This is a genomic window from Capnocytophaga sp. ARDL2, assembly GCF_041530365.1.
Lineage (GTDB): Bacteria > Bacteroidota > Bacteroidia > Flavobacteriales > Flavobacteriaceae > Flavobacterium.
Window position 1 is genome coordinate 288,358 of sequence record NZ_CP168034.1, and the last position, 57,671, is coordinate 346,028.

At 37.7% G+C, this 57,671-nt stretch carries 32 protein-coding genes, 1 tRNA gene and 1 pseudogene (2 of these 34 only partly in view); 8 read left to right on the top strand and 26 right to left on the bottom strand.

Translation table 11 applies throughout. From position 1 onward, the window contains the following. From AB4865_RS01520 to AB4865_RS01545, 6 genes are all read right to left on the bottom strand, one after another. A protein-coding gene (locus tag AB4865_RS01520; protein WP_372473977.1) for an NADP-dependent malic enzyme crosses the window boundary here: on the bottom strand, positions 1 to 471 show its beginning. 1,803 nt of this gene lie to the left of the window's left edge; 471 of the gene's 2,274 nt are visible here — the first part of the coding sequence; the start codon lies at positions 469 to 471; its stop codon lies off the left edge, out of view. 156 nt (positions 472 to 627) lie between these two features. Continuing rightward, positions 628 to 1,533, bottom strand: a complete 906-nt coding sequence (locus AB4865_RS01525) for an OmpA family protein (RefSeq protein WP_372473978.1) — start codon at positions 1,531 to 1,533, stop codon at positions 628 to 630. After that, complete coding sequence (locus AB4865_RS01530; protein ID WP_372473979.1) at positions 1,506 to 2,594, bottom strand: hypothetical protein; 1,089 nt, start codon at positions 2,592 to 2,594, stop codon at positions 1,506 to 1,508. The genes AB4865_RS01525 and AB4865_RS01530 overlap by 28 nt, the downstream gene beginning before the upstream one ends. Before the next feature lie 12 nt (positions 2,595 to 2,606). After that, a complete protein-coding gene (locus AB4865_RS01535) occupies positions 2,607 to 3,539 on the bottom strand; it encodes a type IX secretion system membrane protein PorP/SprF (protein ID WP_372473980.1) in 933 nt (310 codons plus the stop codon). A gap of 16 nt (positions 3,540 to 3,555) precedes the next feature. Beyond that, the gene (locus AB4865_RS01540; RefSeq protein WP_372473981.1) at positions 3,556 to 15,159 is read right to left on the bottom strand and encodes an Ig-like domain-containing protein; all 11,604 of its coding nucleotides are present in this window, start codon (positions 15,157 to 15,159) and stop codon (positions 3,556 to 3,558) included. Continuing rightward, entirely contained in the window at positions 15,156 to 15,896 is a 741-nt protein-coding gene (locus tag AB4865_RS01545; RefSeq protein WP_372473982.1) for a hypothetical protein, read from the bottom strand. The genes AB4865_RS01540 and AB4865_RS01545 overlap by 4 nt, the downstream gene beginning before the upstream one ends. Positions 15,897 to 16,505: 609 nt before the next feature. Between AB4865_RS01545 and AB4865_RS01550 the strand changes: the two are divergent. Beyond that, positions 16,506 to 16,728, top strand: a pseudogene (locus tag AB4865_RS01550) (IS982 family transposase); the annotation flags it as partial. 137 nt (positions 16,729 to 16,865) lie between these two features. On the opposite strand, the gene AB4865_RS01555 reads toward AB4865_RS01550, so the two are convergent. The 3 genes from AB4865_RS01555 to panC form a co-directional block, all read right to left on the bottom strand. After that, positions 16,866 to 18,584 (bottom strand): DUF6029 family protein, encoded by a 1,719-nt coding sequence (locus tag AB4865_RS01555; protein WP_372473983.1) that lies wholly within the window; start codon positions 18,582 to 18,584, stop codon positions 16,866 to 16,868. Positions 18,585 to 18,679: 95 nt separating this feature from the next. Then, a complete protein-coding gene (locus AB4865_RS01560) occupies positions 18,680 to 19,165 on the bottom strand; it encodes a TlpA family protein disulfide reductase (protein ID WP_372473984.1) in 486 nt (161 codons plus the stop codon). Positions 19,166 to 19,289: 124 nt separating this feature from the next. After that, entirely contained in the window at positions 19,290 to 20,165 is an 876-nt protein-coding gene (panC, locus tag AB4865_RS01565) for a pantoate--beta-alanine ligase (protein WP_372473985.1), read from the bottom strand. Positions 20,166 to 20,271: 106 nt separating this feature from the next. On the opposite strand from panC, the gene AB4865_RS01570 reads away from it, so the two are divergent. From AB4865_RS01570 to glmS, 3 genes are read left to right on the top strand one after another with little or no spacing between them, the layout of a single operon-like run. Then, positions 20,272 to 21,072 (top strand): glycogen/starch synthase, encoded by an 801-nt coding sequence (locus AB4865_RS01570; RefSeq protein ID WP_372473986.1) that lies wholly within the window; start codon positions 20,272 to 20,274, stop codon positions 21,070 to 21,072. Between the two features lie 3 nt (positions 21,073 to 21,075). Further along, positions 21,076 to 22,617 (top strand): DUF4270 domain-containing protein, encoded by a 1,542-nt coding sequence (locus AB4865_RS01575; RefSeq protein ID WP_372473987.1) that lies wholly within the window; start codon positions 21,076 to 21,078, stop codon positions 22,615 to 22,617. A 9-nt stretch (positions 22,618 to 22,626) separates the two neighbouring features. Further along, positions 22,627 to 24,474 (top strand): glutamine--fructose-6-phosphate transaminase (isomerizing), encoded by a 1,848-nt coding sequence (gene glmS / locus AB4865_RS01580; protein WP_372473988.1) that lies wholly within the window; start codon positions 22,627 to 22,629, stop codon positions 24,472 to 24,474. 37 nt (positions 24,475 to 24,511) lie between these two features. Here the strand turns inward: glmS and AB4865_RS01585 are convergent, their stop codons facing one another. The 3 genes from AB4865_RS01585 to AB4865_RS01595 form a co-directional block, all read right to left on the bottom strand. Then, a complete protein-coding gene (locus AB4865_RS01585) occupies positions 24,512 to 25,267 on the bottom strand; it encodes an enoyl-CoA hydratase/isomerase family protein (protein WP_372473989.1) in 756 nt (251 codons plus the stop codon). A gap of 6 nt (positions 25,268 to 25,273) precedes the next feature. Continuing rightward, positions 25,274 to 26,098 carry a universal stress protein gene (locus AB4865_RS01590; protein ID WP_372473990.1) on the bottom strand — a complete coding sequence of 275 codons (825 nt, stop codon included), beginning with the start codon at positions 26,096 to 26,098 and terminating at the stop codon, positions 25,274 to 25,276. A 94-nt stretch (positions 26,099 to 26,192) separates the two neighbouring features. After that, positions 26,193 to 27,881 carry a hypothetical protein gene (locus AB4865_RS01595; RefSeq protein ID WP_372473991.1) on the bottom strand — a complete coding sequence of 563 codons (1,689 nt, stop codon included), beginning with the start codon at positions 27,879 to 27,881 and terminating at the stop codon, positions 26,193 to 26,195. Between the two features lie 163 nt (positions 27,882 to 28,044). Here AB4865_RS01595 and AB4865_RS01600 point away from each other — a divergent pair, with 163 nt between their 5' ends. Further along, complete coding sequence (locus AB4865_RS01600; RefSeq protein WP_372473992.1) at positions 28,045 to 28,446, top strand: DUF1801 domain-containing protein; 402 nt, start codon at positions 28,045 to 28,047, stop codon at positions 28,444 to 28,446. A 97-nt stretch (positions 28,447 to 28,543) separates the two neighbouring features. Here AB4865_RS01600 and AB4865_RS01605 read toward each other — a convergent pair whose 3' ends face one another. The 4 genes from AB4865_RS01605 to AB4865_RS01620 form a co-directional block, all read right to left on the bottom strand. Next, positions 28,544 to 30,445, bottom strand: coding sequence for a prolyl oligopeptidase family serine peptidase (locus AB4865_RS01605; protein ID WP_372473993.1), 1,902 nt, complete (start codon positions 30,443 to 30,445; stop codon positions 28,544 to 28,546). A 119-nt stretch (positions 30,446 to 30,564) separates the two neighbouring features. Next, positions 30,565 to 32,082: a 2,3-bisphosphoglycerate-independent phosphoglycerate mutase gene (gene gpmI / locus AB4865_RS01610; protein WP_372473994.1), complete on the bottom strand. Its 1,518-nt coding sequence runs from the start codon at positions 32,080 to 32,082 to the stop codon at positions 30,565 to 30,567. Between the two features lie 148 nt (positions 32,083 to 32,230). After that, positions 32,231 to 32,608, bottom strand: a complete 378-nt coding sequence (locus AB4865_RS01615; RefSeq protein ID WP_372473995.1) for a GEVED domain-containing protein — start codon at positions 32,606 to 32,608, stop codon at positions 32,231 to 32,233. Positions 32,609 to 32,671: 63 nt separating this feature from the next. After that, the gene (locus AB4865_RS01620; RefSeq protein WP_372473996.1) at positions 32,672 to 32,845 is read right to left on the bottom strand and encodes a hypothetical protein; all 174 of its coding nucleotides are present in this window, start codon (positions 32,843 to 32,845) and stop codon (positions 32,672 to 32,674) included. Positions 32,846 to 33,236: 391 nt separating this feature from the next. On the opposite strand from AB4865_RS01620, the gene panD reads away from it, so the two are divergent. Together panD and AB4865_RS01630 are read left to right on the top strand one after the other, a co-directional pair. Then, entirely contained in the window at positions 33,237 to 33,590 is a 354-nt protein-coding gene (panD, locus tag AB4865_RS01625; RefSeq protein WP_372473997.1) for an aspartate 1-decarboxylase, read from the top strand. After that, positions 33,587 to 34,528: a YbhN family protein gene (locus AB4865_RS01630; RefSeq protein WP_372473998.1), complete on the top strand. Its 942-nt coding sequence runs from the start codon at positions 33,587 to 33,589 to the stop codon at positions 34,526 to 34,528. The genes panD and AB4865_RS01630 overlap by 4 nt, the downstream gene beginning before the upstream one ends. A 112-nt stretch (positions 34,529 to 34,640) precedes the next feature. Here AB4865_RS01630 and pnuC read toward each other — a convergent pair whose 3' ends face one another. Then, positions 34,641 to 35,225 (bottom strand): nicotinamide riboside transporter PnuC, encoded by a 585-nt coding sequence (gene pnuC, locus AB4865_RS01635; RefSeq protein ID WP_372473999.1) that lies wholly within the window; start codon positions 35,223 to 35,225, stop codon positions 34,641 to 34,643. 256 nt (positions 35,226 to 35,481) lie between these two features. Beyond that, entirely contained in the window at positions 35,482 to 37,545 is a 2,064-nt protein-coding gene (locus AB4865_RS01640) for a S9 family peptidase (protein WP_372474000.1), read from the bottom strand. A gap of 277 nt (positions 37,546 to 37,822) precedes the next feature. Here AB4865_RS01640 and AB4865_RS01645 point away from each other — a divergent pair. Beyond that, positions 37,823 to 37,893 (top strand) — tRNA-Trp (locus tag AB4865_RS01645). Positions 37,894 to 38,438: 545 nt separating this feature from the next. Here AB4865_RS01645 and AB4865_RS01650 read toward each other — a convergent pair. The 8 genes from AB4865_RS01650 to AB4865_RS01685 all read right to left on the bottom strand — a co-directional run. Continuing rightward, positions 38,439 to 39,344, bottom strand: coding sequence for an OmpA family protein (locus AB4865_RS01650; RefSeq protein ID WP_372473978.1), 906 nt, complete (start codon positions 39,342 to 39,344; stop codon positions 38,439 to 38,441). Beyond that, positions 39,317 to 40,405 carry a hypothetical protein gene (locus AB4865_RS01655; protein ID WP_372473979.1) on the bottom strand — a complete coding sequence of 363 codons (1,089 nt, stop codon included), beginning with the start codon at positions 40,403 to 40,405 and terminating at the stop codon, positions 39,317 to 39,319. The genes AB4865_RS01650 and AB4865_RS01655 overlap by 28 nt, the downstream gene beginning before the upstream one ends. A 12-nt stretch (positions 40,406 to 40,417) precedes the next feature. Next, positions 40,418 to 41,350 carry a type IX secretion system membrane protein PorP/SprF gene (locus AB4865_RS01660; protein ID WP_372473980.1) on the bottom strand — a complete coding sequence of 311 codons (933 nt, stop codon included), beginning with the start codon at positions 41,348 to 41,350 and terminating at the stop codon, positions 40,418 to 40,420. A gap of 16 nt (positions 41,351 to 41,366) precedes the next feature. Continuing rightward, positions 41,367 to 53,546: an Ig-like domain-containing protein gene (locus tag AB4865_RS01665; RefSeq protein WP_372474001.1), complete on the bottom strand. Its 12,180-nt coding sequence runs from the start codon at positions 53,544 to 53,546 to the stop codon at positions 41,367 to 41,369. 219 nt (positions 53,547 to 53,765) lie between these two features. After that, the gene (locus AB4865_RS01670; RefSeq protein WP_372472445.1) at positions 53,766 to 54,644 is read right to left on the bottom strand and encodes an IS982 family transposase; all 879 of its coding nucleotides are present in this window, start codon (positions 54,642 to 54,644) and stop codon (positions 53,766 to 53,768) included. 626 nt (positions 54,645 to 55,270) lie between these two features. Then, positions 55,271 to 56,554: a UDP-N-acetylmuramoyl-tripeptide--D-alanyl-D-alanine ligase gene (gene murF, locus AB4865_RS01675; RefSeq protein WP_372474002.1), complete on the bottom strand. Its 1,284-nt coding sequence runs from the start codon at positions 56,552 to 56,554 to the stop codon at positions 55,271 to 55,273. A 14-nt stretch (positions 56,555 to 56,568) separates the two neighbouring features. Beyond that, positions 56,569 to 57,003, bottom strand: coding sequence for a hypothetical protein (locus AB4865_RS01680; RefSeq protein ID WP_372474003.1), 435 nt, complete (start codon positions 57,001 to 57,003; stop codon positions 56,569 to 56,571). Further along, on the bottom strand, positions 57,004 to 57,671 hold the 3' portion of the coding sequence (locus tag AB4865_RS01685; protein ID WP_372474004.1) for a TlpA family protein disulfide reductase. The gene runs 598 nt beyond the window's last position; only the last 668 of its 1,266 coding nucleotides appear in the window; its start codon lies beyond the right edge, outside the window; it ends in the stop codon at positions 57,004 to 57,006.

Genomic DNA, 57,671 nt, shown 5'->3' on the forward strand with positions numbered 1-57,671 from the left:
AATATCGAGTTCTTCTTTCAAGCGTCTTTCAATCTCAAAAGCTTCAGGTGCCTTGATGTCTTCTAAATTTATCCCTCCAAATGTAGGAGCAATGGCTTTGACTGTTTCTACAAATTTATCAATATCGGTAGCATCTACTTCAATATCAAACACATCAATGTCGGCAAAAATTTTGAACAACAGCCCTTTTCCTTCCATTACAGGTTTTGAGGCTTCGGGACCGATATCTCCCAATCCTAAAACGGCTGTACCGTTGGAAATCACAGCTACTAAATTTCCTTTGGCTGTGTATTTATATACATTGTTTTTGTCTTTTTCAATTTCTAAACAAGGTTCTGCCACCCCAGGAGAATATGCCAGGGACAAATCTCTTTGCGAATTGTATGCTTTGGTAGGAACAATCGCAATTTTTCCAGGTTGAGGCTTTGCGTGATACAACAATGCTTCTCTTCTCTTTGAATCTTTGTGCATAGTTTTCGTTTTTATTAATGTAGGAAGCAAAAATACGAATATTGCTATGGTAAATAGGTGTTTTTAGAAAAAAATTAAGAGTATAAAATAGAGTTTTCCTATCAAAAAAACCCCCTCGTATGAGGGGGTTTTTCTTTATCACATATTGTATGATGATTACATACTAATGATGATGAACTCTGATCTACGGTTTGCTTGGTGTTCTTCTTCCGTACATGGTACACCGTCCGAACATCTGTTAGTCAACTCGTATTCTCCATATCCTTTGGCTGTCAAACGTGATGGAGCAATCCCTTTGCTAATCAACCACTCTCGTGTCGATTTCGCTCTTCGGTCTGATAATCGCTCGTTGTATTTAAACGAAGCTCTACTATCCGTATGCGAACGGATATCGATAACCATCGTCGGATATTCCTCCATTACTGCCAATACTTTTGCCAACTCTAACGCTGCGTCAGGACGAATAAAGTGCTTGTCTAAGTCAAAGTATATCGGATTTAAGTTCAACACCTTAAACAAATCGTCCCCTTCCTTGAACGGTATCTTTACTGGCTCTAACTCGATCACTACCTTCGTCTCGCCGCTCTTTGCTGGTAAATACGCTACTGTCTCTGCAGCATTGTAACCCGCTTTCTCTGCTTTTACTCGGTAGCTCTCTTTACACCCAAAGTCCTTCTCAAATCTATACGCACCATAGTTGTAAGTCGCTCCTCTCTTTTCTACATTGTAAACCAAATCGTACAATGTCAATGAAGCATCCTTGATCTCTTCTTTGGTATTTCTATCTACTACCACTACAGTCAAGTTTTGTAAACAATCTAATTGTAATGGGCGTACTTCTAAGAAACTATAAATGTCATCATTCCCTTTTCCTCCCTCGCGGTTAGATGACACAAATCCTTGTTTGGTTTGATAATCGATGTAATAAGCAAAATCATCTGCGTTGGTGTTGATCGGTGCTCCTAAGTTTTGAACCTCTCCAAAGCTTCTGTCTGCATACGTTTTTACGCCAAATACATCCAATCCTCCCAAACCTACACGACCGTCTGTTGAAAAGTACAACTCGTCATTGCTGGTGATAAATGGAAAGGTATCTCTAAACTCTGTATTGATCGCCGGCCTAAATTCTCAGGCCCTCCAAACGTTCCATTGTCGTGAATCGATACTCTCCACAAATCCGATCCTCCATATCCTCCTGGACGATCCGAAGCAAAGTACAACAACTTCTCATCATTGCTCAACGCTGGGTGTGCCGTGTTGAATTCGTTGCTGTTGAATGGCAATTCCTCAACTTCTTTCCATTGTCCGTCCACCAATTTTGCTCGGTAAATTTTCAACAATGTACTCTTCTCTCCGTCGTATTTTCTAACGCCATCAATGATATTGTTGCGTGTAAAATACATCGTTTGTCCGTCTTTGGTAATTACTCCTGTTGACTCGTTTAAGATACTTTTTACCTCTCCCTTGATGCGTTTTACTGCTGGCTTGTTGTCATTTCTTGTCTCCAAGTCGTGACGATACAAACTTGTAAAGGTCGCATCTGTCCACGTATGTACTTTCTTTGATAAACTTCCTGTATCACGTGCACTGGTAAAGTACAACTGATTGTCATAAACATAACTTCCGTAGTCTGCATAAGGCGTATTGATTGACAAGTTTTCCAATCCTTGGTAACGGTTTGAGTTGGCTTTGATTTGATCTCGCAACTCTCGCTCCGATGCTCTGAATTTGGCTACTTGCTTCTCACTCCCTACTTTTTGTACAAAGATATCGTAGTATTTCTTTGACAAAGCATTCTCTCCTATATGCTCCAAGGTTTGTGCATAGCGGTAGTAATACTCCTCTGAAATCCCTTCTGATCCGTACTCTGCAAACAACTGACCATAGTATTTATTTGCTTCGGCATACAAAGCATTAAAATAATATGAATTCCCTAATTTCTCCAAAAGATCTTGACTCGAGTAACCTCTCTTCAATACTTTCTCGTAAATCTTTGCCGACTCAATGTATGCCCATCGGTCATACTCTTTGTTCGACTTCTTTAATCCTGACTGAGCGTTTCCTTCTACGCTTCCTATCAAAAATAAGCTCGCTAAGGATAGTACTATTTTCTTTCTGTCCATAATCTGTATTTTTTAGAAGAAACGTGGCGAATTTACGCGACGATACTTTTTAAACAATTCATATCGCAAGAACACCTCATGTGAGCCGCTGTTGTAGGTATGCAATTTCGTCGTCTCCGAGTCATACGCATATCCTATAAACAACTCGTCTGTCAAATGAAAACCTGCTAATGCACTCCAGGCTGCACTCCATCTGTAACCCGCTCCTAATACCAACTTGTCGTGGATCAAGAAATTTCCTGTTACATCGGCTTGCAACGGTGCTCCTTCTACTGCTTTTAACAAAAAGGCAGGCTTGAATTTCAACATCGGGTTTACTTCAAAAACATGCCCTCCCGTTAGGAAAAAGTGCATGCGTTGGTTCATCGAACTATAAACCCCTTCGTCAAATCGATTGTTCTCCAAAAAGTTCGGAACTGACAATCCTAAATACGTATTGTCGTTGTGCCAGTAAACTCCGGCTCCGATATTTGGTGTAAATTGATTCTCAATATTTGCTGCCAAATACGGATCGTTTGGATGTGCTGCTTTCAAACGGCTATATTCTACGTTTAAAAAGTTCGCTGTTCCTTTGATACCAAAACTCAATTTACTTCCTCTTTGGTTTAAATCCACAGTATATGAAACATCGATACTAGCTGTGTTTTCCTCTGTAACCCCCAAACGGTCATTTACAAAACTCAAGCCAATACCCAATTTTGACCCCTCTATCGGAGTGTGAATTGAAAATGCATTGGTTGTAGGGGCACCATCCAATCCTACCCATTGGGTACGATGTAACCCAAATACACTCAACACGCCTCTATTTCCCGCATATGCTGGGTTGATATTTACCGTGTTGTACATGTAATTTGTGTATTGAGGATCTTGTTGGGAGTGTGCTTGTGCACACCCCAACAAGATTACTCCCAATAGCATCTTGTTTATTTTACTTGATACTTTCATTATAATCTAGCTATTATTATTTGGTTTCTAAGTGGATGAATCCTGCTTGGTCTATGTTATAAACCTCACCGTTACCCAAGTCTAACGCGTATTTAACTACATAGTAGTAAGTACCTGTTGGTAACATTGAGCCTTGTGATATCGTAACTCGTCCGTTTGAGTATCCCTCGAATACATTTCCTTTTGAGTTATAGTTATCTGTCTCATATACCAATACTCCCCATCTGTTGTAGATCTCTACTCGGTTGCCTGGATAACACTCTATACCATCCAATACCAAATAGTCGTTCAATTTGTCTCCATTTGGCGTTACCACATTGGTAATCTCTACTGGACATGACAAGTTGATTGTCTGAGTATAGCTCATAGAGTTTCCACACTCGTCTGTAGCTGTCCATGTACGTAATATCGCGTATTTCGTTACACATTCTCCTGGTACTACTTCGTCGTTGATTGAGTATGTAACATCTCCACAGTTGTCCTTAGCTTCTAATTTCTCAGCTTCTTTCAAATCTTCACATCTGATAAAGATCTCTTTCGCTGGTAAGGTAGAAACAAACTCCGGTGCGGTAGTATCTTGTACTATTACTACCTGTGTATGTACTGCTTGGTTACCACATGCATCAGTAGCTGTCCATGTTCTTCTCAATGTGTAATTGCTTGCACAATTTCCATCTTTACGAACTTCTTCAAACACTACTTCTACATCTGAACAATCTTCTACAGTCAATACTGGAACCGATGGTACTGCATCACACTCTACTGTTACGTCTTGTGGCAATGCTTCTACAAACGTTGGTGCTACTGTATCTACAACTGTAATCTCTTGAGTTACTTGACGCTCGTTTCCACAGCTGTCAACCACTGTCCATGTTCTGTAAATAGATTTACCTGTACAGTTCTCCTTATCTTCAACAACTACATCTTCGTAAGTAATCGTCGATACGTCGATTCTACATGGTGCGTTGTCTGCATCTCCAAATTCTGCCGCATCTGTTGGATAGTCTTCACCACATTCGATGGTTACATCTGCCGGTGCTAAATCTACCACCACATAAGCCACAGCCGACGAACAGTTGCTTACCGGTGCTGTATTCGTACAGATTGTATACGGATACGCATAAACTCCTGCTGCTACCGTAGGATCAATTGTAATGATTCCTGTATCTGGATCCATCGTAATCTTACCTGGTACTGGCGATTCTCCTGGAGTCAATACTACCATTGGTTGTCCTGCTGCTCCAAACTCAATCGCTTCTCCATTTAACAAGTCGTTGTTGTTTACTACATTAATTTCTGTAACCCCTCCTATACGACCGTCAAATGAAATATACCAATCATCTTTCGCTTCAATTGTAAACGGACTCACTGTAATATACACTGTTGCTGTATCACATGCTTGTGGTGTTCCGTTATCACAGATTGTATACTCAAACTGATCTGGTCCTGCAAATCCATTGTTTGGTGTGTATGTAAATGTTCCGTCTGGATTCATTACTACAACTCCATTTGATGGTTGTGTATTTCCTGTTACTGTTTGAGCGTGTCCTTCTGGATCTGTATCGTTAGCCAATACATTTCCTGTGATCACATTATTTTGTGGCCCATTGTACGCATCGTCGTTTGCGATTGTTACATTCACGCCCGCTGGTACATCTTTTACTTCTACTGTTACTGTAGCTGTATCACATGCCTGAGGTGTGCCGTTATCACAAATTTCATATACAAACGAATCTGTTCCTACAAAACCTGCTGAAGGTGTATAAGTAATCGTTCCATTTTGGTTTACTACTACTGTTCCGTTCGTAGGTTGTGTAGTTACCTCAGTTACTGTGAATGTATTTCCTTCTTGATCGAAGTCGTTCGCCTTAACATTTACTGTTACTGCCACATCTTTCGTCGTAACTGCTGTATCATCGTTTGCTACTACTGTGTTTACTCCTGCTACTGGCAATGGCAATACTTCGATTGTTAATGTCGCTGTATCACATGCCGGTACTGGTGTTACATCATCACATACTTTGTACTCGTAAACTACTGTTCCTGTAAAGTTGTTTGCAGGTGTAAAGGTATATGTTCCGTCTACATTGAATACTAAATTGTGTCCTCCTTGTGTTGGTGAAGTCAACAATTCAAAGCTTGACAACTCATCTCCTTGTGGATCTTCGTCGTTTGTTGAAACATTACCGCTTACTGCTGTGTTTACAAATGTATTATTGATGTCATTCTTAGCATCTACTGTGTTTGGACTTACCACAATGTATACTGTTGCTGTATCACATGCTTGTGGTGTTCCGTTATCACATTTAACATACGTAAACTGATCTGGTCCTACAAATCCATTGTTTGGTGTGTATGTAAATGTTCCGTCTGGATTCATTACTACAACTCCATTTGATGGTTGTGTATTTCCTGTTACTGTTTGAGCGTGTCCTTCTGGATCTGTATCATTTGTCAATACATTTCCTGTGATCACATTATTTTGTGGTCCGTTGAACACATCATCGTTAGCGATTGTTACATTCACTCCCGCTGGTACATCTTTTACTTCTACTGTTACTGTAGCTGTATCACATGCCTGAGGTGTGCCGTTATCACAAATTTTATATACAAACGAATCTGTTCCTACAAAACCTGCTGAAGGTGTATAAGTAATCGTTCCATTTTGGTTTACTACTACTGTTCCGTTCGTAGGTTGTGTAGTTACCTCAGTTACTGTGAATGTATTTCCTTCTTGATCGAAGTCGTTTGCCTTAACATTTACTGTTACTGCTACATCTTTCGTCGTAACTGCTGTATCATCGTTTGCTACTACTGTGTTTACTCCTGCTACTGGCAACGGCAATACTTCGATTGTTAATGTCGCTGTATCACATGCCGGTACTGGTGTTACATCATCACATACTTTGTACTCGTAAACTACTGTTCCTGTAAAGTTGTTTGCAGGTGTAAAGGTATATGTTCCGTCTACATTGAATACTAAATTGTGTCCTCCTTGTGTTGGTGAAGTCAACAATTCAAAGCTTGACAACTCATCTCCTTGTGGATCTTCGTCGTTTGTTGAAACATTACCGCTTACTGCTGTGTTTACAAATGTATTATTGATGTCATTCTTAGCATCTACTGTGTTTGGACTTACCACAATGTATACTGTTGCTGTATCACATGCTTGTGGTGTTCCGTTATCACATTTAACATACGTAAACTGATCTGGTCCTACAAATCCATTGTTTGGTGTGTATGTAAATGTTCCGTCTGGATTCATTACTACAACTCCATTTGATGGTTGTGTATTTCCTGTTACTGTTTGAGCGTGTCCTTCTGGATCTGTATCGTTTGTCAATACATTTCCTGTTATCACATTATTTTGTGGTCCGTTGAACACATCATCGTTAGCGATTGTTACATTCACTCCCGCTGGTACATCTTTTACTTCTACTGTTACTGTAGCTGTATCACATGCTTGTGGTGTTCCGTTATCACAAATTTCATATACAAACGAATCTGTTCCTACAAAACCTGCTGAAGGTGTATAAGTAATCGTTCCATTTTGGTTTACTACTACTGTTCCGTTCGTAGGTTGTGTAGTTACCTCAGTTACTGTGAATGTATTTCCTTCTTGATCGAAGTCGTTTGCCTTAACATTTACTGTTACTGCTACATCTTTCGTCGTAACTGCTGTATCATCGTTTGCTACTACTGTGTTTACTCCTGCTACTGGCAATGGCAATACTTCGATTGTTAATGTCGCTGTATCACATGCCGGTACTGTTGCATTATCACATACTTTATATTCGTAAACTACTGTTCCTGTAAAGTTGTTTGCAGGTGTAAAGGTATATGTTCCGTCTACATCGAATACTAAATTGTGTCCTCCTTGTGTTGATGAAGTCAACAATTCAAAGCTTGACAACTCATCTCCTTGTGGATCTTCGTCGTTTGTTGAAACATTACCGCTTACTGCTGTGTTTACAAATGTATTATTGATGTCATTCTTAGCATCTACTGTGTTTGGTGCTACTGGCACAGTTACAGTTGCTGTATCACAAATACTCGTACTTGGTACACAGATTTTATAGGTTATCGTATAGTTACCTGCTGGTGTTCCTGCTGGTACACTTACCTCTCCTGTTGATGGATCTAATGTAGGTACTGATCCTCCATTGATTGGCGTCGCTTCTGTTACTACTGTAAGCGTTACCTCTGATGGATTGGTAATTGATCCTCCGTTTTTAGTATCGTTAGTCAATACATTAATAACGTTCGTTGCTCCATTTCCACTATGTACCGGTGTAGGTACTACATCGTCTTGAGCATCTATTGTATTTACCAATACTGTTACAGTTGCTGTATCACAGTTTGATGGATTTAACTGCTCACAGATTTTATAATCTATAGTATAAGTTCCTGCTGGTGTTCCTGCTGGTACGCTTACCTCTCCTGTTGATGGATTCAACTCTGGAACGCTAGCTCCTGATGTAGCTGGCGTAGCTCCTGTTACCACCGTGATAGCTACCTTATCTATAGTCGCCGTTGCTCCATTCAAAGTATCGTTGGTCAATACATTTCCTAATGTAGCTCCGTTTGCTCCATTTACTGGTGTACTTGTATAATCGTCGTTTACAGCGTTGATCTCTGCCGCTTTTACTGGTACAGTTACTGTTGCTGTATCACAAATACTCGTACTTGGTACACAGATTTTATAGGTTATCGTATAGTTACCTGCTGGTGTTCCTGCTGGTACACTTACCTCTCCTGTTGATGGATCTAATGTAGGTACTGATCCTCCATTGATTGGCGTCGCTTCTGTTACTACTGTAAGCGTTACCTCTGATGGATCAGTAATTGAACCTCCGTCTTTCGTATCATTGGTCAATACATTCACAACATTCGTTGCTCCATCTGCTCCGTTTACCGGTGTAGGTACTACATCGTCTTGAGCATCTATTGTATTTACCAATACTGTTACAGTTGCTGTATCACAGTTTGATGGATTCAACTGCTCACAAATTTTATAATCTATAGTATAAGTTCCTGCTGGTGTTCCTGCTGGTACGCTTACCTCTCCTGTTGATGGATTCAACTCTGGAACGCTAGCTCCTGATGTAGCTGGCGTAGCTCCTGTTACCACCGTAATAGCTACCTTATCTATAGTCGCCGTTGCTCCATTCAAAGTATCGTTGGTCAATACATTTCCTAATGTAGCTCCGTTTACTCCATTTACTGGTGTACTTGTATAATCGTCGTTTACAGCGTTGATCTCTGCCGCTCTTACTGGCACAGTTACAGTTGCTGTATCACAAATACTCGTACTTGGTACACAGATTTTATAGGTTATCGTATAGTTACCTGCTGGTGTTCCTGCTGGTACACTTACCTCTCCTGTTGATGGATTTAACGTAGGTACTGGTCCTCCATTGATTGGTGTCGCTTCTGTTACTACTGTAAGCGTTACCTCTGATGGATCGGCAATTGAACCTCCGTCTTTCGTATCATTGGTCAATACATTCACAACATTCGTTGCTCCATCTGCTCCGTTTACCGGTGTAGGTACTACATCGTCTTGAGCATCTATTGTATTTACCAATACTGTTACAGTTGCTGTATCACAGTTTGATGGATTCAACTGCTCACAAATTTTATAATCTATAGTATAAGTTCCTGCTGGTGTTCCTGCTGGTACGCTTACCTCTCCTGTTGATGGATTCAACTCTGGAACGCTAGCTCCTGATGTAGCTGGCGTAGCTCCTGTTACCACCGTGATAGCTACCTTATCTATAGTCGCCGTTGCTCCATTCAAAGTATCGTTGGTCAATACATTTCCTAATGTAGCTCCGTTTGCTCCATTTACTGGTGTACTTGTATAATCGTCGTTTACAGCGTTGATCTCTGCCGCTTTTACTGGTACAGTTACTGTTGCTGTATCACAAATACTCGTACTTGGTACACAGATTTTATAGGTTATCGTATAGTTACCTGCTGGTGTTCCTGCTGGTACACTTACCTCTCCTGTTGATGGATCTAATGTAGGTACTGATCCTCCATTGATTGGCGTCGCTTCTGTTACTACTGTAAGCGTTACCTCTGATGGATCAGTAATTGAACCTCCGTCTTTCGTATCATTGGTCAATACATTCACAACATTCGTTGCTCCATCTGCTCCGTTTACCGGTGTAGGTACTACATCGTCTTGAGCATCTATTGTATTTACCAATACTGTTACAGTTGCTGTATCACAGTTTGATGGATTCAACTGCTCACAAATTTTATAATCTATAGTATAAGTTCCTGCTGGTGTTCCTGCTGGTACGCTTACCTCTCCTGTTGATGGATTCAACTCTGGAACGCTAGCTCCTGATGTAGCTGGCGTAGCTCCTGTTACCACCGTGATAGCTACCTTATCTATAGTCGCCGTTGCTCCATTCAAAGTATCGTTGGTCAATACATTTCCTAATGTAGCTCCGTTTGCTCCATTTACTGGTGTACTTGTATAATCGTCGTTTACAGCGTTGATCTCTGCCGCTCTTACTGGCACAGTTACAGTTGCTGTATCACAAATACTCGTACTTGGTACACAGATTTTATAGGTTATCGTATAGTTACCTGCTGGTGTTCCTGCTGGTACCGATACTTCTCCTGTTGTAGGATTCAATGAAGGTACAGAACCTCCGTTGATAGGTGTCGCTTCTGTTACTACTGTAAGCGTTACTTCTGATGGATTAGTAATTGGTGTTCCATTCTTCGTATCGTTTGTCAATACATTTACAACACCTGTTGCTCCATTGGCTCCGTTTACTGGATTCTGAACAATATCATCTTCTGCATTGATACTTCCTGTAGATTTTATTTCTACCGTATCAAAAGCTGTACAAGGCATTGCATTTGTTACAGTCCATTTCAATTCTGCAGTAGCCCCTACTGGAATCGTTACTTGCGTATTGTATAAAGTAGCATCTGCAATCTGTACCTCCGTAGTTGCTAAAGTTCCTCCATTTACATCCGTTACACTTACTACCGACCACTGACCGTTTTCGCCTGCTGCTGGTTGATTTGCCGCCATTGTAAACGAAGTAACTGTAGAAGCTTGGTCTACTCCTGCATTGGCTACTACTGTTTTTACATCAGCCGTTACCTGTGCTCTTTGTGACTCACATCCGTTAAACGTTTCTGCTACATAATAAACTGTTCCATTTGTCAAAGCAGTTGTTGCTACCAATGGTGTAGTATCTGTAGTATTTGCATACCAATTAAGAGTCGCTCCTACTTGATTTGCTGTTGCTGTCAAATCTGCCACTGTAGCTCCTGAACAGAATGTCTGTGTAGCATCTGCTACTGGTGCTACTGGTCTCACGATATTTACCGTAATAGCTTTCTTCTCAGATTCACAACCGTCTATTGTTTGAGTAGCATAATAAGTACCTGAAACAAGTGGTGTTGTACCTGTTACCTCTTGTCCTTGTGCATTATACCATTTTATAGCTGTTCCTGTAGCCTGCAATTGTGCTACTGTAGCCGAACAGTTGAATGTTTGTGTAGTTTGTGCTACTGGTTGAGCTGTTGTTTTAAGGCTAATAGTTATCGCTTTTCTTTCAGACTCACAACCCAATAAAGCGTCTTTCCAAGCTGCATAGTATTTTATTGCTTGCAAAGGTGTATTTTCATCCAAAGCAGTTCCTCCTGTAGGAGAAGTATACCATTTTACGATTCTGTTGGTATTCAACAAAGCCGTTAGATCTGAAACTTTTGGATGATCTGTACTACAATATTCTTTTGTTGCTTGCAGATTCATTTCTGGGAATGTAAGAACAAACGGAGTATCTTCTTGCAACACCAAGTGTTTGATAGTACAATTTACTGTTGAAGTACACGAAGAACTTGGTATTTGGAATTCAGAATACACCGAATAACCCAGACCTTTCAAATCAACACATTCTATCTGATTGTTTACATGATCGTAAGTTAAACCTGCTTCTTGAATAAGCAACGATTGTCCTTGTATAAGATCTCCTATAAATTTATACACATAAGTATTCGATCCTTGATCATGTGATTCGTACTGAACCTTATCAGCATTTGCCCCTGTAAAAACCGTTTGAGGCGTATCAAACGACCAACCTGTAGGCAATTTGATTGCAATTCTATAAGCACTTGTCAATGGATAATAAACTGCGTTTTGCACTGTATTAGTAAATTGGAAAGTATATTTTCCTTTAACTTGGCCACCTACGGTTTCTGCATAAAGAACTTTTGCTACCTCTTGATTTACTTGTAAAATAGGTTCGTCCGAAGGTGCTCCTTCGATTACCACACGATTGCTAATAGCTCCTGTAATGGCAACTATATCACTACCGCAATAGTTTTTACCTTTTGGATAGAATCCGATTCTTTGTCCTGAACGGAACGAACAATCGTCTTTCAATGACAAAGAAACTTTCACTCGTACCTTTTGTGCTGAATTTAGCTGAACAGTAGCTGGTAAAGTAATCAATATATCCGAAGCTGTAACAGCTACATTTGCATCTGAAATCTGTTGATCTGAAGTTTGTACTCCTGTAGAAAACACTGCTGAATGATAAGCAGATCCAGCAACAAAGTCTAATCCTTCGGCATTTCCTAAAGGAATTCGTACTTTGATATCTTTTGCTAAACCTTGTCCTGAGTTGTTTATTTCTACCTCAAAAGTCAATTGATCACAAAGTTTTGCTCTATTTGCAGCATCGGGTTGCATAACAAAAGACGTTTGCAAACCAGCCGTAGTTTTTGTAAAAGTTACCGGTATTTTCACTGCTTTACACGCTGTTTCAGAAACTGCAGTAGGGTATTCTTCACAAGTATTTCCTACAATTATATTTGCATTTCCGTCTTCACATTGTGTATTGGTTGCTTTTACCAAATAGTACTTGTTTACATTGGTACCAATATCTCCTATTTGATACACTCCATTTACTTTTGTCAACTCAGCACCTATAGTAGCTGATCCTACTGTTGGTCCGTTTATCTCTTGTACCGAAGTAATATTCAAGTCTTGAGAACCTAACCAAACTTTGTTGAAAGTGTGGAATTGCGAAACATTTTGTATGCGTACCACCCATTTCAACTCTTCTGTATTTGATACAGCATCAGCATCTACAACATTACTTGTAAATTTATCCACATCCAACAAATACTTAATCTTCACCTCTTTATTGGTGATTTGATCCTCTACTTCGTAATATGCCTTATTACCAAAATTCGTTTCTGTAGCTGTACCCGACCAAATAAGATTTAATTTAATTTCTTCTTCTGGTTGACTATTACAATTTTTGCGAATCTCAGGAACCAAATACATAGAGACCCCTTCATCTATATTGAGCGAAGGCACATTGAACTTTTCTTTCAATATCTCTTGTAAATCAAAGTCATAATCTTGACCACTCACTGGAGTAGGTAAGGTTACCACCGATTGAGGTAACTGAGCATGAGTAATTGAACTCGTTCCTTGATTTGATACTGCCATACGCATACCTGTCATAGTCAATCCTTCTGGTACCGAAACCCTCAATTTTTTGAACTGTACAAATTGACGGTTTTCGTTGTTAAAGGCTGCATTCATATTCCCATTTCCATTCAATATAATATGAGCTGCAACACCTGGCGAATTGATGGCATTATCTCCAGTACCTCCTGGTTTTCCATTCAGCACACGACAATCAATTAACTTGCTTCCTGCCGATGTATAATTATAAACATTAAAAGTAACACGAGATATTACATACACTCCATTTACTTTTTGTTTTGCTCCACATTGATATTTCTCTCCGTCTTGCTCATGTAAGAAATAAAATTCTGGATTAAACGTACGAGTAGTTGGTACAGTAACATTCATATTTCTTGGCTTGATTACCAACGAAGCTCTCAGCTCGTCATCGGCCAAGAAATGTGTAATTGTACCATTATTTAAACCTAAAGTAGTTGCGTCAAAATCCAAACTCACTTTATTGCCTGTGATCGTCAAAGGTAAATTTTCTACCACATAGGTTTGTCCGCCTCGTTTCAACTCAAACTTACCACTATTTTCCAAAACAATAGTAGAAATATCTGTACTAGACCCTTCTGTCAGATTATCAGGCATATCGAATTCGAAACGACCTTTTTTCCATTCAGTAGTAGGCGAATCTGAACCATAAACAACTTTTCCTTTATGACTGATTTCTACTCTATCTAACACATGGAAAATATTTCCGTTGATATCATCTACTGCTGGATCTACCGTCTGTAAAGGATAAACTGGCTTTCCGCTATCGTCTGGAGTTGGTGATTTATATCCTAAATCCAAACGCATCGCTTTGGCTTCGCCCAACTGAATCCCTCCTTTTTCACAAGTAGTAGAACATCCTGTAGGAATCAGATTGACTGTTGTACAAGGTGACTTGAAAAGATTTGGATTTGAGTCTTCACAACCATAACTTCTCTTTATCTCGGTATGCACCTTGTACCAAGCTTCTTCAGAGCAGGTATAAGTAGTTTTGAATTGGAAAACACCTCCTCGAGCGTCCAACTCTCCGGCATAAGGAATTTTATAACGCCATATTTTTGAGCCATTTGTTCCAGTTTCAGGACCACTCATTGTAGTATTTGCAAACACACCTCCATTAGACTTTGTAAGAAGCATACTACCTGTAGTAATGTCTAAAGATGGTGAGGTTTCTACCACTATTTCAAAATAGTCGCCTGCTTTTGAATTTCCTGGACTATGATAAATATTCGAACGTAATTTTACAGGAATTTCCTGACCATGAACAGCCGAAAACGACGACTCATGTGTCAGACCATAATAATTATTTACGGCTGACTGCGTCGTTCTATTTCCTCCATCATATGTTATAGCTGCCCCACAAGTATTGGCACTTTGATAGGTTGCTACTCTTTGTACGTAACCAAGATTGAATATATTTGGTTTGTTTTCACATGCAACAGTTGACAAATAATTGTTGTTACGCAACTTAAATCTCAAATAATAGATTTTACCAGGCTCTATCGTAGGAATCGTGACAACCATCGATCTAACTTTTCCGTTAGCACCTGTCAAGCTTGCATTTTGTTGCGTATGGTACTCTTTCTGTGCATCAGTCTGAATAGTAGCCCCTGAGAAATTCTCATTTTCAGACAATTCGTACTGATCATAGAAGAAAGTAGAAAAACTTGCATTATCGCCTATCGTCCAAATCGTAAATTTATAATTCAGAGCAGTAGCCTGTCCTTCATTTTCGATTTTAAAAATTCGATAATAATCTGTATCTAAACAATACCTATTAGCAGGTCTTGAACCATTAGCTTCCGACTCTGACCAATTATTATGTATCACCACCTTAGGTCTTACCGTGGTATCGATAGAGTTTTGGACATTTACCTTTGCGTTGTTTTGCCCTTGATAAGTACACTCTTGATACACAGTACCACAACCATAAACAGCCTCATAGCTTTCTGTAAGGTTTTCACAAGAATTGATTTTTACTTTTCTTGTAAAAGACACCTCTTGACCTGGGGCTAAAGATGTTGCACCTTGGGCAGCAAAGGTATATTCATTATTTGAATACGTTACCGTCCAACCTGAAACTGTAGGAGTAGCTGTAGAAATCAATTGTAGGCCGCTCCTAAAGTAGCTTTTACTTTAAAGTTTTTTAAAGTCCCATTTCCAGTGTTTCTTACCTTGATGGTACGCTCGATCTCTGCTCCTACTGGTTTTACAGAAGTAGCAGGAGTAACCGTAGTTTGCAAAACTGCAAAATTTACATTGATTGCCTGACCAAAACCAGACTGATTTTGAGTAGCTCCTCCAGCACAACTATCCAAAAGCAACTGATAGGTCATCTTTGGCTTTTGGTCTGGTGCGACTGATGCGGTTGCAATCGTTTCGCAGTTTGCCTTTGCCTTAAACGACACCTTAAAGTTTTGAGCTCCTACTGTAGAAGTTGCTTGCGGTATGTTTAAAGCAATTGTAAGCTCTTGCCCTGTATATGATTCGTAAGTAGCCGTAGCTCCGATAGTGTTTTGAGAAACACTTACAGAATTTGGCTCATAAACAAACCCTCCTGGCAAGATTACTTTCAGCTTAGCAGACGAACAAGCCGTACCTCCGTTTCGCACTGTAACTGTATAGGTGTCTGGATCTCCACAAGCACTTGGCGTAGGAGAGTTGTCCTCATTTACCAACAAAGTAGGCCACGCTCCATAAGAACCTCCACTGGGTGGTGGCGTTCCTGGGCCGCCTATTGTTCCTCCGTTTTGCCCAAAAGAAAATGCAGACATACAGAAAAAGAGCACTATGGCGTACAACCATCTAAACTGCCTTTTCAAAAATAATTTTTCTTTTTGCATAAAAAAAATTTAGTTAAACAATTAATTAAAATAAAAAGACTCTACTGATTGTCTTTACTTGGGAGCCCCTCACAAGAAAACCTCTTGCCTTACTCACAATCGGCAATTACGCTCTCATAACACACTCCTTTAGTAAAGAAAAACAACTTCATCTTTTATATCGAATAGTCATCTTATCACGAAGATAACCTTTTATTTTATATTTATCACACTTTAGTAAACTTTTTATATTTTGGTTGTTTTCTACATCTGCACGCCTTCTATACAAAAAACTCATACAACAATCTCTTGATTTACCCCACAACCGCCGCAAGACCTATCAATAATTTTGCCATTTTTTTTAATACTATTGTCTCTACGACTTCTTATTTATCAATCCGTTTGCATTATGAAATAAATAAAAGTTGTTCATTTAACAGAAAATCAGTGTATTTATTTCGCTAAAACAAATCAAAAACGAACAACTTAGGACAAATATACGAAAGAATTTTAGAAGTTTTAAAAAAGTTTTTTCCCTCATCAGCTTTGAAAACCAAAATAGAAAGGAGTGTTTACAACAAAAGAAAACAAAATCTTTTTTATCATATAAATCAGATAAGGGGAAAACTTTACTTATTTAAGAAAAAGAGGAAAAGAATCGAAACATTATTTTGACTTGGTCGAAACTTCTATTTTGCAATTATGTAATCAATTTATGATTAAAAGGAATTATGCAAAATCATTCAGCGGTTTTAAAACACAAATTATCAGCAAAATAACTGCTTTAACCTTAATTCAATACATTAACAAATTTGTATTGAAAAAGGAAATAAGTAAAAGCAAGTATAATTTAAAATGCCCAATGGGTGTTTATATGGTATTTATTTATCACACTTCTAAATTAAATAAAAAAGTTGCTACTCAAAAAAGAGTAACAACCTTTAAAAATAATAATATATTCTATCACATAGAAGCTATGTGAGAAAGACCTTAAAAATTAGTTGTAATATTTAAAGTAAATCCGGCAGACTCTGGTACCATTCTACACACACCACCTACACAGATCATTCCACCTCTTTGGCGGCCATAAGTAGCTGCGATACGAGTAGCACCTTTGGTAAAGGCACCACCAAAGCTGTAATAATGCATTTTTTCAGCTTCTTTTTTAGTACCGTAGTTGTATATGTCATGTACGAAGAACGACCATTTTTTACTTGGGATGTACTCCAATGTACCCCCTGCCCAGTTTCTTCTATCGGCACTCGCCCACTGATGTTGCAATTCCAAACGTACAGATTTTGTATCAGTCAAGAAGTAGGTACCTTCTGCAGCGATGGTATGGGCATTCACTGCATAGTCCTTTATCATAATGTATTTACTATTATAAAATTGATTTAAGTACGAAAAGATTGTATTTAATCTATCAGACATAGGCTTTCTATACTCAATAGCAAAATCGCTATAATATTTATTTCCGAAACCAAAAATATCAGATGATAAATTAATTTTTTCTTCTTCTCCTCCCCATTTATCAATTACATTATAATGGCTTATTTTATTTTTCAATCCAGCCCAATATGAACCATTAATTGCAAAACTTGCTCCTCTTTCGCCACCCAAAGTAGAACCTGCAGGAGCTTCATAAAACATATCAAACTGTCCTCCTATTTCACCTTGTTTTTCATACCCATCTTGATAATAAATCATTTGTGGTTGTGCTTGATACACAAAAATATTCTGTAATGTATGATCGTATTGTTTTGTTAATGCCGGTATGTAATTTATCATTCCATAATTAAATTGATTTCCTGACATATTTCTTTGAGAATACAAAGCAAAATTTTCCATTCTTCTCAAGTTCAAGTTTACAGCAAAATCTCCTTTAGTATATCCTGCATTAAGCAAAAAGGCATTTCCTGCTCTATTGACATCCGTTTTATAATCAAAATTTTCAAATTGCACTTCTTTTGTTTTATACAAAAACTCTCCCTGTACGTTGAAGTTTTCACCAACATATTCTGCTCTTGGACCAAATATAAATGTATTTTTGTCAAAGCCAACAAAGTCTGAAGGATCGTAAGAAGAAGAAAGTGTTTTAGTTAAATCCTCATATTTACCAACAAAAGTTGCTCCTACCTTGAATGTATAGTCTTCTAAGGCCTTTAATTCAGTCACATCTGCTTCGAAATCGGCACCATAAACTATTCCTTCAGAAAAGTCAAACCCCATACCTACACGTTGCTTACCTCCCAACGCTTTTACTTGGATTCCCTCTCCGATGTTCAATTTTACTCTACCTCCAAACAATGAGTTGTTGATACCCAAGGCACGATCTTCCCAAAAACGCAACGCCAATCCACTACCAAATTGCTCGTACATGTGACCTGCTGTTATATCAACGCCTTTTTCGTAATTGTTGTAACGAGCAAATACATGACCAACGTGTACACCTTTATAATCTGGATTGTAATTCAAGATTGCCTTGGGAGCATACCCTTCAACTTGCAATCCAAACTCAAAGTTTTTTAATGTGTAATCCAACTTTACATAATTGTTGGAACGGAAAGGTTTTTTTGCTTCGAGTGTATCAATTTTAATTCTATTATCATTGTTATAATATTGAGAGTTTGACTCGATTCCCACTCTCAACTGTGCATTTGCTGATGCTGTCAATATCAATGCACCTGCTACTATTGTCTTTTTAAACATCTTTATACTTAATACTTATAGTGTAATTATTATACTAAACAGAACAAAGGATGCTTCCTAAAAAACATCCTTTACAAATATACTTCATTTTATGTTTACTTTACCAATGATTTTAATTTTTTATAAATATCATTTTCTATACCCGGTGTATAGTTTGAGTGAGAATAAACGATTTTTCCTTTGTGTACAATCACTGTATATGGTACATTTACTACGTTCATTGCTCTTTTCAACTCGTGATTGTCGTCCATCAAGATAGTGTATTTCCAACCCGCTCCGTTTACTTGTGATTTTACTCGGTTTTTAGTACGAGCATCGTCGATAGATACCGCTACCAATTCTACTCCTGTTTCTTTTTGCCACTCTGGATATACCTCTTTTATTGCTTTCAATTCTTTGATACATGGCCCACACCACGTTGCCCAAAAGCTGACAATAACAGGTTTGTCTCCTTTTTTATTGTATGAAGAAACATTTACAGACTTTCCGTCTAATGATTTCAAAGTTACGTTTGGTAAATTTGATTGTGCAAATCCTAATGTTACACATAAAAATAATACGAATGATGCTATTGCTTTCATTTTTTTATCTTTTGTTTAAAATTTTAGTTCAACTTTCAAATATAGTACTTTTTGTTTTTTTACAATTGTTTTTTCAAAAATATTTTTGTTTGATTGTCTTAAAACAAATGACGTGCCAAAAAAATTAATTCAAAGATTCCATTAACACTTCTTCATACATTGGAACATTGTCTATCAATCGTACGCCTTCTAAATGAGCTACTAAAAAACCTCTATATTTTTCATTTTCTTTTTTATCAACAGCTGTTTTGAGGTTGTTTTCGTCTGCAATCACAAAATATTCAAGCTCAAAATCAGAATGGTCTTCAAAAGACTTTTTCACAAAATCTACACATTCGTCTATCGAAGCATTTTGAAACAAATCTCTTGTTTTTTGTAATATATTGTAAATAAATGCAGCTTTTTGTTTTCCCTCTACTGTTAGACGTTCGTTCCTAGAACTCATAGCCAATCCGCTTAGTTCACGGTAAATTGGACAACCTATGATAGCAATAGCAAAGTTTTCTTTTTCAACCATTTTCTTTATTATTTGCAACTGTTGAAAATCTTTTTCACCAAAATAGGCACGCATAGGCCGAACGATTTCAAACAACTTTTTCACAATCGTTCCTACTCCATCAAAATGACCTGGTCTATTGGCACCTTCCATTTCGGTTTCCAAACCTTCATAATCAAATACAGTAGCTATTGGTTCGTGTCCATAAATATCCTCTACCGAAGGAGCAAATACAACGATGCGATCAGAGAGCTGTTTTACTATATCAATATCACGTTCAAAGGTACGAGGATATTTTTCTAAATCTTCTGCATTGTTAAACTGTGTAGGATTTACAAAAATACTCAATACTACCTCATCATTTTCATTTAATGCACGTTCTAACAAAGACAAATGTCCCAAGTGCAAAGCCCCCATTGTGGGAACAAAACCTATTGATTTTTCTTGACCTATAAAGGAAGAAACAATGTCTGATATCTCTTTTGACGTATGAGTTACAATCATAATTAATGTGATTAGATGGGCAAAAATAAAATTTAAATGACAATAAATGATATTTTTTTCGTAATTTTGTATGCTTTACATTTTCAAATTAATTTACAACAAACAAATGAAAGATAAAAGGATATTATTTGTATCATCTGAAGTAGTACCTTATTTGCCTGAAAATGAAGTTTCGACAGCTTCTTTTGACGCACCCAAAATGATCAATGACCAAGGGGGGCAAATACGCATTTTTATGCCAAAATACGGTGCTGTAAACGAGCGAAGACATCAGCTGCACGAGGTAATTCGTCTATCTGGTATGAACTTAGTTATCAATGATATGGATATGCCTTTGATTATAAAAGTTGCGTCTATTCCAAAGGAGAGAATACAAGTATATTTTATTGACAACGACGAATATTTCAAAAGAAAAGGTATTTTTTCTGACGAAAACGACACACTATATGAAGACAATGACGAACGTGCAATTTTCTTTGTAAAAGGTGTGGTAGAAACCATCAAAAAACTCAACTGGGTACCTGATGTAATCCATGTTCATGGATGGATGGCTTCTCTTTTGCCTTTGTATTTGAAAGAATATTATAAAAACGAATCTATTTTTTCAGATACTAAAGTGGTTACGTCTATCTTTTCAAAGGGATTTGAAAACGAACTATCTTCAAACATGTACGACAAAGTAGCCTTTGACGAATTTGATGAAAAAGACATTCAATGGCTAAAACAACCTACGTATGAAAACATTATGAAATGTGCTATAGATTTTTCTGATGGAGTAATTATTTCTTCTGAAACTATCAATGAGGAAATAAACCAGCACATCTCTGCAACAAACAAACCGTTTTTACCGTTTTCTGCCAAAGAAAACATGAAAGAAACTTATACAGATTTTTACCTAAACCTGTAAATTATGAAATTAGCACAAACTATTTTAGCCGTTTTGGGATTGACAACTGCTCTCATCTCTTGCGAAACAGAATACAACAACGTAGGTACTCAAATGCTCGACAATGACTTGATCGGCTTTGAAAAATATACCGCTACTCAAATCAATGCAGCAACCTATTTGGCAGATGATGTCAACACACGCGACTATACCATCAATTCGTTAGGACATCATAATGACGCTGTTTTTGGTACACAAACTCAACATTTAGTAGCTCAAGTAGGACTTTCTAAAACACAGAGTTTAAGTTCGATTGGCGATAATCCCGTAATAGATTCTGTATATCTACACATTCCTTTCAAGGCAGATGCTCTGACTAAGGCCAATGCAAGAGTGGTAGGTAGCGGCACTTTTGACCTAAAAGTATATGAAAATGGTTACACACTGTCAACAAGCAATCCTGCCAACAACTTTTCGACGCAATATTATTTTTCGGATTTAAAAAATCAAATCGATCAAAATATCGCATCAACAGTGTTGAACAACAGCACAAACACCCAACAAAACACTCAGTTTAAATTTAATACAGACCCTATCAAACTGTATCAATACGATGCTAATGGTCAATTGGTAAAAGACGAAAACAACAATCCAAAAGTAAAAGAAACCAAAAGTGCTGGAATTTGGTTGGACTTGGACAAAAATCATTTTCAAAATAAGTTTTTTGCAAACAACAAATACAAAACTTTGATAAATGAAGCCTTGTTTAAAGAATATTTCAAAGGATTGTATTTGCAAGTAAACAATCCCACAAGTGACGCTTTGGCACAATTTGATTTGACCGAAGGAAGTTTGGTATTTGTTTACAAACAAGACAAATCTGACAAATCTGGAAAAGAGCGTAAAGAATTGGTATTTACCCTCGGTAGAGATTTCGGAACAGACGGCAACAAAAATAATATTTCTGTCGCTCTCATTGAAAATCAACACAGTGGACTTTTGACTACAGCATTGGCACAGGCAAACAATCCATTGATTTTTCTAAAAGGAAACCAACCAACTTATTCAAAAATTTCACTTTTTGGAACAGATGGAGACAACAACGGAAAACCTGATGAATTGGATGCTATCATTGCCAATAATTGGATGATCAACCAAGCCGTATTGACATTGACAATAGATACACAAACATCTATCGCCAACGCTCCCAACCGATTGTTTTTGTACGATTTCAAAAACAATAAAGTATTGGAAGACTATGCATTAGACCAATCAACTAATCCTTTGAAAGAAAATTATAACGGAATATTAAACAGCGGAACAAAAAAATATCAATTTAGAATTACCAATTATCTGAAATCATTGATTGAAAAAGATTCGACGAATTTTGATTTAGGTTTAGTAGTAGCCAACGAAATTAGCAATTCGCTATTCAATGTAACTAAAAACAACAAAAAACTACCATTGACTGCATCTGAGATGCCATTTGGAACCGTACTCTATGGTCCAAATCACACTGATGTAGACAAAAAAATGAAATTAGAAATATACTATACAAAAAAATAACAAACTACTATGTGTGGAATTGTAGGATATATAGGCAAAAAAGAAGCATATCCAATTGTAATCAAAGGATTGAAACGACTGGAATACAGAGGATATGACAGTGCAGGGGTAGCATTGTACGATGGAGAGAAATTTATTTCATGCAAAACAAAAGGTAAGGTTTCTGATCTAGAAGAAAAATCATCAAATGAAAATATTGTAAATGGTTCAATAGGAATTGGGCATACTCGTTGGGCTACTCACGGAGTTCCAAATGATGTAAACTCTCATCCTCACTTTTCAAATTCGGGTGAATTAGTCATCATTCACAACGGAATTATTGAAAACTATGAGCCTTTGAAAAAAGAATTAATCGCTCGTGGTTATACCTTCCAGTCTGAAACCGATACAGAAGTACTAGTAAACCTTATCGAAGATGTACAAAAGAAACATCAAGTAAAATTGGGGAAAGCCGTGCAGATTGCCTTGCAACAAGTGGTGGGAGCATATGCAATCTGTGTAATGGACATCAAAAAACCAGATGAAATCGTTTGTGCAAAATTGGGAAGTCCACTGGCAATCGGTATCGGAGAAGGGGAATATTTCGTAGCATCAGACGCAACACCTTTTATCGAATATACAAACAATGCTATTTATTTAGAAGATGAAGAAATGGCGATAATTCGCTTACACAAACCTTTGAAAATCCGCAAAATAAAAGACGGAAAAGAGGTTTCTCTATATGTACAAGAATTACAGTTAAACTTAGAGCAAATCGAAAAAGGCGGATACGAACACTTTATGTTGAAAGAAATTCATGAGCAACCACAAGTGATTCAAGATACATTCAGAGGTAGATTGTTGTCTTCGCAAGGATTAATCAAAATGGCAGGAGTCGACAATCATTTAGATAAATTCACTCAAGCTCGTCGTATCCTAATCATTGCTTGTGGTACATCGTGGCACGCGGGATTGGTTGGAGAATATATGATTGAAGAATTTGCTCGTATTCCTGTAGAAGTTGAATACGCTTCAGAATTTAGATACAGAAACCCAATCATCTATCCAGATGATATTGTGATTGCTATTTCGCAATCTGGAGAAACGGCAGATACTTTGGCAGCCATAAAATTGGCAAAAGAAAAAGGAGCTTTTGTATTTGGTATTTGCAATGTGGTGGGTTCGTCTATCGCCAGAGAAACACACGCAGGTGCCTATACACACGCAGGTCCAGAGATTGGAGTAGCTTCGACAAAAGCGTTTACTACTCAAATCACCATTTTGGCATTGATTGCGTTGAAATTGGCTAAAACCAAAGGAACGATTTCTCAAGAGGAATATATGAGAAACCTCATCGAATTGGAAGCTATTCCAGACAAAGTAAAAAGAGCGATAGAGGAAAACAAAAACATTGAGGAAATCAGTAAAGTATATCAAGAAGCGTCAAACTGCTTGTACTTAGGTCGTGGATTCAACTATCCTGTAGCTATGGAAGGAGCGTTGAAATTGAAAGAAATTTCGTACATCCACGCCGAAGGTTATCCTGCAGCAGAAATGAAACACGGCCCTATTGCTTTGATAGACGAAAATATGCCTGTAATCATCATTGCACCGCAGCAAAACCACTACGATAAGGTGGTGAGCAACATCCAAGAAATTAAAGCAAGAAAAGGAAAAATAATCGCCGTGGTAACTAAAGGCGACAAACAAGTAAGAGAATTGGCAGATCATATCATCGAGATTCCAAACTCTACAGAAGCTTTGACATCAATTTTAGCAACGATTCCATTACAATTGTTGTCATACCACATCGCTGTATTGAGAGGTTGTAATGTTGACCAACCGCGAAATTTAGCTAAATCTGTTACAGTAGAATAACAATAAAAAGGCAGTCGAAATCGACTGCCTTTTTTTGTTATTTCTTTTTAAAAGCGTTTAATGCATTTTTAGTAAAATCTGATAAAACTAATGTTCCTGAAATTTCGGCACGTTCAAGCAACAAAGTATCCCAATGTTCTGTATCTTTCCACAACACCTTTTTCATTTCAAATAACGCCTCAGGATTGAACGAACTCAATTGTGTAACAAAGACATCTAACGAAGCATCCATCGTCTCGTAGGAGTCAAATAAACGTGTAAATAACATGTTTTTGTGTGCCCATTGAGCAGTTTTCCATTCCGTAGCCTCCAAAGTCATTTCTGACATCGCTGGCATACCAATTTTTCTACTTACCGCTGGCTCGATAACAAAAGGCCCGATGCCTATTGCCAATTCAGATAATTTGATAGCTGCGTCGGTATGAGCAAAGGTATAATCGCAAGCAGCAACAATACCTACTCCTCCACCAACGGTTTTTCCTTGTATGCGACCTACGATGATTTTATTGCTTTTACGCATCGCATTGATGACATGAGCAAAACCACTGAAAAAAGCTCTTCCTTTTTCGATAGTATCTACTTGCAACAATTCGTCAAATGAGGCTCCAGCACAAAAGGCTTTTTCTCCTTCACTTTTCAAAACAATTACCGAAACTTGGCTGTTATCGTTTAGTTGTGTAATCGCCTCCGTCAATTGTTTCAATTGCGAACTTGGAAATGAATTGCTCTGTGGGTGAAAAAATGTAATCGTTGCAACCGCTTGATTTATTTCTACATTTACAAAAGGATTCATCAAAAATTAGATTTTAAAAGTGATAATGTTTTTCGTTGAATGATTTACTACATCTTCGCTGATACTTCCGTTGATAAAACGCGATAAACCTGTGCGACCGTGTGTACCCATTACAATCAACGAAGAATTGATTTTTTCAGCGTAATTTGACAATCCTTTTTCGATATCAAAATCATTGTAAACGGCAAAAGTATAATCCTCAACTTCCAAGTCTTTCAAAAACTCTTGAATAATTGTTTCTGCCTCGTGTGTAGGCTTGAAACTATTAGGTGTATTGACCATCAAAAAGTGAGGTTTTGCATTACGCTCTGTCAAGAAATGTAAAATTTTGTTATAAGCTTCTGGATTTTTTTCCAAGAAATCTGATGCAAAAACCACATTGTCAAAACTGATATCCGTCTGGTCTCCTTTGATTACCAACACTGGTACTTGCGAAGCACGAACAATTTTTTCGGCATTTGATCCGATAAACATTTCTTTCAAACCACTGGCTCCATAAGATCCCATGACAATCAAGTCAATAGCATTTTCGTTACTTACCGCTTCCACCTCGTTGAAAAATTTACCTAAGCGAAGTACTACCGAAACGGTCAACCCTTCCAACGCTGGATTTTTAGCAGATTCGAGAAGTTTTTGCTCAGCCATTTTTTTAAACAACATCACTTCAGGCAAATCAAACCCTGGCTGAATCATATCTACTGTTTCATGAGGTAAATCAATGACATGCATCAAAATAATTTCAGTATCATATCCCTTTGCAACCGATGCCGCCGCTTTGATGGCATTGTTTGCTTGATCTGAAAAATCTGTAGGCACTAATATTTTTTTCATAATTTATCTATTTAATATTTATATTTTCACAAATATATATTTTTTTATCGCAAAACACAAAAAAACTCGGCTAAGCCGAGTTTTTACAACTTTATCAATTATGAAATTTTACCCATTGAGTCCCTGTACACCCTTCGAACTTCCCATTATTAAAACGAATAGTTCCTGCTGTAGTACTGTCACAAGTGTCCGAATTGCCTACTTTTACCCCTCCGTTTACATCCAATTTTGCTTTTGGATTCATCACTCCAACTCCTACGTTTACACCTCCTTCAACTCCTGTTGCTTTTTCATTTCCTAAGACTATTGTGTTACTCAGCAATGAATGATTATCTATACCATTACCTATTGCAATGGAATTATTGTATTTATCAGAATTTTCTAAAATTTCGTTCATAACTTCTTTAGAATTTCCGATAAAGATATTTCCATTTCCTGTTTTAGAAGAAGGTCTTGCCCCAGCGTCGTATCCTATTCCTATTGTATATTTATTCGTTGTATGATTTGAATCTTTCAAAGCGTATTTCCCTATCGCTATATTGTATTCTCCTGTAGTCAACACTTGCAATGCATCTTTTCCTATAGCTATATTATCATTTCCAGTTTTATTATTAACTAATGTTTCATTTCCAATAGAAATATTACCAGAACCTGTTGTATTTTCTTGAAGTGATTTATACCCCAAAGCTATATTTTCATTCCCTGTAGTATTATATTGCATAGAGTAATTCCCAAGGGCTACATTTTTCTTCCCTACAGTATTATCTCTCATAGAAGTAACTCCAAAGGCAAAGTTATCCTCTCCAGTAGTATTCAGTCTCAACGCTTCAAATCCTACGGCAAAGTTTCTAGACCCTATAGTATTGGTTTTCATAGCATCAGGACCAATAGCAACGTTGTTTTTTCCTGATGTGTTAGAAGACAATGATTCTGGCCCTATAGCTACGTTGTTTCCTTCAGTATTCTCATGAAGTGCTCTCAAACCTATCGCTACATTATTATCCCCTACTTTATTCTTATACATAGCATTCACTCCAATTGCCACATTATTTTTTCCTGTAGTATTTTCTCTCAGAGCATTTGTACCCAATGCCATATTTCCAGATCCTGAGGTATTTAGCAGCATTGCATGCCCTCCCAAAGCCATATTATTTTCTCCAACATTATCACGCATAGCATTTTGCCCTATTGCAATCAATCCAGAACTGGTTTTGTTGTTTTTCAAAGCATTCAACCCAATAGCTGTATTATTAGATCCTGTTGTATTTGCGACCAATGCACCATTTCCTAATGCTGTATTATTAGACCCTGTTGTAACAGCTTTCAAGTTTCCAGGACCAATGGCTACATTGGCACTACCTGTACCTAAACTTGTCCCATTCTGTCCAACCCCCGCATCAATCGAAACGTGATTGTTGGTACCTACATAACGCACATCCACGTGTTTGTACTCAATCAAACGCATCCATTGGTTCAATGATGCATCCCAATAGTAATATCCGGCATCTGTAACCAACGAATATTGTCCGGCTCTATCTACTACAGGCATATCATCTATCAAAAATGTCATCAATGAATGTTGAGCTGTTGTCAAACCTGGCGTCATCGCCTTCATTTCAGCAGCAGTAATTCTTGGTACTAATACCCCTTTTGCTGTTTCAGTAGCCAAGGCATTGATATCTAAAGTTGCATTTGGAACTTCTTTATTGATTCCTACTCTTCCTTCTTGTGCAAAAACATAACCTCCAACTAACATAGAGGCTAATAAAATTGATTTTCTCATTTCAAAATTTTTTACTAGACAAAATTACTCTATAAATTTATTATAGAGCTCTATCTTCACATAATTTTTTCTTAAATACTTCATTATTTTCGTCTAACACTCAATTCAATTTAAAAATTTATCTCTTAGTTGTTTATATTTCATTTTTCTCTACCTTTTCTGTATGAAAATTGAAGTGACTATCATCAAAGGATATATCGCTCAACTACCTAAAGGCAGACAAGTGTCGATTGAAAAATTACGAAGCATTCTAAAAAACAACCTACTCAATGACTTTGTTGAACAACTGAGCGATGGAATGATTGGCTATGTGGTTCCTCATTCTATCTATCCAAAAAAATATCATTGTACGCCTGAGTTGCCGTTGCCTCTTATCAATATTGCTTTTCAGAAAAATTTTATCGCCTTATACCATATGGGAGTTTATGCAGACTCTAAACTATTGGAATGGTTTACCAACGAATATCCTAAACATTGCAAAACTAAATTGAATATGCGAAAAAGTTGCATCCGTTTCAAAAAAAATGAAAAATATCCCCTACCTCCTCATCACCGAACTATCTAAAAAAATGACTGTAGAACAATGGATTGAACTATAGGAAAGCAATTATGTAAAATAAAAAATTTCCTAAAAGATTCTGATTTCTTTTAGGAAATTTTGCTTATAATGTCTCTTTTAACCAACGGAAAAACTCTCCTTGCCAGATGTGTGCATTTTGAGCTTGCAGCACCCAGTGGTTTTCGTGAGGGAAATACAAAAATCTCGATTTGATTCCTCGCAATTGTGCGGCTTGAAAAGCCTCTTGCCCTTGTCCAATTGGCACACGATAATCTTCTCCTCCATGGATTACCAAAATAGGCGTGTTCCATTTATCCACCATTTTTTGTGGGTTGAATTTGCTATAAGTTTTCATTGCAGCGGCGTTGTTTTTTTCCCAATAGGCCCCTCCTGCATCAAAATTTGTAAAGAACACTTCTTCTGTAGTTCCGTACATCGACTCTAAATTGAATACTCCACAGTGTGAAATAAATGTCTTGAAACGATTGTTGTGGATTCCCGCCAAATAATACACCGAATATCCTCCGTACGACGCTCCTATTGCACCCAGACGGTCTTTGTCCACATACGATTCTTTGGCTACTTCGTCAATAGCTGTCAAATAATCGTCCATTACTTGTCCGCCCCAATCCAATGAAATTGCCTCATTCCACTCTACTCCAAATCCTGGCATTCCACGGCGATTAGGTGCTACTACCACATATCCTTCTGCCGCCATCAATTGAAAATTCCAACGGAATGAATAAAACTGTGACAATGCCGACTGTGGCCCTCCTTGACAATACAACAAAGTTGGATATTTTTTTGACGCATCATAGTTTGGTGGCAAAATCACATATACCAACATTTGTTTTCCGTCGGTAGTAGTTACATATTTGCGTTCAACTTTGCTCTTTGCAATGTTTTTGTAAATGGTATCGTTGGCTCTCGAAATGCGGTTCCATCTTTTCTTTTTCAAATCGTAGGCATACACCTCATTTGCTGTGTTGAAATCTGTACGAGTTACCACTATTCTATCTTTGGCAAATCCTACCAAACCTGTAATGTCAAAATTGCCTTTGGTCAATTGTTTTACAGCAGTTGAATTACCATCTACTGGGTTAAATCCTATTTCAAACAACTGTACTGTACCATCAATCGGAGCGGTAAAATAGATTTTCTTTCCATCTTTTGCCCAGATATAACTATTAACCGTTCCGTCCCACAAAGCGGTCAGATTTTTATCTACATCATTGATACGAACAATCAAATCATTTTTATCAGCTTCGTATCCATCGCGTTTCATTTGCAACCAAGTCAAATGTCCGTTTGGCGAAAACAAAGGATGTGTATCGTATCCCAAATTGTATTCGGTAAGATTTTGAGTTTCTTTGGTTTGAATGTTATACGCATACAAATCTGTATTGGTACTCAAGGCATAATCTGTACCTGTCAACTTTTTCGAAACATAAATAATCTGCGTACCATCTGGCGACCAAGTATAATCTTCATTTCCTCCAAATGTTTTTTGAGGTGAATGAAACGGTTGGTCTTTTAAAATATCGGTTTTTTCGCCCGATTCTTTATCAGTAACTACAATGTGATTGAAAGTACCGTCGGTGTATGTATCCCAATGTCTGTAATCCAAACCATCGAAAATATAGGCTTCGGACTTGGTCATTTCGGGATAATAATCCTTTCCTAAAACTTTTTCAACTTTTACTGTTTCTACGGCGATTTCGTGAGTACCTTTAGGAGAAACATTTTTGCTTTTCAACTCTTTTGGATATTCGTCCAATTGTTTGAATTTTTCCCCATCTACACTCGTCATCCAATAAGTGCTGGTATAGGTCAATTCCTGCACATTGGGTGTAGAAACTTTGTAATACACATATCGTTCGTCATCCGAAACACCCAAGGCACTCACTCGCCCCAATTTCCACAGTGTTTCTTTGGTCATTACTTGTTGCTGAGCTTGTACTGAAAGCGTCAGTAGTAATGCTGAAATTCCTATTATTTTTTTCATTTGTATTGTTTTTTTCTCCCTGTTTTTAGCCACAAATTACACTAATTTACACTGGTTGTTTTTATTACACAAATTAGCTACTCTACCTATAATAATACCTAATACCCAACACTCATAAATCACTCCACCAACGCCTTGCCAGTCATTTCTACCGGTTGAGCCACACCCATCAAATGTAAAATCGTCGGTGCTACATCTCCCAAAATTCCGTCTGACACTTTGTGTGACATTTTGTCCACCACAATCATCGGTACTGGGTTGGTTGTGTGTGCGGTATTTGGCGTACCGTCTGGATTGATCATCGTTTCGCAGTTTCCGTGGTCGGCGATAATCAACAAGGTATAATCATTTTCCAATGCCACAGGTACGATTTCGCTTACACAAGTATCCACTGTTTCACAGGCTTTGATAGCTGCTTGTAAATCGCCTGTATGTCCTACCATGTCTCCGTTGGCAAAATTTAAACATACAAAATCCGCAGATTGTGCTTTCAATTCAGTAATCAAAGCGTTTTTCAAATCGTAAGCACTCATTTCGGGTTTCAAATCATAAGTAGCCACTTTTGGAGACGGACACAAAATGCGTTTTTCGCCCAAAAACTCTTCTTCTCTACCTCCTGAGAAAAAGAAAGTTACATGCGGATATTTTTCTGTTTCCGCCATGCGAATTTGCCTTTTACCTGCATTTGCCAAAACTTCTCCCAAAGTATTTTGAATATTTCCTTTGTCGTAAATCACTTCAATTCCCTTGAAATTATCGTCATAATTGGTCATCGTTACATATTTCAAAGGCAATTTGTTCATACCAAATTCTGGTAAATCGATTTGTGAAAGCACTTCTGTCAATTGGCGTCCTCTATCGGTGCGGAAGTTGAAGAAAATCACCACATCGTCTGGAGCAATGGTCGCTGGGCGTTCGTCATTGGCAACAATAGAAATCGGCAACACAAACTCATCGGTAACACCTGCCGTATATGAAGCCTCCATAGCTTGAACTCCATTTGCAAACGGCTCACCTACTCCTTTTACCAACAAATCATAGGCTTTTTGTACGCGTTCCCAGCGTTTGTCCCTATCCATTGCGTAATATCTACCAACGATAGAAGCTAATTTTGCCGAAGTATTTTGAAGTTTTTTCTCTAAATTTCCAATGTGAATTACCCCCGATTTCGGATCTACATCGCGTCCGTCTGTAAATGCGTGAACAAATACTTGGTCTAAACCGTGTTTTTCGGTTTCGTCTATCAAGGCAAACAAATGGTCTATATGCGAATGCACTCCACCGTCTGAAACCAATCCCAACAAATGTACTTTTTTATTGTGTTCTTTGGCAAATGTCAAAGCATCTTTCAATACCTTTTCTTCGCCAAAAGTTCCCAATTTTACCGCACGATTGATTTTTTCAAGGTCTTGATATACGATACGCCCAGCACCGATATTCATGTGTCCCACTTCAGAATTTCCCATTTGACCTTCAGGAAGTCCCACATGCAATCCATCAGTACGCAACTGAGCGTGAGGATAGTCTTTATACAACTGATCGATATACGGAGTATTTGCCAAATCTACCGCCGAAACTTTCGGGTCGGGTGCATGTCCCCAACCGTCTAAAATCATGAGAATAACTTTTTTATTCATTTGAAAAAAGGATAGTGCTAAAATTAAAGATACAAAGTTAAACTTTTTGTGATAGAAAACCTCTTTCTACTATCCAATCAATTGGAAAAATCTCAAAAAAACAAAAGGTTGCTCAAAATAGAACAACCTTTTGAATAAAAAATATACATTATTTTTTGATAAATTTCAAAGTAGATGATTCGTTGTTTACAGCATCTATTTTGATTAAATAAGAAGATGTATTACCATTCCATCCCAAAGTAAACGTCGTATCTGTACGTTCTTGCATACTGAATGTATTTGGTGAAATACAATTCGGTGCAGCAAGTAATGTAAAAGTATAATCTTGTGCCTCACCGTACCCTCCTTCATTATCACATGGCTGTGGTGCACCTACATATTGTGTAGCTATTCGCAATCTATAGGTTCCTGCTGAGGTATCCGCAGGAATCAAAATATGATCATCAGAGTCTGATAAAGAAATTCCAGAAAAAGCATTTGCAATAATCTCTGTCTCTTCAAATTCTCCATCATTATTAAAGCCCACCCAAATTCTTATAAATTGATTTGAATAACCCGATGTTGTAGAGAATGTATAAGGAAATCCTGCCTACAATGTGATGGTCTGTGGGGTAAAATCTCCATAAGCACCATCAAAACACCCATCACTATCATGAGTAAAATTGGCTGATGGAATTGAAAAAACACCAATATAATCTTCAGTACACCCCAATTCAAAAGATGATGTACAATACGTCTGTGCAGTAGCTCCTACATTACTCAAAAGAGTTATCAAACCAATGGCTAAAATAGTTTTTAATTGAAAACTGATTGTAATCTTTTATCCATATTCAATATTATTTAAAGTTTTGTAAAAATATAGTTTTATTTAATACCAAAAAAATTAGAATAATTTATTTTTTAAACATAAAAATTAAATATTTTTAAATACTAATGTTAAAAGCTATTTTTTTTCAAAAAATTAAAACAACTCCAACAAGCCAAACAAAAAACACAATTAATCATCAATAACTACTTAAAAATGTTAATTTTAATATTTTCCCCTTCAATCTGTTCAAAGTATCCCTAACCTCAAAATCTTTGGAACAAAAATTGAATCCGAAGAAAAAACGAAAACAATCGTTTATATGGATATTTTTTAATAAATTTGCCGCATGCAAATAGAAGTTTTAAAATCAAAAATCCACCGCGTTAAAGTAACAGGTGCTGATTTAAATTATATTGGTAGCATCACAATTGATGCCGATTTGTTGGAAGCAGCAAATATGATAGAAGGTGAAAAGGTTTCTATTGTAAACGTAAACAATGGCGAACGATTCGAAACCTATATCATCAAAGGTACAAAAGGCAGTGGCGAAATCACACTAAACGGACCAGCCGCTCGTAGAGTACAAAAAGACGACATCATCATCGTGATTTCGTACGCTTTGATGGATTTTGAAGAAGCCAAAACGTTTAAACCATGGGTGATTTTCCCTAACGAAAACAACAATTCTTTAAAGCAATGAAATCTTTAAAAAAAATAACTTTTACAATACTCCCACTACTCTTGGGAGTATTTTTAATTTATAAAAGTTTTGATTTATTGACTGCTGAGCAATTTGAAAAAGTAAAACTCCACTTCAAAAACGCTCACTATCAATACATCCTACTTTCATTACTCTTTATGAAGCTCAGCCAGGCTTCCAGAGCCATTCGCTGGTCCTACGCAATCCAACACTTGGGATACAAAACCAATTTTATAGCCAACTTTATCGCTATTTCCATAGGGTATATGGTCAATCTCACCATCCCTCGTTCGGGCGAAATCTCACGAGCTCTAATTCTAAAAAAACACAAAAACATCCCCTTTGACAAAGCCTTTGGTACTATAGTAGCCGAACGCATCGTAGATTTCATCCTACTGGCTACTCTATGTTTCACCGGATTGCTGCTCAACTACAAACTACTGTATCAATTTGCTTTACAGTTTATCAACATACGACAACTCTCTCTTTTACTAACAATTACAGCAATTATCGGTATAACAATACTTTACTTTTTATTAAAAACCAAAAAAGTCAGAAAATTCTTTAATGGCTTTATCGAAGGATTATACAGCATACTAAAAATGAAAAAGAGAATGCCTTTCATCCTGCATTCTCTCTTTATATGGGTAGCATTTATACTCTCCTTTTATTTTGGCACATTGGCTATCGACGGCACCTCTCAGCTATCAGCAAATGCTATTTTAGCATCCTTTATCACAGGGAGCATTGTCATCAGCTTTACCAACGGAGGCATCGGAGCCTTTCCTCTACTCATCGGACAGATTTTACTATCATATCACATCCCCCTCGAAGACGGAACCGCCTTTGGATGGTTGCTTTGGAGTTCTCAAACCTTACTTGTCATCCTATTAGGAGCCATATCATTGCTATACCTCAGTATATTTTCAAAAAAATAATATTCATTTGGGCGTGCCCCTTTGGGTCGGGTGTTCGACAGTCGCTTTTTGCTACTCAGCTATCGCTTCGTAGCAAAAGAGCTCCAACAATGCCTCACCCCCTCACGCAAGTTTATGCCAGTTGTTCGCTTTCTCTTTCCCCTTGCATGATTTTCAACCATTTAAAATAACCCATAATTCCTACTACCAACAAAAACACATACAAAAACGCATATCCGTTCAATTCTTTGTAGTACATCAGCGGAATGTTGATAAGGTTACTTACGCTGAGCAAGAGCCAGTTTTCCACTTTTCGCTTTGCCAAAAGCCACATACCGCCCCAAGCAAAACAACTCGAAAACGAATCCCAAAACGGCACATCGGTATCCGTAAAATTGGCTAATAAATAATAGCCCAATCCAAAACTCAACAACACTATAGCCAAAGTGATTTTCCATTCGATTGCCGTAGTTTTTGACAAGCCTACTTCTCTCTGTTCGATACCATAACACCAATACACCCAACCATATACACTCATAATTAGGTAGTACACATTGATAGAAAACTCTGCATACAATTTAGATAAAAACATCACATACAGCATAATCAATATGCCAATGATTCCAAATAAATAATGTATAGTTTTGTTGAAAAAAGCAAATGTAACCTGCAAAATGCTAAACAGCACTCCTATGATTTGAATTTCATCTAATTTCATTTGTTTAATTTGAATTGATTTTTATTTGTTTCACGCTGATGAGAACAGATTTTTTTTCTTTTATGAAATCAGATTTTCACAGATGTTTTTTTGATAAATCAAAAAAACAAAATCTACGATAATCTGCTTTAAACCGTAGGTTTAATCATTTTAAAGTACTGTTTATTAAAAAAACTGTGCTTATCTGTGTTATACACCCCACTCTTCGAGCACCCCTCTTTTTAGAAGGGAAATGCGAGAGAAAACAATCCACAAATTATCTTACTTTCCCAGCCAAATGCAACAAAAAGCTGTACTCTTTTGCTACTTCTCTCAACGCCTCAAATCGGTCAGACGACGAGCCGTGTCCAGTATCCATATTGGTATCTAAATACAACTGATTGTTGTTGGTACGCAAACTGCGGATTTTCGCTACCCACTTCGCAGGTTCCCAATACTGCACCTGCGAATCGTGAAATCCTGTAGAAACATACAAATGCGGATAATCCTGAGCTACCACATTGTCGTAAGGCGAATAGGATTTCATATAGTCGTAATACTGCTTGTCATTTGGATTTCCCCATTCATCATATTCTCCTGTGGTCAAAGGAATGGTATCGTCGAGCATCGTTGTTACCACATCTACAAACGGCACTTGTGCAATTACTCCGTGGTATAACTCAGGACGCATATTGATGACCGATCCCATCAGCAATCCACCAGCACTTCCGCCCTCGGCATACAAATGATTAGGCGAAGTATATTTTTCGTTGATTAAATATTCCGAACAAGCAATAAAATCGGTAAATGTATTGCGTTTTTGGAGCAATTTCCCCATTTCATACCATTGTCTTCCCAAATCTTCTCCTCCGCGAATGTGTGCAATAGCAAATACAAATCCTCTGTCCAACAAAGACAATCTCGTACTTGAAAAATACGGCTCCATCGAAGCTCCGTATGAACCATAACCGTACAACAACACAGGATTTTCCCCATTGAGTTGAAGACCTTTTTTATAGACCAACGATATCGGAATTTTCACTCCATCTTCCGCAATAGCCCAAACTCGTTTTTCTTCGTAATTTTCAACTGAAAAATCACCCAATACTTCCTGCACTTTTTTCACTGTTCTTTCCTTTGTAACCATATCAAAATCGATTACAGAAGCAGGAGTAGCCATCGATTGATAGGCATATCTGAGCGTTGTAGTATCAAAATCGATATTGGTTGTGGTATATGCAGTGTAAGTTTCGCTGTCAAACGGCAAATAATACCCATCGCCTTCCCATGGTTTAATCCAAATTTGATTCAAACCATTGGTTCTTTCCGAAACTACCAAAAACTTATCGAAAATATCAATTCCCTCAATCAAAGTTTCCTTTCTATGAGGAATAAATTCTTTCCAAAAACTCGCCGCTGTTTCGTTTTCGGCTGTAGTCATAATTTTGAAATTTTCCGCTTTATCTTTGTTTGTAACAATAAAAAATTGATTGCCATAATGTGAAATCGAATATTCCAATCCTTTGGTACGCTTTTGAAATATTCTAAAATCCCCAGTAGGATTGTCTGCTTCCAAAATTTGATATTCCGTTGTTAGCGTACTTTCGCTACCGATGATTAAATATTTTTTTGATTTTGAGCGATAAATAAAAGTTCCAAAAGTGTCGTCTTTTTCCTCAAAAACCAATACATCGTGTTTGGCATCAATACCAACCGTGTGTCTAAAAATCTGAAAAGGTCTTAGTGTTTGTTTGTCTTTTCGAGAATAAAAAAGTGATTTCCCATCTGCTGCCCAAGTACTTCCACCAGTAGTATTGGTGATTTCGGTATCGAGCAATTCGCCTGTTTGCAAATCCTTTACTTTGATGGTATATTCTCTACGCGAAACGGTATCCACACCAAAGGCACAATAGCGGTTGTCGTCGGAAATATTAATGCCCGTCAATTTGAAATAAGCATAACCTTTTGCCAATTCGTTACAGTCAAACAAAATTTCTTCAGGAGCATTGAGCGAACCTTTTTTACGAGCATAAATCGGATAGCCTTTTCCTGTTTCAAAACGCGTAATGTACCAGTAACCGTTGTAAAAATACGGTACCGACTCGTCATCTTCTTTGATACGAGCTTTTATTTCTTGGAAAAGCGTTTCTTGAAAATCTTTGGTATGAGCAGTTTGTTGTTTGTAATACGCATTTTCCTCTTCAAGGTAAGCGATTACCTCAGGATTTTCGCGTTGATTCAACCAATAGTAATTATCTACTCGCAAATCTCCATGATGATGCATTTCAAACGGAATTTGCTTTGCTTTTGGCTCGTTCTGAGCGATTATATTATTAGTCATTATTGAAAAAATTAATATGGAAATACAAAAAGTTTTTACAATTTGTTTCATTTCTGTTAAAAAACTTAAAATGCAAAGATACTAATTTATTGCAAATTGAAATGTTTTTATATTCTAAGCCTTCTCCTGCCTCCTAAGGAAGGAGTGCCGTTAGGTGGGGTAAGTTCATTAACAAAAGATTATTTTGTAATAATAATATTTGTAAATAGTCGCTAAAAAACAAAAAAAACAACTTGTTTATTAATAATTATTCACTACTTTTGCAGTCGTAAAATTTACGGGTGTAGTTCAAGGGTAGAATAGCGGTCTCCAAAACCGTTGATGGGGGTTCGAATCCCTCCACCCGTGCAACAAAAAAGAGTATCTGATTAGGCACTCTTTTTTTATTTTAGTTCATATTGCACAACGGGTAAATCTAATCGTTAACTAAAGTATCGGAGTTAATCTATTTCTTTAATTTTCAAGTTGTTTAAGTTATGTATTAAAAACATAATTTACTGATTTATTATATATTTTATGAAATCACATTTGATGTTGTTCGACTCTCCTAGTCGTATTTTGAGTGGTCTATTCTTGCCCCAAAGTTTACTCTAAGGGTCACACATAGTTTGACACTTCGTGTCGCTTCCCGAACGATATCAAAGTTCCGCAAAGCAACTCGAGAGAGTTGAACCATACATAAACCAAGGCGTCAGCTTTGGGAAAATAACACAGCTATCTAAATCCCGTACGGAGTAAGGCACAAAGATAAGATTATGTCCGAAACTTTAATCTTTAACTCCCAATAAAAGTAGTAAGATAGTAATCTAAAATAATCTTTATACCATTATCTTTAATATAACAAAACCCCCCTCGTATGAGGGGGTTTTTCTTTATCACATATTGTATGATGATTACATACTAATGATGATGAACTCTGATCTACGGTTTGCTTGGTGTTCTTCTTCCGTACATGGTACACCGTCCGAACATCTGTTAGTCAACTCGTATTCTCCATATCCTTTGGCTGTCAAACGTGATGGAGCAATCCCTTTGCTAATCAACCACTCTCGTGTCGATTTCGCTCTTCGGTCTGATAATCGCTCGTTGTATTTAAACGAAGCTCTACTATCCGTATGCGAACGGATATCGATAACCATCGTCGGATATTCCTCCATTACTGCCAATACTTTTGCCAACTCTAACGCTGCGTCAGGACGAATAAAGTGCTTGTCTAAGTCAAAGTATATCGGATTTAAGTTCAACACCTTAAACAAATCGTCCCCTTCCTTGAACGGTATCTTTACTGGCTCTAACTCGATCACTACCTTCGTCTCGCCGCTCTTTGCTGGTAAATACGCTACTGTCTCTGCAGCATTGTAACCCGCTTTCTCTGCTTTTACTCGGTAGCTCTCTTTACACCCAAAGTCCTTCTCAAATCTATACGCACCATAGTTGTAAGTCGCTCCTCTCTTTTCTACATTGTAAACCAAATCGTACAATGTCAATGAAGCATCCTTGATCTCTTCTTTGGTATTTCTATCTACTACCACTACAGTCAAGTTTTGTAAACAATCTAATTGTAATGGGCGTACTTCTAAGAAACTATAAATGTCATCATTCCCTTTTCCTCCCTCGCGGTTAGATGACACAAATCCTTGTTTGGTTTGATAATCGATGTAATAAGCAAAATCATCTGCGTTGGTGTTGATCGGTGCTCCTAAGTTTTGAACCTCTCCAAAGCTTCTGTCTGCATACGTTTTTACGCCAAATACATCCAATCCTCCCAAACCTACACGACCGTCTGTTGAAAAGTACAACTCGTCATTGCTGGTGATAAATGGAAAGGTATCTCTAAACTCTGTATTGATCGCCGGCCTAAATTCTCAGGCCCTCCAAACGTTCCATTGTCGTGAATCGATACTCTCCACAAATCCGATCCTCCATATCCTCCTGGACGATCCGAAGCAAAGTACAACAACTTCTCATCATTGCTCAACGCTGGGTGTGCCGTGTTGAATTCGTTGCTGTTGAATGGCAATTCCTCAACTTCTTTCCATTGTCCGTCCACCAATTTTGCTCGGTAAATTTTCAACAATGTACTCTTCTCTCCGTCGTATTTTCTAACGCCATCAATGATATTGTTGCGTGTAAAATACATCGTTTGTCCGTCTTTGGTAATTACTCCTGTTGACTCGTTTAAGATACTTTTTACCTCTCCCTTGATGCGTTTTACTGCTGGCTTGTTGTCATTTCTTGTCTCCAAGTCGTGACGATACAAACTTGTAAAGGTCGCATCTGTCCACGTATGTACTTTCTTTGATAAACTTCCTGTATCACGTGCACTGGTAAAGTACAACTGATTGTCATAAACATAACTTCCGTAGTCTGCATAAGGCGTATTGATTGACAAGTTTTCCAATCCTTGGTAACGGTTTGAGTTGGCTTTGATTTGATCTCGCAACTCTCGCTCCGATGCTCTGAATTTGGCTACTTGCTTCTCACTCCCTACTTTTTGTACAAAGATATCGTAGTATTTCTTTGACAAAGCATTCTCTCCTATATGCTCCAAGGTTTGTGCATAGCGGTAGTAATACTCCTCTGAAATCCCTTCTGATCCGTACTCTGCAAACAACTGACCATAGTATTTATTTGCTTCGGCATACAAAGCATTAAAATAATATGAATTCCCTAATTTCTCCAAAAGATCTTGACTCGAGTAACCTCTCTTCAATACTTTCTCGTAAATCTTTGCCGACTCAATGTATGCCCATCGGTCATACTCTTTGTTCGACTTCTTTAATCCTGACTGAGCGTTTCCTTCTACGCTTCCTATCAAAAATAAGCTCGCTAAGGATAGTACTATTTTCTTTCTGTCCATAATCTGTATTTTTTAGAAGAAACGTGGCGAATTTACGCGACGATACTTTTTAAACAATTCATATCGCAAGAACACCTCATGTGAGCCGCTGTTGTAGGTATGCAATTTCGTCGTCTCCGAGTCATACGCATATCCTATAAACAACTCGTCTGTCAAATGAAAACCTGCTAATGCACTCCAGGCTGCACTCCATCTGTAACCCGCTCCTAATACCAACTTGTCGTGGATCAAGAAATTTCCTGTTACATCGGCTTGCAACGGTGCTCCTTCTACTGCTTTTAACAAAAAGGCAGGCTTGAATTTCAACATCGGGTTTACTTCAAAAACATGCCCTCCCGTTAGGAAAAAGTGCATGCGTTGGTTCATCGAACTATAAACCCCTTCGTCAAATCGATTGTTCTCCAAAAAGTTCGGAACTGACAATCCTAAATACGTATTGTCGTTGTGCCAGTAAACTCCGGCTCCGATATTTGGTGTAAATTGATTCTCAATATTTGCTGCCAAATACGGATCGTTTGGATGTGCTGCTTTCAAACGGCTATATTCTACGTTTAAAAAGTTCGCTGTTCCTTTGATACCAAAACTCAATTTACTTCCTCTTTGGTTTAAATCCACAGTATATGAAACATCGATACTAGCTGTGTTTTCCTCTGTAACCCCCAAACGGTCATTTACAAAACTCAAGCCAATACCCAATTTTGACCCCTCTATCGGAGTGTGAATTGAAAATGCATTGGTTGTAGGGGCACCATCCAATCCTACCCATTGGGTACGATGTAACCCAAATACACTCAACACGCCTCTATTTCCCGCATATGCTGGGTTGATATTTACCGTGTTGTACATGTAATTTGTGTATTGAGGATCTTGTTGGGAGTGTGCTTGTGCACACCCCAACAAGATTACTCCCAATAGCATCTTGTTTATTTTACTTGATACTTTCATTATAATCTAGCTATTATTATTTGGTTTCTAAGTGGATGAATCCTGCTTGGTCTATGTTATAAACCTCACCGTTACCCAAGTCTAACGCGTATTTAACTACATAGTAGTAAGTACCTGTTGGTAACATTGAGCCTTGTGATATCGTAACTCGTCCGTTTGAGTATCCCTCGAATACATTTCCTTTTGAGTTATAGTTATCTGTCTCATATACCAATACTCCCCATCTGTTGTAGATCTCTACTCGGTTGCCTGGATAACACTCTATACCATCCAATACCAAATAGTCGTTCAATTTGTCTCCATTTGGCGTTACCACATTGGTAATCTCTACTGGACATGACAAGTTGATTGTCTGAGTATAGCTCATAGAGTTTCCACACTCGTCTGTAGCTGTCCATGTACGTAATATCGCGTATTTCGTTACACATTCTCCTGGTACTACTTCGTCGTTGATTGAGTATGTAACATCTCCACAGTTGTCCTTAGCTTCTAATTTCTCAGCTTCTTTCAAATCTTCACATCTGATAAAGATCTCTTTCGCTGGTAAGGTAGAAACAAACTCCGGTGCGGTAGTATCTTGTACTATTACTACCTGTGTATGTACTGCTTGGTTACCACATGCATCAGTAGCTGTCCATGTTCTTCTCAATGTGTAATTGCTTGCACAATTTCCATCTTTACGAACTTCTTCAAACACTACTTCTACATCTGAACAATCTTCTACAGTCAATACTGGAACCGATGGTACTGCATCACACTCTACTGTTACGTCTTGTGGCAATGCTTCTACAAACGTTGGTGCTACTGTATCTACAACTGTAATCTCTTGAGTTACTTGACGCTCGTTTCCACAGCTGTCAACCACTGTCCATGTTCTGTAAATAGATTTACCTGTACAGTTCTCCTTATCTTCAACAACTACATCTTCGTAAGTAATCGTCGATACGTCGATTCTACATGGTGCGTTGTCTGCATCTCCAAATTCTGCCGCATCTGTTGGATAGTCTTCACCACATTCGATGGTTACATCTGCCGGTGCTAAATCTACCACCACATAAGCCACAGCCGACGAACAGTTGCTTACCGGTGCTGTATTCGTACAGATTGTATACGGATACGCATAAACTCCTGCTGCTACCGTAGGATCAATTGTAATGATTCCTGTATCTGGATCCATCGTAATCTTACCTGGTACTGGCGATTCTCCTGGAGTCAATACTACCATTGGTTGTCCTGCTGCTCCAAACTCAATCGCTTCTCCATTTAACAAGTCGTTGTTGTTTACTACATTAATTTCTGTAACCCCTCCTATACGACCGTCAAATGAAATATACCAATCATCTTTCGCTTCAATTGTAAACGGACTCACTGTAATATACACTGTTGCTGTATCACATGCTTGTGGTGTTCCGTTATCACAGATTGTATACTCAAACTGATCTGGTCCTGCAAATCCATTGTTTGGTGTGTATGTAAATGTTCCGTCTGGATTCATTACTACAACTCCATTTGATGGTTGTGTATTTCCTGTTACTGTTTGAGCGTGTCCTTCTGGATCTGTATCGTTAGCCAATACATTTCCTGTGATCACATTATTTTGTGGCCCATTGTACGCATCGTCGTTTGCGATTGTTACATTCACGCCCGCTGGTACATCTTTTACTTCTACTGTTACTGTAGCTGTATCACATGCCTGAGGTGTGCCGTTATCACAAATTTCATATACAAACGAATCTGTTCCTACAAAACCTGCTGAAGGTGTATAAGTAATCGTTCCATTTTGGTTTACTACTACTGTTCCGTTCGTAGGTTGTGTAGTTACCTCAGTTACTGTGAATGTATTTCCTTCTTGATCGAAGTCGTTCGCCTTAACATTTACTGTTACTGCCACATCTTTCGTCGTAACTGCTGTATCATCGTTTGCTACTACTGTGTTTACTCCTGCTACTGGCAATGGCAATACTTCGATTGTTAATGTCGCTGTATCACATGCCGGTACTGGTGTTACATCATCACATACTTTGTACTCGTAAACTACTGTTCCTGTAAAGTTGTTTGCAGGTGTAAAGGTATATGTTCCGTCTACATTGAATACTAAATTGTGTCCTCCTTGTGTTGGTGAAGTCAACAATTCAAAGCTTGACAACTCATCTCCTTGTGGATCTTCGTCGTTTGTTGAAACATTACCGCTTACTGCTGTGTTTACAAATGTATTATTGATGTCATTCTTAGCATCTACTGTGTTTGGACTTACCACAATGTATACTGTTGCTGTATCACATGCTTGTGGTGTTCCGTTATCACATTTAACATACGTAAACTGATCTGGTCCTACAAATCCATTGTTTGGTGTGTATGTAAATGTTCCGTCTGGATTCATTACTACAACTCCATTTGATGGTTGTGTATTTCCTGTTACTGTTTGAGCGTGTCCTTCTGGATCTGTATCATTTGTCAATACATTTCCTGTGATCACATTATTTTGTGGTCCGTTGAACACATCATCGTTAGCGATTGTTACATTCACTCCCGCTGGTACATCTTTTACTTCTACTGTTACTGTAGCTGTATCACATGCCTGAGGTGTGCCGTTATCACAAATTTTATATACAAACGAATCTGTTCCTACAAAACCTGCTGAAGGTGTATAAGTAATCGTTCCATTTTGGTTTACTACTACTGTTCCGTTCGTAGGTTGTGTAGTTACCTCAGTTACTGTGAATGTATTTCCTTCTTGATCGAAGTCGTTTGCCTTAACATTTACTGTTACTGCTACATCTTTCGTCGTAACTGCTGTATCATCGTTTGCTACTACTGTGTTTACTCCTGCTACTGGCAACGGCAATACTTCGATTGTTAATGTCGCTGTATCACATGCCGGTACTGGTGTTACATCATCACATACTTTGTACTCGTAAACTACTGTTCCTGTAAAGTTGTTTGCAGGTGTAAAGGTATATGTTCCGTCTACATTGAATACTAAATTGTGTCCTCCTTGTGTTGGTGAAGTCAACAATTCAAAGCTTGACAACTCATCTCCTTGTGGATCTTCGTCGTTTGTTGAAACATTACCGCTTACTGCTGTGTTTACAAATGTATTATTGATGTCATTCTTAGCATCTACTGTGTTTGGACTTACCACAATGTATACTGTTGCTGTATCACATGCTTGTGGTGTTCCGTTATCACATTTAACATACGTAAACTGATCTGGTCCTACAAATCCATTGTTTGGTGTGTATGTAAATGTTCCGTCTGGATTCATTACTACAACTCCATTTGATGGTTGTGTATTTCCTGTTACTGTTTGAGCGTGTCCTTCTGGATCTGTATCGTTTGTCAATACATTTCCTGTTATCACATTATTTTGTGGTCCGTTGAACACATCATCGTTAGCGATTGTTACATTCACTCCCGCTGGTACATCTTTTACTTCTACTGTTACTGTAGCTGTATCACATGCTTGTGGTGTTCCGTTATCACAAATTTCATATACAAACGAATCTGTTCCTACAAAACCTGCTGAAGGTGTATAAGTAATCGTTCCATTTTGGTTTACTACTACTGTTCCGTTCGTAGGTTGTGTAGTTACCTCAGTTACTGTGAATGTATTTCCTTCTTGATCGAAGTCGTTTGCCTTAACATTTACTGTTACTGCTACATCTTTCGTCGTAACTGCTGTATCATCGTTTGCTACTACTGTGTTTACTCCTGCTACTGGCAATGGCAATACTTCGATTGTTAATGTCGCTGTATCACATGCCGGTACTGTTGCATTATCACATACTTTATATTCGTAAACTACTGTTCCTGTAAAGTTGTTTGCAGGTGTAAAGGTATATGTTCCGTCTACATCGAATACTAAATTGTGTCCTCCTTGTGTTGATGAAGTCAACAATTCAAAGCTTGACAACTCATCTCCTTGTGGATCTTCGTCGTTTGTTGAAACATTACCGCTTACTGCTGTGTTTACAAATGTATTATTGATGTCATTCTTAGCATCTACTGTGTTTGGTGCTACTGGCACAGTTACAGTTGCTGTATCACAAATACTCGTACTTGGTACACAGATTTTATAGGTTATCGTATAGTTACCTGCTGGTGTTCCTGCTGGTACACTTACCTCTCCTGTTGATGGATCTAATGTAGGTACTGATCCTCCATTGATTGGCGTCGCTTCTGTTACTACTGTAAGCGTTACCTCTGATGGATTGGTAATTGATCCTCCGTTTTTAGTATCGTTAGTCAATACATTAATAACGTTCGTTGCTCCATTTCCACTATGTACCGGTGTAGGTACTACATCGTCTTGAGCATCTATTGTATTTACCAATACTGTTACAGTTGCTGTATCACAGTTTGATGGATTTAACTGCTCACAGATTTTATAATCTATAGTATAAGTTCCTGCTGGTGTTCCTGCTGGTACGCTTACCTCTCCTGTTGATGGATTCAACTCTGGAACGCTAGCTCCTGATGTAGCTGGCGTAGCTCCTGTTACCACCGTAATAGCTACCTTATCTATAGTCGCCGTTGCTCCATTCAAAGTATCGTTGGTCAATACATTTCCTAATGTAGCTCCGTTTGCTCCATTTACTGGTGTACTTGTATAATCGTCGTTTACAGCGTTGATCTCTGCCGCTCTTACTGGCACAGTTACAGTTGCTGTATCACAAATACTCGTACTTGGTACACAGATTTTATAGGTTATCGTATAGTTACCTGCTGGTGTTCCTGCTGGTACACTTACCTCTCCTGTTGATGGATCTAACGTAGGTACTGGTCCTCCATTGATTGGTGTCGCTTCTGTTACTACTGTAAGCGTTACCTCTGATGGATCGGCAATTGAACCTCCGTCTTTCGTATCATTGGTCAATACATTCACAACATTCGTTGCTCCATCTGCTCCGTTTACCGGTGTAGGTACTACATCGTCTTGAGCATCTATTGTATTTACCAATACTGTTACAGTTGCTGTATCACAGTTTGATGGATTCAACTGCTCACAAATTTTATAATCTATAGTATAAGTTCCTGCTGGTGTTCCTGCTGGTACGCTTACCTCTCCTGTTGATGGATTCAACTCTGGAACGCTAGCTCCTGATGTAGCTGGCGTAGCTCCTGTTACCACCGTAATAGCTACCTTATCTATAGTCGCCGTTGCTCCATTCAAAGTATCGTTGGTCAATACATTTCCTAATGTAGCTCCGTTTACTCCATTTACTGGTGTACTTGTATAATCGTCGTTTACAGCGTTGATCTCTGCCGCTCTTACTGGCACAGTTACAGTTGCTGTATCACAAATACTCGTACTTGGTACACAGATTTTATAGGTTATCGTATAGTTACCTGCTGGTGTTCCTGCTGGTACACTTACCTCTCCTGTTGATGGATTTAACGTAGGTACTGGTCCTCCATTGATTGGTGTCGCTTCTGTTACTACTGTAAGCGTTACCTCTGATGGATCGGCAATTGAACCTCCGTCTTTCGTATCATTGGTCAATACATTCACAACATTCGTTGCTCCATCTGCTCCGTTTACCGGTGTAGGTACTACATCGTCTTGAGCATCTATTGTATTTACCAATACTGTTACAGTTGCTGTATCACAGTTTGATGGATTCAACTGCTCACAAATTTTATAATCTATAGTATAAGTTCCTGCTGGTGTTCCTGCTGGTACGCTTACCTCTCCTGTTGATGGATTCAACTCTGGAACGCTAGCTCCTGATGTAGCTGGCGTAGCTCCTGTTACCACCGTGATAGCTACCTTATCTATAGTCGCCGTTGCTCCATTCAAAGTATCGTTGGTCAATACATTTCCTAATGTAGCTCCGTTTGCTCCATTTACTGGTGTACTTGTATAATCGTCGTTTACAGCGTTGATCTCTGCCGCTTTTACTGGTACAGTTACTGTTGCTGTATCACAAATACTCGTACTTGGTACACAGATTTTATAGGTTATCGTATAGTTACCTGCTGGTGTTCCTGCTGGTACACTTACCTCTCCTGTTGATGGATCTAATGTAGGTACTGATCCTCCATTGATTGGCGTCGCTTCTGTTACTACTGTAAGCGTTACCTCTGATGGATCAGTAATTGAACCTCCGTCTTTCGTATCATTGGTCAATACATTCACAACATTCGTTGCTCCATCTGCTCCGTTTACCGGTGTAGGTACTACATCGTCTTGAGCATCTATTGTATTTACCAATACTGTTACAGTTGCTGTATCACAGTTTGATGGATTCAACTGCTCACAAATTTTATAATCTATAGTATAAGTTCCTGCTGGTGTTCCTGCTGGTACGCTTACCTCTCCTGTTGATGGATTCAACTCTGGAACGCTAGCTCCTGATGTAGCTGGCGTAGCTCCTGTTACCACCGTGATAGCTACCTTATCTATAGTCGCCGTTGCTCCATTCAAAGTATCGTTGGTCAATACATTTCCTAATGTAGCTCCGTTTGCTCCATTTACTGGTGTACTTGTATAATCGTCGTTTACAGCGTTGATCTCTGCCGCTCTTACTGGCACAGTTACAGTTGCTGTATCACAAATACTCGTACTTGGTACACAGATTTTATAGGTTATCGTATAGTTACCTGCTGGTGTTCCTGCTGGTACCGATACTTCTCCTGTTGTAGGATTCAATGAAGGTACAGAACCTCCGTTGATAGGTGTCGCTTCTGTTACTACTGTAAGCGTTACTTCTGATGGATTAGTAATTGGTGTTCCATTCTTCGTATCGTTTGTCAATACATTTACAACACCTGTTGCTCCATTGGCTCCGTTTACTGGATTCTGAACAATATCATCTTCTGCATTGATACTTCCTGTAGATTTTATTTCTACCGTATCAAAAGCTGTACAAGGCATTGCATTTGTTACAGTCCATTTCAATTCTGCAGTAGCCCCTACTGGAATCGTTACTTGCGTATTGTATAAAGTAGCATCTGCAATCTGTACCTCCGTAGTTGCTAAAGTTCCTCCATTTACATCCGTTACACTTACTACCGACCACTGACCGTTTTCGCCTGCTGCTGGTTGATTTGCCGCCATTGTAAACGAAGTAACTGTAGAAGCTTGGTCTACTCCTGCATTGGCTACTACTGTTTTTACATCAGCCGTTACCTGTGCTCTTTGTGACTCACATCCGTTAAACGTTTCTGCTACATAATAAACTGTTCCATTTGTCAAAGCAGTTGTTGCTACCAATGGTGTAGTATCTGTAGTATTTGCATACCAATTAAGAGTCGCTCCTACTTGATTTGCTGTTGCTGTCAAATCTGCCACTGTAGCTCCTGAACAGAATGTCTGTGTAGCATCTGCTACTGGTGCTACTGGTCTCACGATATTTACCGTAATAGCTTTCTTCTCAGATTCACAACCGTCTATTGTTTGAGTAGCATAATAAGTACCTGAAACAAGTGGTGTTGTACCTGTTACCTCTTGTCCTTGTGCATTATACCATTTTATAGCTGTTCCTGTAGCCTGCAATTGTGCTACTGTAGCCGAACAGTTGAATGTTTGTGTAGTTTGTGCTACTGGTTGAGCTGTTGTTTTAAGGCTAATAGTTATCGCTTTTCTTTCAGACTCACAACCCAATAAAGCGTCTTTCCAAGCTGCATAGTATTTTATTGCTTGCAAAGGTGTATTTTCATCCAAAGCAGTTCCTCCTGTAGGAGAAGTATACCATTTTACGATTCTGTTGGTATTCAACAAAGCCGTTAGATCTGAAACTTTTGGATGATCTGTACTACAATATTCTTTTGTTGCTTGCAGATTCATTTCTGGGAATGTAAGAACAAACGGAGTATCTTCTTGCAACACCAAGTGTTTGATAGTACAATTTACTGTTGAAGTACACGAAGAACTTGGTATTTGGAATTCAGAATACACCGAATAACCCAGACCTTTCAAATCAACACATTCTATCTGATTGTTTACATGATCGTAAGTTAAACCTGCTTCTTGAATAAGCAACGATTGTCCTTGTATAAGATCTCCTATAAATTTATACACATAAGTATTCGATCCTTGATCATGTGATTCGTACTGAACCTTATCAGCATTTGCCCCTGTAAAAACCGTTTGAGGCGTATCAAACGACCAACCTGTAGGCAATTTGATTGCAATTCTATAAGCACTTGTCAATGGATAATAAACTGCGTTTTGCACTGTATTAGTAAATTGGAAAGTATATTTTCCTTTAACTTGGCCACCTACGGTTTCTGCATAAAGAACTTTTGCTACCTCTTGATTTACTTGTAAAATAGGTTCGTCCGAAGGTGCTCCTTCGATTACCACACGATTGCTAATAGCTCCTGTAATGGCAACTATATCACTACCGCAATAGTTTTTACCTTTTGGATAGAATCCGATTCTTTGTCCTGAACGGAACGAACAATCGTCTTTCAATGACAAAGAAACTTTCACTCGTACCTTTTGTGCTGAATTTAGCTGAACAGTAGCTGGTAAAGTAATCAATATATCCGAAGCTGTAACAGCTACATTTGCATCTGAAATCTGTTGATCTGAAGTTTGTACTCCTGTAGAAAACACTGCTGAATGATAAGCAGATCCAGCAACAAAGTCTAATCCTTCGGCATTTCCTAAAGGAATTCGTACTTTGATATCTTTTGCTAAACCTTGTCCTGAGTTGTTTATTTCTACCTCAAAAGTCAATTGATCACAAAGTTTTGCTCTATTTGCAGCATCGGGTTGCATAACAAAAGACGTTTGCAAACCAGCCGTAGTTTTTGTAAAAGTTACCGGTATTTTCACTGCTTTACACGCTGTTTCAGAAACTGCAGTAGGGTATTCTTCACAAGTATTTCCTACAATTATATTTGCATTTCCGTCTTCACATTGTGTATTGGTTGCTTTTACCAAATAGTACTTGTTTACATTGGTACCAATATCTCCTATTTGATACACTCCATTTACTTTTGTCAACTCAGCACCTATAGTAGCTGATCCTACTGTTGGTCCGTTTATCTCTTGTACCGAAGTAATATTCAAGTCTTGAGAACCTAACCAAACTTTGTTGAAAGTGTGGAATTGCGAAACATTTTGTATGCGTACCACCCATTTCAACTCTTCTGTATTTGATACAGCATCAGCATCTACAACATTACTTGTAAATTTATCCACATCCAACAAATACTTAATCTTCACCTCTTTATTGGTGATTTGATCCTCTACTTCGTAATATGCCTTATTACCAAAATTCGTTTCTGTAGCTGTACCCGACCAAATAAGATTTAATTTAATTTCTTCTTCTGGTTGACTATTACAATTTTTGCGAATCTCAGGAACCAAATACATAGAGACCCCTTCATCTATATTGAGCGAAGGCACATTGAACTTTTCTTTCAATATCTCTTGTAAATCAAAGTCATAATCTTGACCACTCACTGGAGTAGGTAAGGTTACCACCGATTGAGGTAACTGAGCATGAGTAATTGAACTCGTTCCTTGATTTGATACTGCCATACGCATACCTGTCATAGTCAATCCTTCTGGTACCGAAACCCTCAATTTTTTGAACTGTACAAATTGACGGTTTTCGTTGTTAAAGGCTGCATTCATATTCCCATTTCCATTCAATATAATATGAGCTGCAACACCTGGCGAATTGATGGCATTATCTCCAGTACCTCCTGGTTTTCCATTCAGCACACGACAATCAATTAACTTGCTTCCTGCCGATGTATAATTATAAACATTAAAAGTAACACGAGATATTACATACACTCCATTTACTTTTTGTTTTGCTCCACATTGATATTTCTCTCCGTCTTGCTCATGTAAGAAATAAAATTCTGGATTAAACGTACGAGTAGTTGGTACAGTAACATTCATATTTCTTGGCTTGATTACCAACGAAGCTCTCAGCTCGTCATCGGCCAAGAAATGTGTAATTGTACCATTATTTAAACCTAAAGTAGTTGCGTCAAAATCCAAACTCACTTTATTGCCTGTGATCGTCAAAGGTAAATTTTCTACCACATAGGTTTGTCCGCCTCGTTTCAACTCAAACTTACCACTATTTTCCAAAACAATAGTAGAAATATCTGTACTAGACCCTTCTGTCAGATTATCAGGCATATCGAATTCGAAACGACCTTTTTTCCATTCAGTAGTAGGCGAATCTGAACCATAAACAACTTTTCCTTTATGACTGATTTCTACTCTATCTAACACATGGAAAATATTTCCGTTGATATCATCTACTGCTGGATCTACCGTCTGTAAAGGATAAACTGGCTTTCCGCTATCGTCTGGAGTTGGTGATTTATATCCTAAATCCAAACGCATCGCTTTGGCTTCGCCCAACTGAATCCCTCCTTTTTCACAAGTAGTAGAACATCCTGTAGGAATCAGATTGACTGTTGTACAAGGTGACTTGAAAAGATTTGGATTTGAGTCTTCACAACCATAACTTCTCTTTATCTCGGTATGCACCTTGTACCAAGCTTCTTCAGAGCAGGTATAAGTAGTTTTGAATTGGAAAACACCTCCTCGAGCGTCCAACTCTCCGGCATAAGGAATTTTATAACGCCATATTTTTGAGCCATTTGTTCCAGTTTCAGGACCACTCATTGTAGTATTTGCAAACACACCTCCATTAGACTTTGTAAGAAGCATACTACCTGTAGTAATGTCTAAAGATGGTGAGGTTTCTACCACTATTTCAAAATAGTCGCCTGCTTTTGAATTTCCTGGACTATGATAAATATTCGAACGTAATTTTACAGGAATTTCCTGACCATGAACAGCCGAAAACGACGACTCATGTGTCAGACCATAATAATTATTTACGGCTGACTGCGTCGTTCTATTTCCTCCATCATATGTTATAGCTGCCCCACAAGTATTGGCACTTTGATAGGTTGCTACTCTTTGTACGTAACCAAGATTGAATATATTTGGTTTGTTTTCACATGCAACAGTTGACAAATAATTGTTGTTACGCAACTTAAATCTCAAATAATAGATTTTACCAGGCTCTATCGTAGGAATCGTGACAACCATCGATCTAACTTTTCCGTTAGCACCTGTCAAGCTTGCATTTTGTTGCGTATGGTACTCTTTCTGTGCATCAGTCTGAATAGTAGCCCCTGAGAAATTCTCATTTTCAGACAATTCGTACTGATCATAGAAGAAAGTAGAAAAACTTGCATTATCGCCTATCGTCCAAATCGTAAATTTATAATTCAGAGCAGTAGCCTGTCCTTCATTTTCGATTTTAAAAATTCGATAATAATCTGTATCTAAACAATACCTATTAGCAGGTCTTGAACCATTAGCTTCCGACTCTGACCAATTATTATGTATCACCACCTTAGGTCTTACCGTGGTATCGATAGAGTTTTGGACATTTACCTTTGCGTTGTTTTGCCCTTGATAAGTACACTCTTGATACACAGTACCACAACCATAAACAGCCTCATAGCTTTCTGTAAGGTTTTCACAAGAATTGATTTTTACTTTTCTTGTAAAAGACACCTCTTGACCTGGGGCTAAAGATGTTGCACCTTGGGCAGCAAAGGTATATTCATTATTTGAATACGTTACCGTCCAACCTGAAACTGTAGGAGTAGCTGTAGAAATCAATTGTAGGCCCGCTCCTAAAGTAGCTTTTACTTTAAAGTTTTTTAAAGTCCCATTTCCAGTGTTTCTTACCTTGATGGTACGCTCGATCTCTGCTCCTACTGGTTTTACAGAAGTAGCAGGAGTAACCGTAGTTTGCAAAACTGCAAAATTTACATTGATTGCCTGACCAAAACCAGACTGATTTTGAGTAGCTCCTCCAGCACAACTATCCAAAAGCAACTGATAGGTCATCTTTGGCTTTTGGTCTGGTGCGACTGATGCGGTTGCAATCGTTTCGCAGTTTGCCTTTGCCTTAAACGACACCTTAAAGTTTTGAGCTCCTACTGTAGAAGTTGCTTGCGGTATGTTTAAAGCAATTGTAAGCTCTTGCCCTGTATATGATTCGTAAGTAGCCGTAGCTCCGATAGTGTTTTGAGAAACACTTACAGAATTTGGCTCATAAACAAACCCTCCTGGCAAGATTACTTTCAGCTTAGCAGACGAACAAGCCGTACCTCCGTTTCGCACTGTAACTGTATAGGTGTCTGGATCTCCACAAGCACTTGGCGTAGGAGAGTTGTCCTCATTTACCAACAAAGTAGGCCACGCTCCATAAGAACCTCCACTGGGTGGTGGCCGTTCTCGGGCCGCCTATTGTTCCTCCGTTTTGCCCAAAAGAAAATGCAGACATACAGAAAAAGAGCACTATGGCGTACAACCATCTAAACTGCCTTTTCAAAAATAATTTTTCTTTTTGCATAAAAAAAATTTAGTTAAACAATTAATTAAAATAAAAGACTCAACCCGTTGTGCATTTTAAATTATACTTGCTTTAATTTTATTTATTTCCTTTTTTAATACAAATTTGTTAATGTATTGAATTAAGGTTAAAGCAGTTATTTTACTGATAATTCGTGTTTTAAAACCGTTGAATGATTTAGCATAATTCCTTTTAATCATAAATTGATCACAAAGTTGAGAAAATAGAGTTTCGATTCTTTTTCTCTTCTTTTTGAATAAATAAAATTGAGGTTTGTAATCTTTTTGATTTATTCTTTTAGGTGTATCTAACTGAATAGTAGCAGTGTTAAACAAATCTAATTGATATTGTGACGATATATAACCTCTATCACCAATCAAAACGCAATTTTGAATTTGAGAACTAACATCTTTTAAATAATGAACATCGTGAACAGATGCTGGAGTCATATCTAAACTTTGTACAATACCTTCTATTGAACAGATTATGTGTAATTTATATCCAAAATAATGTAACTTCTGACTAGCACAAAAACCATAATCAGGATATGAAAAACTTTCGTCTCTACAAATTTTACTTCTCATTGCTCTAGCATTTTCACATATTTTCAAAGGCATACTATCAATTACAAAATAACTCTCCTCTCTATTAAAACACATTGCAAGTTTTTCCCTAATCTGATTTATATAATAAAAAAGATTTCGTTTTCTTTTGTTATAAACACTTCTTTCTATTTTGTTTTTCAAAGAATTAGGTATTTTTCTAAAGAGTTGTAATTCACTATCAATACTTAAATATTCTGCTGTTAAATTTAAACTCACCAATTCTAAATCACTCATTTTTGGCTTTCTCCTTTGATAAGGTAAAAGTTGATGAGGAAAAAAATCTTCTAAAACTTCTAAAATTCTTTCGTATATTTGCTCTAAGTTGTTCATTTTTTATTTGTTTTAGCGAACTAAATATACTGAATTTCAGTTAAATGAACAACTTTTTTTATTTTATTTCATAATGCACAACAGGTGACTCACTATTTGTCTCAACCCGAGAGTTGTTTAGAAAAGATTTTTTTGCCTCACTCATAATCAGCAATTCTTCTTACGTAACAGACTCTTTAGTAAAGAAAAACAATTTCATCTTTTATACCGTATAGTTATCTTACTATAAAGGTAACTATTTTTTTATATATTTTTTAACCTAATTAGGTTCTTTATATTTTTTGCTTATTTTTTTTATTTCTTTGTTTTAAAAAAATAATACAACATGTATCTTCACTTACCTAGAAAAGAGGTAGGCGACACATCAACAATCTTGCCGTTTTTTTCAAAAAACAGCCTTCGTGTCTTTTTTTTATTTAATTTAACAACTGCTATTTCATCTACAACAAATGATTAATGTTTTTTGTTCTATATTTTCAGACCAAATATTTTTATCGTTTTTTGAAAAACACACAACAAGTGTTTTAAACTTCTAATGTATAAGGATGCTCTTAAACTTATTTGTTTTTTTACTTAAATTTTGAATTATACCCAAGTGGATATCTTATATAAAAAAAGGATAGTCTTTACAATAAGTCAATCAATCGCTCCAAAGACATTCCTCGAGAACCTTTGATTAAAATCGTTTTTCCACTTGTTTTTTCATTTTCTAAATATTTTTTCAAGATATCGAAATCTTCAAAAAACTGTAAATTTTCACTTTCCTGTTTTATTTGATAAAATTGCTTTCCTACAAAATAGCAAGACAATGGTGTCTGTTTCACTTTTTCTACCAACAAAAGATGTTCATTTTCACTTTCTACTCCCAATTCAAACATATCGCCCAAAATCATCATTTTGTTATCGGCGGACAATTGAGCGAAATTTTCTACTGCGACCGCCATACTACTCGGATTGGCATTGTAGGCATCGAGCAACAATTTATTATTTGTTGTGGTCATCCATTGCGAACGGTTGTTTTTGGGTTTGTACTCCTCAATCGCCGATTGAATTTCCTCTGGGGCAACTCCAAAATACTCTCCAATTGCAATTGCCGCACATATATTAGATATATTGTACTTTCCCGTCAATTGTGATTGGATTTCTTTTCCTTTATAGACCACTTTTACCATGGGTTGAGCCGTTGCTTCTTTGATTATTACTTTTGCCGATGGATTATTTATTCCAAACGAAACTGCATCTATTCCAATTGATTTTTCTACTTGCAAAGTATCGTCTGCATTGACAAAAACGGTTTTATGGTTTTCTCTCAGATAATCATACAACTCACTTTTTCCTTTGATTACCCCCTCTACTCCGCCAAAACCTTCGAGGTGAGCTTTACCAAAATTGGTAATATATCCATAATCAGGCAAGGTTATTTCACACAACTGCTCAATTTCTTTTTGATGATTAGCTCCCATTTCTACAATTGCCAAATCTGCTTCTTCTGAAATCGAAAGCAATGTCAATGGCACTCCTATGTGATTGTTGAGATTGCCTACTGTAGCTGTGGTATTGTATTTTTTTGACAATACCGCATGAATCAACTCCTTAGTTGTGGTTTTTCCGTTGCTTCCCGTAAGGGCAATAATAGGCAGTCCTATTTGGTGACGGTGATAACTTGCCAATCCCTGCAAAGCTGTCAACACATCAGGTACGAGTAGCATTTTTTCGCTATCGGTGATGAGTTTGGGATTGTCCATCACGGCATATTTCGCCCCTTTTTTTAGGGCTTCTTCCGCTAATTGATTGGCATCAAAATTTGGACCTTTCAATGCAAAAAACATACAATCGGATGTGATTGTACGTGTGTCAGTAGATATTCCATCTACTGCTAAAAAATATTTGTATAATTCTTCTGGTCTCATTTTGATCGTTTGCTCTACGGGCGTTCTACTTGTTTTTTAAAATTTTCAATATCATTTACACTTATCAAAAAAGTTTTTGTTGATTTGGTTCGCAAAAGCACTCCTTTTCCCCAGCGTGTATTGTAAAGCGTATCTCCGTCTGGAGTAACTCGTATTCCTACTCCATACCAAAAGGGTATATTTTGCAGTTTGACAACAGAAATTTTATCTAATGCTATTTTCTTTTTGATAATCCCTATACCAAAGCTGATTTCTAATTCTTTTTTGTCAGTAATTTTCAAATCCAATTTGTAAAACAACAAAAAAGCTAACAAATTTATCAGCGAAGGTAGGAGCATAGTCGATGGTAGATTTCCTCCTTCTTTACTTGCGATTACATACACAACCACCGTTACCAAAACAATAAAGACATATAGTATTATGGTATATTGTGTTTCTATTTTTTTCATCTATATGGTGTCTAAAAACTCTATGAACGAATTGGTAGTACGGATAATTGTGTTGTTTTCATCGAGCAAAAAGAAAGTAGGCGTGGCTGAAATGCTAAATATCTGTACGCTTTCGGCTTTCCACCCTTTGATTTCGCTATCGCTAATCCATGGTAAGGATTGGGCTACATTATGAAAATTTGCTTTTTCGTCTTCCAATGCAATTCCGATGACTTCTATCCCCTTTGTTTTTAGTTTGTTGTAGTTTTCTACGATTACTGGCAACTCGGTCATACAATGGCTACAAGTCGTTGACCAAAAAAACACCAATTTTCTATCGGCTTTTATCTCAGCTATACTTTTTACTTTGGCATTGAGAGCGTTGTTGGTAAATGTATAATTGGGAAATTTTGCTCCGATTTCCACTTTTTTCAAGCCCGAAACCGTTTGTTCCAACAGTTGATTGCTACACGACATAGCTGCGGCTTTTTGTAAATAATGATGTTTTAAATCGTCTAATTGATACAAGTGAAAAATACTGAGCAATTCCGCTAAAATCACTTGCCCACGATTGGAATTTACATCCGCCAATTCGAGCATATCGTCAATATCTTTGACTGGATTGGACTTTGAAATTTTATTCATAAAATTGGAAACAATCGGTCTGACCAATCCCGAATTTTCAAATC

Bases quoted from the DNA above. Each gene is read 5' to 3' on its own strand.
- AB4865_RS01640 (WP_372474000.1), bottom strand. From the start codon at position 37,545: ATGACTAATAATATAATCGCTCAGAACGAGCCAAAAGCAAAGCAAATT.
- AB4865_RS01535 (WP_372473980.1), bottom strand. From the start codon at position 3,539: ATGAAAGTATCAAGTAAAATAAACAAGATGCTATTGGGAGTAATCTTG.
- AB4865_RS01670 (WP_372472445.1), bottom strand. From the start codon at position 54,644: ATGAACAACTTAGAGCAAATATACGAAAGAATTTTAGAAGTTTTAGAA.
- AB4865_RS01570 (WP_372473986.1), top strand. From the start codon at position 20,272: ATGAAAGATAAAAGGATATTATTTGTATCATCTGAAGTAGTACCTTAT.
- AB4865_RS01545 (WP_372473982.1), bottom strand. From the start codon at position 15,896: ATGCAAAAAGAAAAATTATTTTTGAAAAGGCAGTTTAGATGGTTGTAC.
- AB4865_RS01630 (WP_372473998.1), top strand. From the start codon at position 33,587: ATGAAATCTTTAAAAAAAATAACTTTTACAATACTCCCACTACTCTTG.
- AB4865_RS01600 (WP_372473992.1), top strand. From the start codon at position 28,045: ATGAAAATTGAAGTGACTATCATCAAAGGATATATCGCTCAACTACCT.
- AB4865_RS01680 (WP_372474003.1), bottom strand. From the start codon at position 57,003: ATGAAAAAAATAGAAACACAATATACCATAATACTATATGTCTTTATT.
- AB4865_RS01655 (WP_372473979.1), bottom strand. From the start codon at position 40,405: ATGGACAGAAAGAAAATAGTACTATCCTTAGCGAGCTTATTTTTGATA.
- AB4865_RS01530 (WP_372473979.1), bottom strand. From the start codon at position 2,594: ATGGACAGAAAGAAAATAGTACTATCCTTAGCGAGCTTATTTTTGATA.
- AB4865_RS01605 (WP_372473993.1), bottom strand. From the start codon at position 30,445: ATGAAAAAAATAATAGGAATTTCAGCATTACTACTGACGCTTTCAGTA.
- AB4865_RS01560 (WP_372473984.1), bottom strand. From the start codon at position 19,165: ATGAAAGCAATAGCATCATTCGTATTATTTTTATGTGTAACATTAGGA.
- AB4865_RS01595 (WP_372473991.1), bottom strand. From the start codon at position 27,881: ATGAGAAAATCAATTTTATTAGCCTCTATGTTAGTTGGAGGTTATGTT.
- panD (WP_372473997.1), top strand. From the start codon at position 33,237: ATGCAAATAGAAGTTTTAAAATCAAAAATCCACCGCGTTAAAGTAACA.
- glmS (WP_372473988.1), top strand. From the start codon at position 22,627: ATGTGTGGAATTGTAGGATATATAGGCAAAAAAGAAGCATATCCAATT.
- pnuC (WP_372473999.1), bottom strand. From the start codon at position 35,225: ATGAAATTAGATGAAATTCAAATCATAGGAGTGCTGTTTAGCATTTTG.
- AB4865_RS01555 (WP_372473983.1), bottom strand. From the start codon at position 18,584: ATGTTTAAAAAGACAATAGTAGCAGGTGCATTGATATTGACAGCATCA.
- panC (WP_372473985.1), bottom strand. From the start codon at position 20,165: ATGATTGTAACTCATACGTCAAAAGAGATATCAGACATTGTTTCTTCC.
- AB4865_RS01590 (WP_372473990.1), bottom strand. From the start codon at position 26,098: ATGAAAAAAATATTAGTGCCTACAGATTTTTCAGATCAAGCAAACAAT.
- AB4865_RS01575 (WP_372473987.1), top strand. From the start codon at position 21,076: ATGAAATTAGCACAAACTATTTTAGCCGTTTTGGGATTGACAACTGCT.
- murF (WP_372474002.1), bottom strand. From the start codon at position 56,554: ATGAGACCAGAAGAATTATACAAATATTTTTTAGCAGTAGATGGAATA.
- gpmI (WP_372473994.1), bottom strand. From the start codon at position 32,082: ATGAATAAAAAAGTTATTCTCATGATTTTAGACGGTTGGGGACATGCA.
- AB4865_RS01585 (WP_372473989.1), bottom strand. From the start codon at position 25,267: ATGAATCCTTTTGTAAATGTAGAAATAAATCAAGCGGTTGCAACGATT.
- AB4865_RS01660 (WP_372473980.1), bottom strand. From the start codon at position 41,350: ATGAAAGTATCAAGTAAAATAAACAAGATGCTATTGGGAGTAATCTTG.